The 57671-nt window shown below is 33.4% G+C and carries 52 protein-coding genes and 1 riboswitch (1 of these 53 only partly in view); of the genes, 46 read left to right on the top strand and 6 right to left on the bottom strand.

Features of this window, described 5'->3' with window-relative positions:
- Positions 1 to 189 precede the first annotated feature (189 nt).
- From BM120_RS11180 to pflA, 5 genes are all read left to right on the top strand, one after another.
- The gene (locus BM120_RS11180; protein ID WP_091992779.1) at positions 190 to 1491 is read left to right on the top strand and encodes a 5-formyltetrahydrofolate cyclo-ligase; all 1302 of its coding nucleotides are present in this window, start codon (positions 190 to 192) and stop codon (positions 1489 to 1491) included.
- A gap of 33 nt (positions 1492 to 1524) precedes the next feature.
- The gene (locus BM120_RS01845; RefSeq protein ID WP_091992778.1) at positions 1525 to 2322 is read left to right on the top strand and encodes an ABC transporter ATP-binding protein; all 798 of its coding nucleotides are present in this window, start codon (positions 1525 to 1527) and stop codon (positions 2320 to 2322) included.
- 25 nt (positions 2323 to 2347) lie between these two features.
- Positions 2348 to 4075: a hypothetical protein gene (locus BM120_RS01840; RefSeq protein WP_091992777.1), complete on the top strand. Its 1728-nt coding sequence runs from the start codon at positions 2348 to 2350 to the stop codon at positions 4073 to 4075.
- 412 nt (positions 4076 to 4487) lie between these two features.
- Entirely contained in the window at positions 4488 to 6719 is a 2232-nt protein-coding gene (gene pflB / locus BM120_RS01835; protein ID WP_091992776.1) for a formate C-acetyltransferase, read from the top strand.
- A gap of 10 nt (positions 6720 to 6729) precedes the next feature.
- Positions 6730 to 7473 carry a pyruvate formate-lyase-activating protein gene (gene pflA / locus BM120_RS01830; RefSeq protein ID WP_091992775.1) on the top strand — a complete coding sequence of 248 codons (744 nt, stop codon included), beginning with the start codon at positions 6730 to 6732 and terminating at the stop codon, positions 7471 to 7473.
- 151 nt (positions 7474 to 7624) lie between these two features.
- Here the strand turns inward: pflA and BM120_RS01825 are convergent, their stop codons facing one another.
- Both BM120_RS01825 and BM120_RS01820 read right to left on the bottom strand, forming a co-directional pair.
- On the bottom strand, positions 7625 to 8281 hold the full coding sequence (locus tag BM120_RS01825) for a P-II family nitrogen regulator (RefSeq protein ID WP_091992774.1): 657 nt from the start codon (positions 8279 to 8281) through the stop codon (positions 7625 to 7627).
- Between the two features lie 14 nt (positions 8282 to 8295).
- Positions 8296 to 9783 carry a DUF1538 domain-containing protein gene (locus BM120_RS01820; RefSeq protein ID WP_091992773.1) on the bottom strand — a complete coding sequence of 496 codons (1488 nt, stop codon included), beginning with the start codon at positions 9781 to 9783 and terminating at the stop codon, positions 8296 to 8298.
- Positions 9784 to 10197: 414 nt separating this feature from the next.
- Between BM120_RS01820 and BM120_RS01815 the strand changes: the two genes are divergently transcribed.
- Positions 10198 to 14400 (top strand): SpaA isopeptide-forming pilin-related protein, encoded by a 4203-nt coding sequence (locus BM120_RS01815; protein WP_091993016.1) that lies wholly within the window; start codon positions 10198 to 10200, stop codon positions 14398 to 14400.
- Positions 14401 to 14589: 189 nt separating this feature from the next.
- Here BM120_RS01815 and tpx read toward each other — a convergent pair whose 3' ends face one another.
- Positions 14590 to 15099, bottom strand: a complete 510-nt coding sequence (gene tpx / locus BM120_RS01810) for a thiol peroxidase (RefSeq protein ID WP_091992772.1) — start codon at positions 15097 to 15099, stop codon at positions 14590 to 14592.
- Positions 15100 to 15511: 412 nt separating this feature from the next.
- Between tpx and BM120_RS01805 the strand changes: the two genes are divergently transcribed.
- The 11 genes from BM120_RS01805 (at position 15512) to BM120_RS01755 (ending at position 28170) form a co-directional block, all read left to right on the top strand.
- Entirely contained in the window at positions 15512 to 16345 is an 834-nt protein-coding gene (locus tag BM120_RS01805; protein WP_091992771.1) for a deoxyribonuclease IV, read from the top strand.
- Between the two features lie 363 nt (positions 16346 to 16708).
- Entirely contained in the window at positions 16709 to 17299 is a 591-nt protein-coding gene (locus BM120_RS01800) for an HMA2 domain-containing protein (RefSeq protein WP_091992770.1), read from the top strand.
- 140 nt (positions 17300 to 17439) lie between these two features.
- Complete coding sequence (locus BM120_RS01795; protein ID WP_091992769.1) at positions 17440 to 17823, top strand: HMA2 domain-containing protein; 384 nt, start codon at positions 17440 to 17442, stop codon at positions 17821 to 17823.
- 150 nt (positions 17824 to 17973) lie between these two features.
- Entirely contained in the window at positions 17974 to 20184 is a 2211-nt protein-coding gene (locus BM120_RS01790) for a heavy metal translocating P-type ATPase (protein ID WP_242941525.1), read from the top strand.
- A gap of 2 nt (positions 20185 to 20186) precedes the next feature.
- On the top strand, positions 20187 to 20969 hold the full coding sequence (locus BM120_RS01785; RefSeq protein ID WP_091992768.1) for a hypothetical protein: 783 nt from the start codon (positions 20187 to 20189) through the stop codon (positions 20967 to 20969).
- Positions 20970 to 21162: 193 nt separating this feature from the next.
- Positions 21163 to 21429 (top strand): hypothetical protein, encoded by a 267-nt coding sequence (locus tag BM120_RS01780; protein ID WP_091992767.1) that lies wholly within the window; start codon positions 21163 to 21165, stop codon positions 21427 to 21429.
- 85 nt (positions 21430 to 21514) lie between these two features.
- Positions 21515 to 21628, top strand: a riboswitch (FMN riboswitch).
- A 236-nt stretch (positions 21629 to 21864) separates the two neighbouring features.
- Positions 21865 to 22980, top strand: a complete 1116-nt coding sequence (ribD, locus tag BM120_RS01775; RefSeq protein ID WP_207645682.1) for a bifunctional diaminohydroxyphosphoribosylaminopyrimidine deaminase/5-amino-6-(5-phosphoribosylamino)uracil reductase RibD — start codon at positions 21865 to 21867, stop codon at positions 22978 to 22980.
- Positions 22965 to 23621, top strand: coding sequence for a riboflavin synthase (locus BM120_RS01770; RefSeq protein WP_091992766.1), 657 nt, complete (start codon positions 22965 to 22967; stop codon positions 23619 to 23621). The genes ribD and BM120_RS01770 overlap by 16 nt, the downstream gene beginning before the upstream one ends.
- A 33-nt stretch (positions 23622 to 23654) precedes the next feature.
- Positions 23655 to 24866, top strand: coding sequence for a bifunctional 3,4-dihydroxy-2-butanone-4-phosphate synthase/GTP cyclohydrolase II (locus BM120_RS01765; RefSeq protein WP_091992765.1), 1212 nt, complete (start codon positions 23655 to 23657; stop codon positions 24864 to 24866).
- A gap of 36 nt (positions 24867 to 24902) precedes the next feature.
- Complete coding sequence (ribH, locus tag BM120_RS01760) at positions 24903 to 25370, top strand: 6,7-dimethyl-8-ribityllumazine synthase (RefSeq protein WP_091992764.1); 468 nt, start codon at positions 24903 to 24905, stop codon at positions 25368 to 25370.
- Positions 25371 to 26037: 667 nt separating this feature from the next.
- Positions 26038 to 28170, top strand: a complete 2133-nt coding sequence (locus tag BM120_RS01755) for a pilin N-terminal domain-containing protein (protein ID WP_177187346.1) — start codon at positions 26038 to 26040, stop codon at positions 28168 to 28170.
- A gap of 124 nt (positions 28171 to 28294) precedes the next feature.
- Here BM120_RS01755 and BM120_RS01750 read toward each other — a convergent pair whose 3' ends face one another.
- The gene (locus BM120_RS01750; protein WP_177187345.1) at positions 28295 to 29032 is read right to left on the bottom strand and encodes a PepSY domain-containing protein; all 738 of its coding nucleotides are present in this window, start codon (positions 29030 to 29032) and stop codon (positions 28295 to 28297) included.
- Positions 29033 to 29281: 249 nt separating this feature from the next.
- Here BM120_RS01750 and BM120_RS01745 point away from each other — a divergent pair, with 249 nt between their 5' ends.
- The 3 genes from BM120_RS01745 to BM120_RS01735 all read left to right on the top strand — a co-directional run bounded on the left by BM120_RS01745 (position 29282) and on the right by BM120_RS01735 (position 30562).
- On the top strand, positions 29282 to 29950 hold the full coding sequence (locus tag BM120_RS01745) for a response regulator transcription factor (RefSeq protein ID WP_091992761.1): 669 nt from the start codon (positions 29282 to 29284) through the stop codon (positions 29948 to 29950).
- Positions 29951 to 30077: 127 nt separating this feature from the next.
- Complete coding sequence (relB, locus tag BM120_RS01740; RefSeq protein ID WP_091992760.1) at positions 30078 to 30302, top strand: type II toxin-antitoxin system RelB family antitoxin; 225 nt, start codon at positions 30078 to 30080, stop codon at positions 30300 to 30302.
- Positions 30302 to 30562 (top strand): type II toxin-antitoxin system RelE family toxin, encoded by a 261-nt coding sequence (locus BM120_RS01735; protein WP_330389283.1) that lies wholly within the window; start codon positions 30302 to 30304, stop codon positions 30560 to 30562. The genes relB and BM120_RS01735 overlap by 1 nt, the downstream gene beginning before the upstream one ends.
- 168 nt (positions 30563 to 30730) lie before the next feature.
- Here the strand turns inward: BM120_RS01735 and alr are convergent, their stop codons facing one another.
- The gene (gene alr / locus BM120_RS01730; RefSeq protein ID WP_091992758.1) at positions 30731 to 31897 is read right to left on the bottom strand and encodes an alanine racemase; all 1167 of its coding nucleotides are present in this window, start codon (positions 31895 to 31897) and stop codon (positions 30731 to 30733) included.
- A gap of 792 nt (positions 31898 to 32689) precedes the next feature.
- On the opposite strand from alr, the gene brnQ reads away from it, so the two are divergent.
- From brnQ to BM120_RS01655, 15 genes are all read left to right on the top strand, one after another.
- On the top strand, positions 32690 to 33985 hold the full coding sequence (gene brnQ / locus BM120_RS01725) for a branched-chain amino acid transport system II carrier protein (RefSeq protein WP_091992757.1): 1296 nt from the start codon (positions 32690 to 32692) through the stop codon (positions 33983 to 33985).
- A gap of 374 nt (positions 33986 to 34359) precedes the next feature.
- Positions 34360 to 35427, top strand: a complete 1068-nt coding sequence (prfA, locus tag BM120_RS01720) for a peptide chain release factor 1 (RefSeq protein ID WP_091992756.1) — start codon at positions 34360 to 34362, stop codon at positions 35425 to 35427.
- Positions 35428 to 35584: 157 nt separating this feature from the next.
- Positions 35585 to 36658 (top strand): L-threonylcarbamoyladenylate synthase, encoded by a 1074-nt coding sequence (locus tag BM120_RS01715; protein WP_207645681.1) that lies wholly within the window; start codon positions 35585 to 35587, stop codon positions 36656 to 36658.
- Positions 36659 to 36689: 31 nt separating this feature from the next.
- Positions 36690 to 37136, top strand: a complete 447-nt coding sequence (gene rpiB / locus BM120_RS01710; RefSeq protein WP_091992755.1) for a ribose 5-phosphate isomerase B — start codon at positions 36690 to 36692, stop codon at positions 37134 to 37136.
- A gap of 187 nt (positions 37137 to 37323) precedes the next feature.
- Positions 37324 to 37953 carry a uracil phosphoribosyltransferase gene (gene upp / locus BM120_RS01705; RefSeq protein ID WP_091992754.1) on the top strand — a complete coding sequence of 210 codons (630 nt, stop codon included), beginning with the start codon at positions 37324 to 37326 and terminating at the stop codon, positions 37951 to 37953.
- Positions 37954 to 38402: 449 nt separating this feature from the next.
- Positions 38403 to 38633, top strand: coding sequence for an AtpZ/AtpI family protein (locus BM120_RS01700; RefSeq protein WP_091992753.1), 231 nt, complete (start codon positions 38403 to 38405; stop codon positions 38631 to 38633).
- Between the two features lie 31 nt (positions 38634 to 38664).
- Complete coding sequence (locus BM120_RS01695; protein ID WP_177187344.1) at positions 38665 to 39024, top strand: ATP synthase subunit I; 360 nt, start codon at positions 38665 to 38667, stop codon at positions 39022 to 39024.
- A 3-nt stretch (positions 39025 to 39027) separates the two neighbouring features.
- A complete protein-coding gene (gene atpB, locus BM120_RS01690) occupies positions 39028 to 39732 on the top strand; it encodes a F0F1 ATP synthase subunit A (protein ID WP_091992751.1) in 705 nt (234 codons plus the stop codon).
- A 162-nt stretch (positions 39733 to 39894) separates the two neighbouring features.
- Entirely contained in the window at positions 39895 to 40155 is a 261-nt protein-coding gene (atpE, locus tag BM120_RS01685) for an ATP synthase F0 subunit C (protein WP_091992750.1), read from the top strand.
- A 45-nt stretch (positions 40156 to 40200) separates the two neighbouring features.
- Positions 40201 to 40701, top strand: a complete 501-nt coding sequence (gene atpF / locus BM120_RS01680) for a F0F1 ATP synthase subunit B (protein WP_091992749.1) — start codon at positions 40201 to 40203, stop codon at positions 40699 to 40701.
- Entirely contained in the window at positions 40701 to 41243 is a 543-nt protein-coding gene (atpH, locus tag BM120_RS01675) for an ATP synthase F1 subunit delta (protein ID WP_091992748.1), read from the top strand. The genes atpF and atpH overlap by 1 nt, the downstream gene beginning before the upstream one ends.
- A gap of 16 nt (positions 41244 to 41259) precedes the next feature.
- Positions 41260 to 42759 (top strand): F0F1 ATP synthase subunit alpha, encoded by a 1500-nt coding sequence (gene atpA / locus BM120_RS01670; protein WP_091992747.1) that lies wholly within the window; start codon positions 41260 to 41262, stop codon positions 42757 to 42759.
- 25 nt (positions 42760 to 42784) lie between these two features.
- Positions 42785 to 43786 (top strand): ATP synthase F1 subunit gamma, encoded by a 1002-nt coding sequence (atpG, locus tag BM120_RS01665; RefSeq protein WP_091992746.1) that lies wholly within the window; start codon positions 42785 to 42787, stop codon positions 43784 to 43786.
- Positions 43787 to 43796: 10 nt separating this feature from the next.
- Positions 43797 to 45194 (top strand): F0F1 ATP synthase subunit beta, encoded by a 1398-nt coding sequence (gene atpD, locus BM120_RS01660; RefSeq protein WP_091992745.1) that lies wholly within the window; start codon positions 43797 to 43799, stop codon positions 45192 to 45194.
- On the top strand, positions 45194 to 45457 hold the full coding sequence (locus BM120_RS01655) for a FoF1 ATP synthase subunit delta/epsilon (protein WP_091992744.1): 264 nt from the start codon (positions 45194 to 45196) through the stop codon (positions 45455 to 45457). Before atpD ends, BM120_RS01655 begins: the two co-directional genes overlap by 1 nt.
- A gap of 356 nt (positions 45458 to 45813) precedes the next feature.
- Here the strand turns inward: BM120_RS01655 and BM120_RS01650 are convergent, their stop codons facing one another.
- Positions 45814 to 46983 (bottom strand): IS110 family RNA-guided transposase, encoded by a 1170-nt coding sequence (locus BM120_RS01650; protein WP_091992743.1) that lies wholly within the window; start codon positions 46981 to 46983, stop codon positions 45814 to 45816.
- Between the two features lie 955 nt (positions 46984 to 47938).
- Between BM120_RS01650 and BM120_RS01640 the strand changes: the two genes are divergently transcribed.
- The 11 genes from BM120_RS01640 to BM120_RS01590 form a co-directional block, all read left to right on the top strand.
- Positions 47939 to 48787, top strand: coding sequence for a KilA-N domain-containing protein (locus BM120_RS01640; RefSeq protein ID WP_091992742.1), 849 nt, complete (start codon positions 47939 to 47941; stop codon positions 48785 to 48787).
- A gap of 11 nt (positions 48788 to 48798) precedes the next feature.
- Positions 48799 to 49254 (top strand): hypothetical protein, encoded by a 456-nt coding sequence (locus BM120_RS11035; RefSeq protein ID WP_242941537.1) that lies wholly within the window; start codon positions 48799 to 48801, stop codon positions 49252 to 49254.
- Between the two features lie 272 nt (positions 49255 to 49526).
- Positions 49527 to 49787, top strand: a complete 261-nt coding sequence (locus BM120_RS10955; RefSeq protein ID WP_207645680.1) for a hypothetical protein — start codon at positions 49527 to 49529, stop codon at positions 49785 to 49787.
- Positions 49788 to 49937: 150 nt separating this feature from the next.
- Entirely contained in the window at positions 49938 to 50612 is a 675-nt protein-coding gene (locus tag BM120_RS01625; protein ID WP_091992741.1) for a nitroreductase family protein, read from the top strand.
- Between the two features lie 136 nt (positions 50613 to 50748).
- A complete protein-coding gene (locus BM120_RS01620) occupies positions 50749 to 51282 on the top strand; it encodes a glutathione peroxidase (protein ID WP_091992740.1) in 534 nt (177 codons plus the stop codon).
- A gap of 344 nt (positions 51283 to 51626) precedes the next feature.
- Positions 51627 to 52490, top strand: a complete 864-nt coding sequence (locus tag BM120_RS01615) for a MerR family transcriptional regulator (RefSeq protein ID WP_091992739.1) — start codon at positions 51627 to 51629, stop codon at positions 52488 to 52490.
- A 460-nt stretch (positions 52491 to 52950) separates the two neighbouring features.
- Entirely contained in the window at positions 52951 to 53151 is a 201-nt protein-coding gene (locus BM120_RS01610; protein WP_091992738.1) for a hypothetical protein, read from the top strand.
- A 104-nt stretch (positions 53152 to 53255) separates the two neighbouring features.
- Positions 53256 to 54239, top strand: coding sequence for an ABC transporter substrate-binding protein (locus tag BM120_RS01605; RefSeq protein WP_091992737.1), 984 nt, complete (start codon positions 53256 to 53258; stop codon positions 54237 to 54239).
- Positions 54240 to 54322: 83 nt separating this feature from the next.
- Positions 54323 to 55348, top strand: coding sequence for a FecCD family ABC transporter permease (locus BM120_RS01600; RefSeq protein ID WP_091992736.1), 1026 nt, complete (start codon positions 54323 to 54325; stop codon positions 55346 to 55348).
- On the top strand, positions 55345 to 56124 hold the full coding sequence (locus BM120_RS01595; protein ID WP_242941524.1) for an ABC transporter ATP-binding protein: 780 nt from the start codon (positions 55345 to 55347) through the stop codon (positions 56122 to 56124). Before BM120_RS01600 ends, BM120_RS01595 begins: the two co-directional genes overlap by 4 nt.
- Before the next feature lie 61 nt (positions 56125 to 56185).
- Positions 56186 to 57671: the 5' portion of an ABC transporter ATP-binding protein gene (locus tag BM120_RS01590; protein ID WP_091992735.1), read on the top strand. The gene runs 311 nt beyond the window's last position; the window shows 1486 of its 1797 coding nt (coding positions 1-1486); the start codon lies at positions 56186 to 56188; its stop codon lies off the right edge, out of view.

Genomic DNA, 57671 nt, shown 5'->3' with positions numbered 1-57671 from the left:
ACAGAGTTGATACTGATGTTTACATCTGTAATATCAATAGCTGGAATTTTTAGTGTATACTTTAATAAAATTGTATTTTTAGCTTAGAGATACTTAAATAAAAAATTTTAATATTTGAAAATTTAGTGTATAATGATATCTAACAAATACTAATTTTTCGTTGCTGGAAGGGAGATGTATGTGTGATTGATGCCAATAAAATCAGATATTAAACCTAATATCAAGGAGAATATTAATAAAAATTGTAGAACAAAATGTGAAGATAAAGAGAGTGGAAGATTGAGAAAAATAACCAATCAGACAATTAATTTCCAAAAAGAGCTTGATAATATTATAGAAAATATTGAGAATAGTGAGGTGGTACCGACTTTATTGCTACACAGTTGTTGTGGTCCCTGTAGCAGCTATGTATTAGAGTATTTATCGAAATATTTTTCAATAACTGTTTTTTATTACAATCCAAATATTTATCCAAGTGATGAATATTGGAATAGAGTTGAAGAACAGAAAAAGATAATAGAGATAACTGAATCGAAATATCCTATAAATATGATTACCGGTGCGTATGATGTGGATAGATTTTATAAAATGGCACATGGTAGGGAAGCTATTCCAGAGGGGGGTGAAAGATGTCATTTATGCTATGAGATAAGATTGAGAGAGGCAGCAAAAATTGCAAAACAAGAAGGCTTTGATTATTTTACGACAACACTGTCAATCAGTCCGCATAAAAACTCACGAGTTCTAAATGAAATAGGAATGAGAATTGCTGAGGAATATGAAGTAAGACATTTACCAGCAGATTTTAAAAAGAACAATGGTTACAAGCGATCGGTTGAAATAACCTCACAAGCAGGTATTTATAGACAGGATTATTGTGGATGTGAGTTTTCAAAAAAGGAAAGTGATAAAAGGAGAATTAAAAGAGAGAAAAAGGCTTTAAGAGAGCATATTAAAAAAATTTATTCCGAAATAGAAAAGGAATATCTTGAGAAATCTGAAGCTGTGATAATAGAGAAATTTTTATGCTCCGATTTATATAAAAATTCTAATAATATTTTTTGTTATGTTGGAAAATTTCCGGAGATTGACACCTTAAAGATAATAAATAGGGCACTATCTGATGGAAAAAAGGTTTCAGTACCTTATTGTGTAGCTGAGCATGAGATGAAAGCCTTGATTATAAATAGTGTGGAGGAGCTTTCTGTTGGACAATTCGGTATACTTGAGCCAGATGAAGCTTCAGAGGAAATGAAAAAAGAGGATGCTGATTTAGTAGTTGTTCCATGCTGTACCTGTGATAAATCTGGAAATAGATTGGGATATGGCAGAGGATATTATGACAGATACCTAGAGCAAATTGAAATAAAAAAAATCGAAGCAAAAAAGGATATGGCAAAAAATGTATTGCTGATAAGAAAAAAAGCTATGGTTGATGTGGTTCCAACTGATGAGCATGATATAAGGGTAGAGGTAATAATAACTGAGTAAACAGCTTGATAATAGATTGAAGGAGGATAATCAATGATCAGAATAGCAGGATTGACAAAGCGATATGGAGATAAAATCGCTCTCGATAATTTAGATTTAGAAATTTTAGATGGAGAAATTTTTGGATTAATAGGTCATAATGGGGCTGGAAAATCAACCACAATTAAATCCTTAGTAAGTATTATTGAACCAACTAATGGTCAAATATTTGTGGACGGCAAGGATTTAAAGGAGAATAGACTTGAAATAAAGAAACAAATAGGATATGTTTCTGATTCTCCAGATATGTTTTTAAAGATTCCGGCAATATTATTTTGGGAATTTGTAGGAGATATTTATGGAATTGAAAAGGAAACGAGAGACAGAAAAATAATAGAACTTTGTGAAATATTCGATATGACTGGGAATGAAAACTTGCCTATTGAAGAGTTTTCTCATGGTATGAGGCAGAAAGCATTTATAATAGCAGCACTTCTTTCTGATCCTAAAATATGGGTATTGGATGAGCCGATGACAGGACTAGATCCACAGTCGTCCTTTAATCTTAAGGAAATGATGAAGGAGCATACGAAAAAGGGGAATACGGTATTGTTCTCCACACACGTATTAGAGGTCGCCGAAAGACTTTGCGATAGAGTGGGGATTCTTAGAAAGGGAAAATTGATTTTTGTGGGAACGATTGATGAGCTGAAAAATAGATACCCTGGAGAAAGCTTGGAAAAAATTTATTTGGATATGGTAAATAATCCAAATGGAAATAATAAAATTTATTCTGACGAAAAACAGTATACCTATTCCGACGTAGGCTCAGAAAAAAATGATGAACAATAGGTTATGGAAAAGTAGGTGAAAAAAGATGAAAAATTTACTAAAAAATCAAGCCTTCAAACACTTATTCTTTATAAATCTGTTGTATGCAAATCCGTCCTACACTTCAAGCTTGAAGAAAAAACAAAAGTATATGTACAATCCTAAATTGATATATTCTGACATATTTAAGTATAGCTATATCTTGGGAACAGTAATAATGGTTGGAGTATATACACTTATATTCATTCCGATTGATTTCTCAGCTCTACCATTTTTATTCGATTATTCTCTGGGATTTTTTCTGTTGATGAATATTTTGCAGACATTTACATTTTTCTTCAATGTATTTTATGAAAGCAGGGATTCGGAAAGCTATATGCCACTTCCCATATCTGAGAAAATGGTGTTTACTGCTAAAATGTCTGTTATAGGGCTTGCTACGACACAGCTGGCAATACCAATAATTCCGCTTGTAGCTATGTTCAATGTACACAATGGAATGAATATTGCTCTTTCTATAATTTTTGGGATATTTGCGTTTGTAGTATTTGGGGGAGTTGTCATTGCAATTAATTCATTACTTATGCAGTTTATGGTGAGGACAGCCATTATTTCAAAATTTAAAACTAGCATTATTACATTTATATCGTTAGCTGGTATGCTTTTAAATGTTTTCTTCATTTTTAAAATACAGAGCTACAATTCAAATTTTTTGCAAGAATCACTAAAAAAGGATAAAGTGTTTTTTGGACCGATATCTAAATTAATGGCAGCTGGTGTTTTGCAGGGGATTATGCTGTTGGTAATAGCTGCTGTGGTAATCGCTGTGATTATATTTATTTCAAGGGGATCAGAAAAGAGCTTTTACAACAGTGTTAGACTTATTCAAGGGAATACAAAAAACAGCAAAAATGGCAATGCTAAAAAAAGAAATATATCATCTGATTACAGCTCCAATAACAAAAATATAAGGAAAAATAGAAGGAGTGGAGTTGAATTTGATGGTGAAGATAAGGCTCGAGATATTGTAACACACAGTATTAGGAAAAAAACATTAAAAAAAGCGAAGCTTGGTATGTTTAGGTATAATCTGGGGCTAATAAATGATTCGACGTTGATAACTCAATCAATAGTGCTTCCTTCTTTTATGCCATTTATGATGATTGCTCCAATGATAATCAATAATTCAGCAGAAATCGCTGATGTTTTTAGAAATAATCAAATTGTTTTCGTATTATTAATTCCGTTAGCAATAGGATTGATTATATCTATTTATCCAACGAATCTTTGCTCAATAATTGTTTCTCTTGATAGGGAAAATTATAACTACTTTATGGCATTGCCAATTGACAGAAGAAAATACATTTTTTCTAAGCTGCAGTTTTCTTTGTTGTTTACAATGTTGGTTCCTTTAATTATGATGATAGGGTTATTTTTGTACTTGAAAATAAATATCCTACTGTCAATTGTCGGTATTCTTGTGCTTACTGTAGTTACAGCAGCAGCCTCTGTACACTGGCTGATATTCGACTACAAGCATGCTTTGATAAATTGGCATAATGTTAATGAAATACAGAATAGACTACCGAGATATATCACAATTTTAGTTTTTATGATTTTAATATCAATGATAATCGTGTCAAGTGCCTTGATATATGGAGCTTCATTAATGGGAACAAGTGGCAGTATAATAGGAATTATCATTGCTATATTAGCAGTGCTAGTTGGATTCTCACTTTATAGGCTAAGGAAGTTTTTGAAACAAATAATGTAATACAGTGCATTGTGAAAAATACGAACAATATTGTTGTTAAAAATAATATAATCTGAAAATTGCTATTTTTAAAATCGCTCAAAAAAACTTTGCAAAACGCTTAGGAGTGTGCTATCATATGGATATACTAATAATTAATCAATCGTAGCATGAAAAAGAAAGGGTAATTAAAAAAATATAAATTTATAAAAATGTTCGTGTTTTTAAATAAATGAAAATTGTTATTAATTATTCTTGGGTTTGTTGCAAATAAATGAAATATTTGAAATTTGTTTATAAAAAATAATAAACCTTTTTGCTTGGTATTTTTTATGAATGTTCAAGTATTAATAGCTAATAAAAATATGATTCGTTAATAGCTAATAAAAATATGATTCGTTTTGGATTATAATTAAATGGAGGTGTAATTCATATGATGGCATGGAATGATTTTAAAAAAGGTAATTGGACAGAAAATGTTGATGTTCATGATTTTATAAATTTAAACTATACTCCATATGAGGGTGATGATAGTTTCTTGAAGGGGGCTTCTGACAATACTAAAAAGCTTTGGGATCAAATTTCTTTCCTTTTTAAAAAGGAAAGGGACAATGGTGGAATGTTGGATGTTGATGTCGATACTATTTCGGGAATTGACTCATATAATCCCGGATACATTAATAAGGATCTTGAAAAAATAGTAGGTCTACAGACGGATGCTCCATTAAAAAGAGCAGTAATGCCATTTGGTGGAATAAGGATGGTAGAAAATTCTTGTGAAGCTTATGGATATGAATTGAATCCAAAAATAAAAGAGATATTCACAAAATACAGAAAAACTCATAATCAAGGAGTATTCGATGTATATACAGACGAAATGAAGGCTGCTAGAAAAGCCGGTATCATAACTGGTCTTCCAGATGCATATGGCAGAGGAAGAATAATCGGCGACTATAGAAGAGTAGCACTATATGGTGTTGATTTTCTGATTGAAAAAAAGATAGAAGAAAAGCTATCATTGGCAAATAGACCGATGACTGAAGATGTGATGAGATTGAGAGAGGAGTTATCCGAACAAATTGTCGCATTGAAAAAGCTAAAGAATATGGCTCAATCATACGGCTTTGATATTTCAAGACCGGCTGAAAATGCACAGGAGGCTGTACAGTGGTTGTATTTTGCTTACCTTGGAGCAATAAAAGATCAAAATGGTGCTGCGATGTCATTAGGTAGAACATCATCCTTCTTGGATATATATTTTGAAAGGGATTTAAAAAATGGAGTGATTACAGAGGAAGAAGCACAGGAAATAATGGATCACTTTGTTATGAAGCTTAGGCTGGTTAAATTCTTGAGAACACCGGACTATAATGAATTGTTCTCTGGAGATCCTACATGGGTGACAGAATCAATCGGTGGAATGAATGCTGATGGAAGAACATATGTAACGAAAAATTCTTTCAGAATATTAAATACGTTGTATAATATTGGCCCATCTCCGGAACCAAATTTGACTGTGCTATGGTCGACAAAGCTTCCAAAGGGCTTTAAAGATTTTTGTTCAAAAGTTTCTATAGACACTAGCTCAGTTCAATATGAAAATGATGATTTGATGCAAAGCTATACAGGTGATGACTATGGTATTGCTTGCTGTGTATCAGCAATGAGAATTGGAAAGCAGATGCAATTCTTCGGAGCAAGAGTGAATTTGGCAAAAACACTTCTATATGCTCTAAACGGTGGTATAGATGAGAAGTCTGGTATACAAATTGGACCAGTGGCAGAGCCATTGAAGGATGAAATTCTTGATTATGAAGCTGTTAGAGAAAGATTTGAACAATATTCAGAATGGCTTGCAGGTCTTTATGTCAATACATTGAATGTAATTCACTATATGCATGACAAGTATTCATATGAGTCCTTGGAAATGGCTCTTCATGATATGGAAATACTTAGAACAATGGCTTGTGGAATTGCCGGATTATCGGTTTGCGCGGACTCACTTTCTGCAATCAAGTACGCAAAGGTTAAACCGATTAGAAATGAAAACGGAGTTATCGTCGATTTTGAAACTGAGGGTGAATTTCCGATGTACGGAAATAACGACGATAGAGTTGACTCAATAGCTGTTGATTTAGTTAGAGGATTTATGCAAAAGATTAGAAAGCATAAAACCTATAGAGATGCACTACACACACAATCCGTTTTGACAATCACCTCAAACGTTGTCTATGGAAAGAAAACTGGAAATACTCCAGATGGTAGAAAAGCTGGAGAACCATTTGCACCAGGTGCAAATCCAATGCATGGTAGAGATTCTAATGGTGCATTGGCATCATTGTCATCAGTTGCAAAGCTACCATATAGCGAATCTCAGGATGGTATATCAAACACTTTCTCTGTAATACCAAATGCGTTGGGTAAGAATGAGTCAGAGCGAGTTTCAAATCTGTCCGCAATGATGGATGGATATTTTACTCAAGGAGCACAGCATTTAAATGTAAATGTTCTTGATAGAGATACATTACTTGATGCAATGGAAAGACCAGAGGAATACCCACAGCTGACTATTAGAGTTTCTGGATACGCTGTAAACTTTATAAAGCTTACTAGAGAACAACAGCTAGATGTAATAAATAGAACATTCCATCAAAGAATGGCTTAGGATAAATGATATGAAATTAGGAAATATACACTCGATAGAAACCTTTGGAACTGTAGATGGACCGGGAATTAGATATGTGTTGTTTTTGCAGGGCTGTATTTTAAGATGCAGATATTGTCACAATAGAGATACGTGGGAAATCGGAGCTGGCAGGATGATTTCTCCAGAGGAGGTAATAAAGGATGTTTTAAGGTATAAGTCTTATTATTCTACCTCTGGTGGGGGACTTACAATTTCTGGTGGAGAGCCTACCCTTCAAGCTGAATTTGTGAGAGCTGTGTTCAAGCTTGCAAAACAAAATAACATACATACTTGCTTGGATACGAGTGGTCTGGTCAATATAAAAAAAATTGATATGATTTTGGAATATACGGATTTAGTATTGCTTGATGTTAAGCATATATCTCCAGAAAAATCCAAATGGTTGACGGGGTATAGCTCCGAAGCGGCTTTAAAATTAGCTCTGCATCTCAATGAAAAAAAGATTCCTGTGTGGGTTAGACATGTGTTAGTTCCGACGATCACAGATAATAAGGATGATTTGAGAGCTATGGCAGAATTTCTAAAGCAGCTCAATAACGTTGAGAGGTTTGAATTTTTGCCATATCATGAGATGGGAATATATAAATGGAAAGAGTTTGATGAAGAATATTCTTTGTCTGATATTAGACCCGCAAATGAACAGGATGTTCAAAATGCAAAAAATATATTTATTGAGGCGGGCTATAATAATTTTGCTGACGTTAGAAAATAATTAATAAATAATATGAAAAGGGCTGATTATAATATGTTTAATCTTTACTGGATAATCCAGAAGGATTAGTATGTATTAAATCAGCCATTTTTTATTATTACAATCAACACTAGATATTATAAAGTCTTATATTATAGCATATTTTTTATTGCTATTTTTGTATTCCCAAAGTCCTCTTAACTGGTTGAACGAATAGGATCCCACTATTCGGTTTTTCCAGATTCATTTCTTTATTGATTGATTCTACAATACTATCAGTCTTATCTGATTCAGAAATGATAATTACAATTTCCTTTTCAGGCTCTATTTCAACAGCAAATATTTTTTGACAAGGGGAATCTGATGCTGAGCCTCGTGCATTTATAATTGTTCCACCCTTTGCTCCTCCCTTTGAAGCCGCCGCTACAACATCTTCAGCCTTTCCCTTATCTACTATAGCTGTAATTAAGTCATTCATATTTTTTCCCTCCAAGCTTTTACCATTGTAATAATTGTAATGACATCCAATGAGATTACTTACGGATATTGCAAATGCTATCCCATGATTTGCTTTATAAAATTTGTATTTGAAATCTAACTCATTTAAAAAAGAGTCGATTTTTTCACTTTCCATAATCAAATAAACAATTTCTTTTCTAGTGTCAGACAGTCCCATCAAATCCATTATTCCTGTGCTAGACGTGCCTTTTGCAATTACACAGGAGGTATATTTCGAACCATTCTGTCTAGCTAATTTCTCGATTTTTTTGCTCAAGCCATAGTTTACGATAACGCAGACTAATTCAATTTCGTTTTTTATGCTAATCATCTTTTACCTCCATGCTAATCATCTTTTTCCTCCTGTGAAGCCTTATGTTTAAATACTATACCCAATATTTGCAAAGCAATCAATGGAGTCATGGCAATCATAGAAATAATTCCAAATCCATCAATTATAACATTAGCACCCTCTGTACCCTGTGCTATTCCTTGAGCGAACGCCAGTACAAATGTGGCTGCCATGGGTCCAGATGCGACACCTCCGGAGTCGAATGCAATACCTACGAACAGCTTTGGTGCAACGTATGTCAGTATTATTGCAATTGCATAGCCTGGAAGCAGATAGTGCCATAATTGTATTCTTGGAACTAATATTCTAAGTATTGACAATGATACAGCGATTGCAACACCAATTGATAGTGTAATCAAGACTAGCTTTCTATCTACGTATCCGCTAGTTACGTCTTCGATTTGTTGAGTAAGAACATGAACTGCCGGCTCGGCTAGTATTGTAACCGCACCAAGTATAAATCCAATGGCTATTGGATAAAAATTATTATCTAAAAGGGTTAATTTATATCCAACGATTTCTCCGACCTTCATAAATCCGGAGTTGACACCAACTAAGAATAATACCAGACCGACTAGAGAAAACAGTATTCCGAAAAGTATTCTGTATAGCACCTGCTTTGATAGCTTGAAATATAGTCTATCAAAAATTAGGAAAATGATTAATATAGGTGATAGGGCAATTAATACCTCCATCGCTGTGTGTGGAATCCCATGCAAAAAAGGTGCTATTATCCCTTGTGTGCCGTTTTGTGATGAAATTGAGATTTCTCCTGAAATATTATTTATACCTCTTATCAAGCCCATAATCAATACAGCTATTATAGCACCGGTTGAGGCAATTGCTACCAAGCCGAAGCTATCCTTCTCTGATGCCTTACTGTCTCTCTTTATTTTTGAGATACCGACAGATAGTGCAAGCATAAATGGCACTGTTAGAGCACCTGTAGTCGCTCCGGATGCATCAAATGAAATTGCCAAAAATTCCCTTGAAGAGAAAATTGATAGCATAAAAATAATTCCGTAAAGCACTGTCAAAGCTCTGTAAAGAGGCGTATTATAGACTATTCTTAGCAAGCCTATGGAAATAAGAACGGCAATTCCTATGGAAACACATATCAATATGGCGTTCTTTGAAATGATGCCATCTGTAACGCTAGAGACTTGGCTTGCGAGAATGTGTAAATCAGGCTCGGCAATGGAAATGATAAATCCCAAGACCATTCCAGATATTGCTACTATCCAAATTTTATTTGATTTTGCAATACTCTGTCCCATAATGCTTCCCACTGGCGTGATTCCAATATCAATACCCAATAAAAAAATTGCCAATCCAACAATCATTAGAAAAGATCCTATTACGAATTTTATCAATGATGTACCACCAATCGGTGTAAGCGTGAAATTTAGAATAATGACGATAATTGTAATGGGTAAAATAGAATATGTGGTTTCTTTCAGCTTTGCTCTGATTACATTCAATAATTTTCACTCTCCTTTTTTGCGATAATAATATTATTTATTTAAGATAATCTGACCCTTATAATGGTAATGCTTATATATATTATACAATAAATTGAAAATATTAACAAAGCATTAAGTGTTAATTTGTTCGGGATAAGGAGTTAATATTTCGTTATAGGTATTGTTGAAGAAAAATAAATGATGTATAATGTAATAAATAGAAATTAAATAAATTTATATTTGAAAAGATAATAAATATTTTAAATAAATATATTGTGTTAATTACAATATTAATGATATAGCTATTAATTAATTTAATAGTTTATTTTTTTGTTGGATTATATTTTATTAAAATATAAAATTATATTTATTATACTTATACAAAAAACATTTTTAAATTTGTAAATTTAGAATTGAGGTCTAAAAAGGGTTATGAAAAGCGGTAAAAAAATATCAGAAATGATTAAGATAATTATAAAAAACAATCGGCGGAAAAATAGCTTCTTATGTATTGTATCTCTATTTGCGATGCTTATAGCATTTATTTCTGGGTATAGATTTGAATCTGAAAAAACTCTTGCAGAGGAGAGAAATGTAACCAGCATAGATAATGTTTATGGTATTACCTATGCCAATATTGACACATTTGCATATTATGAGTACAAAACTGAAAAATTAGAATACAACGAATATGGTGCTGGTATGGATATTAAGTTTAAGCTTCCAAAGGAAGCTAAAGAGGGTGACTATTTTACATTAAATTATGGAGAACAGCTATTGCTTAATAGGATGCCGATGTATGGCGATAATGAGGAAGCTCCATATGCCTCACTAGATAGTCAACCGAATAGGTACAATAATCGACATGACAATATATTTTTCGTCATAAAAACCAAAGGTGATGCTAAAAATCCGTATGGTGTACCACTATTAAATGTTTACTATACAAAAAAAGGAGAATTGACGTTTGTCGTTCAGAAGTATGCTAATGACAAGGGAGTTATAGAGGGAGATGCAATAATAGGTGAGGCTATGAATGCTCCTTCTAATGTGGATTCTCCTCTTAATAAAAGATTGAATGCAATTACAGATGGTAATGGTAGACATGTTAGGAAAGGAAAGAAGCAATGGTCTTGGGATGTTGAAGATTTGGAATATCAGCTGTCAAAGGATTATTTTTTTACGGGCTTTAGACCGAACAACCTACTGATGAGAACTCAGGCAGGTGGCAAGCTGATCAATAACCAGAGGGCATTTATCGGTAGAGATATAACATATGTGTCAAAATATATGAATGCAAATCCGGTTGAGTTAAATGATGCCAATGGTGATCCAAATAAATCTGGAATGTATGTAAATTATGAAACAGAGCTGTTTAAATATTGGGGAGGAAGTAACATACACTCCTTTGGTAAGGAGCGTTTGTATCCTCACTATGAAGATAGAGAGTACATATATTATCATTTTATTTATCAGGCAAATAAAGGAGCTACAGATGCGACTGCGGGTAGCAATGTAAGGATATATCCTGTTGATAGTACCATTGATATTGAAGAAATCAAGCTATTTAAAGGCTTTGACAGCGGTGAAGGTCTTGATTTTACTAACGCTGCTCCAAGCTCAATAGTGCCTCCTATGGCACATTACGATACTGGACAAACCGTTCAAGGAATAGCTTTTACAAAACAAAGTGATGGACGCTGGTATGCAAATTTTAATTATCATCAAAGCAAAACCTATTTTGGAGCTATTAAGGCGAGAAAAAAGAATCCGTCGACATTTGAAGGAAAGGCTGCCTACAAAATAGGAATGTTTAGTTATCAAGGTGTTGTAAAAAAGCGAACATATGAGGAGTATTATATACCGACCTCTGGTTTTGGTTATGGTCTTGTAGATCTAATAACACCAAAGGACTCGATTGGTCTTTTCAAGATTAAAAAATCGGATCCAAGCAATAACGTAGTAAAGCCAGCTTACGATTTAAAAAATGGAAAAATGCAGTATACTGATACATATGGAAATACATTCACCTATGATAAATCAAAAAAAGCATATGTAAATCAATATGGAGAAGTAATTTCTCAGGAAAAGGACAAGGACGGAAATTTGATATTTGAGGATAATATCTCAAACAAATATACACAAATAGTAAATGGAAATGTAGTTACATACAAGGATAATCAGGGTGAAATATATACAAAGGTAAGTGGTAAGGAGGAGTGGAGAAGCCAAAGTGGCAAAATTTTTAAACCGACAAGGCCATTACTTTTAGAAGCTTCATTTACATTAAGAATAATAGATAATGGAAATGACACGTCGGTAACTGATAGCTATGGTAATTCATTGGATAAAATCGAGATAATAGATAAGGATAATTTTTCTGTTATCAGTAGATATGGTAATATACTTATGGTAAAAAAAGAAAATGGAGAGCGTGTATTTTATAAATGGGATGGTGCTACAAAGCAATTTGTTAGAGCTGAACACGTGCTGCAGCAGCCAGATACTTTCCGTGTTACAAATCTTGGGTACGATCCCACACACGTTCGTCCTCTACTAAAGAAAGATTTTGTATTCAGAATAACGGATAAAGATATAAACAATGTTTTTGAATATGGAATAGACGAGTATGGATACGTTGTTTTTCCGAGCTTGCTTGAGGGGCATAAATACAAGCTAGAGGAAGCTAGCGCAGGAGCAGGTTATATAAAAACAGATAAAACCTTTAATATAGATGTAAAATCGAAAAATGATGTTGTGATAACGGATTCTGATGGAAATCCTGTGACTAAAAATTCCTTTCCGATGCAGATTGTAGATTCAAAAAACTTATTGTACACAGTTGTCAACGATACAGTTGGTTTTGCAATATCAAAAAGAATAAAGGGTATAGAATCAACCGGTCGTCATATAACATCTGAAATGGAGTTTAAATTATCAAAGCTAGATGATAATACCTTTGAGCCACAGATAATAAAACAAAATGCAAATGAAAATTTCGTTTTTACGGGTCTTACAAAGGGAGAATATATTCTTGAAGAAACACAGGCTCCTTCTGGTTATGTTGCAGATGGCTTTGTTTATAAGGCTATTGTGGATGATGACGGAAATGTTCACATATTCAAATTACCTATTTCAAATGCAAATTATACATATGCAGAATCGCAGAGGACACTTATCAAGGACAAGCTTTTAAATCAAAATACCGGAGGCTCAAACGATGGCTATGCGATTGACGGAAGGATTGATACATCGGCAATTTGGCATCAAACTGATCCGGGAAATACTTTGGGTGGCCCAGGAATTGGTAATCATGAAAACAACAATATTAGAGTTGGTACTTATGTTGGAATTGACTTGGGTGCTTCAAAGCTAATTCATGAAGTTAATTTTATGCAAGGGCAAGGAAATAATAACAGTGATAGAATGTCGAAGCTTGATATGGAATATTCAATAGATAATGTCGAATGGAAAACATATAAATCATATTCGGATGACAATACGAATCAAGGTGATATAAGTGAAAAAAATATGACTATTTATGCAAGATATATAAGATTTGTAAATAAAGAGCCAGTGTTAAATAAATGGTTTTCTGTCAAGGAAATAAATGCAAGGGCTTATGAAAATATTAGCAAGACGATAACATCAAAAATGCAAAGGAATATGACCTCAGAGAATAATATAGCATTTATAGGTAATATTCAAAACCCAAAGCTGGTATTGGAAAAGCTGGATATGTCTGGTAATAAGATAACTGGAACAGCCAGGTTTAAGCTTTATAAGGTGGATGAAGACACGACTGAGGGCAATATTGCGACTAAATTAAACGAGGAAAATCTTGTACATGATATATCAATTACCGACGGTACATCGACTGTGCTAAATCCTTTTGCTGCAAAAACTCTGGGCAAGTACGCATTGGTAGAGGAAGAGGTGCCAAATGGATATGAAAAATTATCTAAACCAATTCTACTGGAGCTTTATGAAGACAAGCAGTCTCATGATGGAGCTCTTAATAAGGCAGTTACACGATTTAAAGTATTGAATAATAATGAAAAAGCTGTTATTGATACGAGTAACATTGTCAATACAAATAGAATGTATATCAAGATAAAAAATGAAAAAGTGAAAACAAATATAAGTATTCAGAAGCTGAGTAAATTGACGGACAAAACGCTTCTAGGTGTAAAATTAAAGCTTTCTTCAAAAGACAGTGCTCAAAAACCACAATTTAGTGATTTGGCTTGGCATCAAGCAAATTATGAAGGCATGGTGCTTGAAAATGAAAATGCATTGACCTGGAAAACTTCAAATGCAGCTGATGCTGTATTTTTATTAGATGATGGTGTGTACAAAGTGGAAGAGCTAGAAGCTCCAAATGGGTACGACAAAATCAAGCCATTTGAATTTACACTATCGAATGGAACGATAACACTGTCAGATGGTGTCAATGATGAAGAGGTTAAGGCTACTTCAAAGGACAACAGGCTGTCAATCCAAATGATCAATTTCATAAATCAGGAGTACCCAAGCACCGGAGGTATAGGAAGCTTGATTTTTACAGTAATCGGTATATTGATTATGTCGACAGGTATATTGCTTTTTCAGAGACAGAGATCAGGATATAACTAAGCTGATAAAATCAAAAAAGGAGCTACTAAAATAATACAATAAAAAAACTAATAAAAAAACTAATAAAAAAGAACTCGTGATATTCATTTCGTAGCTAAGAATACTCGAGTTCTTTTTTAGCTACCATTGAGTAGCGAACTATTTTTGATAAATTATATAGATATATTAAAACGACATATTAAAAATATATTAATATAATGATTTTACCGCCTCTAATGCTTTGTCATAGTCTGGATGATTAGTTACCTCTGACACATATTCTACATATTTAACTGTGTCGTCCTTGTCAATAACAACGATACCTCTGTTTAATAATCTAAATTCGTCGATTAAGAATCCATAGCTTAAACCAAATGAAGTATCCTTGTAGTCAGATACTACTACTGCATTTTCAATTCCCTTATCTCCGCAGAATCTTGCTTGAGCGAAGGGTAGGTCGCAGCTTATTGTTATTATTGCCACATCATTTAGAGTAGAAGCCTCTTTGTTAAATCTGATTGTCTGTAGCTCACAAACACCTGTATCAACAGATGGAACAACACTTATTAATTTGATTTTTCCCTTTACATCCTCCAAAGTGAAGGGCGATAAATCTCCTTTTAAGCATACGAAATCAGGAGCCTTATCTCCAGCCTTAACCTCTTTACCTACCAATGTTACAGGATTACCTGCGAATGTTGTTACTGATCTCTTTTCCATTTTTACCTCCGGATTACTTATATTTATATATTATTAATTTGATACAATTAAATTAAGCTTTATAATTTATTTATACCCATCATAGCTGTCAATAATCATAAATAAAGAAAATATTGATATAATTTATTTGAGAAAATTTGTTTGAGAAATATTCCTGAAAAATAAAATGCTTTGGCGAGTTTTTTTATAAAACTAACATCATTTTATAAAACTAACATCAGAAATTTAATTTAGATAAATATTATTTGGGTATTTCATATATAGATGCTAAACTAATAATAACAATTATGTGATAAGCTAGAGGCTAGTAAACTGAAAAAATAAAAAAGAATAACTGAAAAACAAAAAAAATAACTGAAAAACAAAAATGGATAACTGAAAAAACAAAAAGGAATAAAGGTGAGGTATAAGTATGATAAAAATAGGTTCACATCTTTCCATATCAAAGGGATATCTGAATATGGCGAAAGAGGCAACAAAAATGAATGCAAATACCTTTGCATTTTTTACTAGAAATCCTAGAGGTGGAAGCTCTAGGAAGCTTGATATGGAGGACATAGAGAAATTCAATGAATATTTAAAGGAAAATAAATTCGAAAAATTAGTTGCACATGCTCCCTATACGATGAATTTGGCGAGCTCTGATGAAAAGACAAGAGAATTTGCAAGGATGGCTATGAAGGAAGATATTGAGAGAATGGAATTGATACCGAATAATTATTACAATTTTCATCCAGGAAGCCATGTGAAGCAGGGAACAGAAAAAGGCATAGAGCTGATTGCTGATCTTTTAAACGAGGTTATATTTGAAGCTATGACCACTACAATTTTACTTGAAACAATGGCAGGTAAAGGAACTGAAATCGGAAAGACGTTTGAAGAATTAAAGCAAATTATTGATAATGTGGAGCACAAGGACAAAATAGGTGTTTGCTTGGATACTTGTCATGTAAGCGATGGAGGATACGATATTATAAATGATTTGGATTTTGTGTTATCTGAATTTGATAGGATTATAGGTATTGACAAATTGAAGGCTCTACATTTAAATGACAGTAAAAATCCTCTTGGAGCACATAAGGATAGACATGAAAAAATAGGTGATGGGTATTTAGGAATTGATACGTTTAAAAAAATAGTAAACCATCCGTATTTAAAAGCTCTTCCGATGATTCTCGAAACACCAAATGATTTCGATGGCTATAAAAAGGAAATAGAAATTCTAAGGGGGCTGGAGGATAAGTAAGCACGAGGAAAAAAACTAGAGAAAAAGTAAGCTAGAAAAAAGTAGGTTAAAGAAAAAAGTAGGTTAAAGAAAAAAGTTGAAATATAAAATACTTGAAAATTAATCTATTAAAAATGTGCTAAACAAAAGTCATTATCAATAGAAAATTATTCAAATGAGAATATAAAAATATTGGTAATACATAAAAAAATCAAAAAAATATATTGCAATTGATAATAAAAATGGTATAATAATATTTAATAATATGTTACAGGCATTTGGTGTAATATAAATATTGCATTAGTATTTTACCGGTATCGTGCTAATGAAGGTGTACAGGTCGTTCAAACAAACAATAAGTGATAGGTGAAGGGAGGAGATATTTTGTTAGCGAGAAGAAGATTTATATTTTGGGGGCTTTTATTAGCGAGCTCGGTATTGACCAATTCAAAGGATATAAAAAATATAAGCTCCATAAAAAAGAATATTAATAGTCTAAGCATTCCATCGTTTAAAAATGTAATAGAGGTCAGGAGTGCTATAGCTGGAAGAGTGAGATTTTACATTCCGGTACTGAAATCAAACCACAGTCTAGCCAATAATTTTATTACACAGATTAAGCAGCTTCCTTTGATAAAAAAATGTGAGATTAATACGTTGACAGGAAGTGCGTTATTTGAATATGATGAGAAAAATCTGGACGCTCAAACCTTAGAGGGGGCTGTGATAAAGCTGCTTGAGCTTGACAAGCTAATAAATGGAAACAAGGAATCATCAATTGAAAAGGAAATTAGGAATATATCACAAGCAGTAAATAATGGGATATATGATTACACCAATGGAAAATTAAACACGAAAACGCTGATTTTAATAGCGCTGGTCGTTGGTGCATTTTATCAAATAAGGAGAAATGGCTGTATCATTAGACCAGACTATTTGACCCTGCTATGGTGGTCCAGGTCAATACTTAGCTAGCTATAATAACTGTGTGGATTTAAATCAATACTTGACTAGCTAGAATAGCTGTGTGGATTTAAATCAATACTTGACTAGCTAGAATAGCTGTGTGGATTTATGTCAATACTTGACTAACTAGAATAATTGTGGAGGTAAAAATGCTGAATATTAAAGCATCGTTTTTAAAATTGCTGTTTAAATTTGAGGTTGTTTCGGATTTACCTGGTAGGCTAAGGCTAAAGGTAAATAACTACAAAAGACTGCCAAAGGAATCAATTGAATACCAAAATTATGGGATTGAGGCGATAAAAAAGCTAGACGGAATAAAAAATGTGAATTTTAACTTTGTCATTGGTACTATTTTGATAGAGTATGACAAAGCTAAGGTCGATTCAAAGAGGATAATTAATTGGCTTGAATTGATAAAGAGGCTTGCAGTTGAAAATGAAAGACTAATCAATGAGCTATCAGAAAAATCTGAAGAGGAAGCAAGAGAAATTGTTTTTAAAATACTTGATATCAACCTTGCAAATATCAAGTAAAGCTATATAATTTTTTTTGATTTTGCTGTATAATTGATAGTAATTAATGATATCTAATATTAAGCTGAAATAGTAATCAATATTTAATAATTAATATTTTGAACTATATTTCGTTTGGTAAAATTTTATTTCATTGAAGGGAGGTATTGTGTGATTCAATTGGGAAATAAGGTATTTTCACTAAAGGGCAAGGTAATTTTTAATATTAGTGGAAGAATTAGAATTAAATATCAAGGTATAAGGTATATTAGCGATGAATTTGATAATCTGCTTAGAGAAATTGGCGATATTTATTATGTAGAGCATGTACAGATAAATTCTGTCACAGAAACGATTCTAATAAAATATAGCGAATTTAATTCAGTTGATATGATTTCAGAAATTTTAGAGAGTGTAGATCATATTGTAGATAAATTTTCTTTAGATATTTACAAAAACTACATAGAGCAGAAGAAAAATGAGTCAAGTGAGAGGTATGATTCAGAAAATGAATCCTCCAAAAAACTATTGGCTAGACTGGTAGTAAATGGTGCTGTGATTCTTGGGACAAAGCTACTCAGCTCATTAAACTCGCCACTGGTAAATAAGCCTGTGTACGATAAGTTTACGACGCTTCCGGCGATAACTAGCTTGGCATTGACTTCTCCACTTTTTAGGACATCCTGGGATGGGCTTGTTGAGACAAAGAGACCAAATGCAGACTTTTTGACGGTTACATCTATAATTGCGAGCTTACTGCTTGGAAATAGCACATCAGCTCTTACGATTATTGCACTGTCTGATATTGCTGAATTTATGACAGCATACACTGTTGAGAGAACTAGAAATTCAATAAAGAATTTACTTAGCTTGGAGCAGGATGTGACTTGGAGATTAAACGAAGATGGTAATCTTGAAAAATGTAGTGTAGATAGATTGAAAAAAGACGACAGAGTAGTTATTCACACTGGAGAAAAAATTTGTGTCGATGGTGAAGTTATAGCTGGAGAGGCTATTGTCGATTTGAGCTCTGTTTCAGGCGAATATATGCCTGTTATCAAAAAATCAAAGGATAAGGTATATGCAGGTGGAATAATAAAAAATGGAACTATTACTGTTAAAGCTGAAAAGGTCGGAGATGATACTGTGATATCAAGAATCATAAATCTTGTTGAAAACAGTGCGACTCAACAGGCTCCAATACAGAAATATGCAGATAAGTTTTCAAATTATCTCGTTCCGTTAAATCTAATCCTAAGTGCGGTTGTGTATGGAGTTACAAAAAGTACTACAAAGGCATTAAATATGCTCGTAATAGACTATTCCTGCGGAATCAAATTATCTACGGCAACTGCTTTTTCTGCTTCGATCAATACAGCAGTGAAAAATGGAGTCCTGATAAAGGGTGGAGCCTTTATAGAACAGTTAACTCTTTCAGATACGATTGTTCTCGACAAAACAGGAACGATAACTGAGGGTAAGCCAAGGATAAAGGATGTATATCTTGCCAACGAAAATTATACTGAAAAGCAAATTGTAGAGCTGGCGTGTGCAGCGGAGGTATCATCGTCACATCCACTGTCACATTGTGTACTTGAATATGGAAAATTATTGGGTGTTAAAGCACCAAGACATGGTGCTATAGAAGCTGTCGTTGGAAGAGGAACATATACGACTGTAAAAGGAAAAATCGTAAGAGTTGGAAATCTGAAATTTATGACAGAAAATGGAATCAATCCTGATAGAGGTGCAATAGAATTTGCTGAAGGTGTTACACCGATATTTATATCATATGGTGATGAATTTTTGGGTGTGCTTGGTGCTTATGATAAGCCAAGAAAAAATATAAAAAGATCTATCAATATGATGAGAGCAAATGGAATAAATGAAGTGACGATATTGACTGGCGATATGAAAAAGCAAGCAATGGAGGTTGCCAGCAAGGTAAATGCCGACAGCTATAAGGCTGAGCTGTTGCCGGAGGACAAGGCTGATCAGATTCTAAAGCTGAAGGCTGATGGTACTGGAGTAATCATGGTTGGCGATGGAATAAATGACGCTCCGGCGTTGTCATATGCCAATGTCGGAATATCACTGGGAAGTAAATCAACCGATGTTGCTATTGAAACCTCAGATATTGTTATAAGCTCTGACAACCCATTGATGATACCAAAGGTAATGGAGCTATCTGGGGCAACAATGGATATCGTGAAGCAGAACTTTGCACTTGTTATAGGTATCAACACTATAGGTCTTGTGTTGGGAGCTACAAGTAATATATCAGTATTTTTAAGTGCTGTTATGCATAATATGAGTACCATTTTTGTAGTTGGTAACTCCTGTAGATTGCTGTTTAATGCATCTTTAAAGGGGGGGAATTAGATATGGCAGAAAAATGTTATTGCAGAAATTATGTAAATGTTGATGTCATATTTTCAATACCTGGAAGAATAAGGCTGAGATTGGGAAGAGACCCTGTAAATGCATCAAAGCTGCTTGAAAGGCTTAAAGCTGATGGATTGATAAAAAAAGGCTGCTTTAATAGTATTTCTCACACTGTTGTTGTAGAATATGAGACAAAGGATGATTTTGAGCTAGATAATTTGCTTATGATATTTTGTGGATTGTATTCCAAAGACATCAATGTTAGAAATATTAAGCTAAACTATAGATCATCAAGAAACAACGAGCTTAGCTATAGTGCGATATTGTCCTTGGGCTTTATTATACTTGATTTAGGTACTACTTTTTTGGGGGTTGGCTCGGGATTATCGAGATATAAAAGCTTTATAAGATGGTGTGCATTTGGTACCACATTGGGTGCAATATTTGAGCATGGATACAAGGAATTAAGTGAAAATGGAGCATTTGATCCAGAGGTAATGTCGATAATGTATCTTGTTAATTCCATACATAAGGAAACGACCTCTGTAGCAGATAACAATGTGCCAACAAGCATTTATTCTCCAACGATAGCTTGGTTTTTGACCTTTGGAAGACATATACTTGCAAGGAGAAATAAATCAGCTGTACTAAGCACCGTTGTAATAAATGACAACATAAAGGTTATTGAAGAATCAAGTAAAACATTTTTTGTAAATCAATTCCTAGGCTCGTGCTTGGATGTTTATAGAAATGTAAGCGTAAGGAGGAGTATACTTAGATAAAATAAGTAAAAAATAAAAATATATAAAACAAAGAAATATATATAAAACAAAGAAATATATTATAAAACAAAGAAATATATATAACAAAAATATATAATAAAATTATATTTAAATATATGCAAACATAAAAATATATAAAAAGCTATGGTAATAGTAAAAAAATATAATTATTTGTTAAAATTAGGAGGTTATTATGAATTTTTTTAATCAGAGAACAGAGCTTATTAAAGGTGTGGCAATTGGTGTAGGAGTATGTGTTGTGGGCTATGTGGCATACAAGAAAAATGAAGATGCAGTAAATTCATTTCTAAACAATCACGGATTTAATATTGAATCAGGAAATAACACAGATTTTTATTCGATGTCATTAGAAAAGTTGATGGAAACAAAGGAAACTATTGAAGATATAATAGCTGAAAAGGATTTAAATGGCGTTACAATAGTATCTACTGAAGCGTAGTATAAATTTTTGAGAAAATTCCTTGAATATTTCTTGTTGACAATTTGCGAAGCTATATGTTAATCTATAGTTGTTAATTAAATATTATTTTCTTCAGGGCAGGGTGTGATTCCCTACCGGCGGTAAAGCCCGCGAGCGTTATGCATGATTTGGTGAAATTCCAAAGCCGACAGTATAGTCTGGATGAGAGAAGAGATTTTGTATTGTTTATTTGTGCTCTGAAATGTTGTCATTTCAGAGCATTTTTATATAATATATACCTTTTATATAATATATACGGATTGCAAATTATATACAGCTTGGAATTGAGCTTGGAGGCTGCTTTCTAAAATGTATCAATGATTTCTCTGTATAAAGAATAAACAAATAAATTTATAAAATTTGTCCTGAGCATTTGTTCAGGATTTTTTTTATATTATTTTTAGGGGGGATAAATTGGACGAGAAATTTATGAAAATTGCACTTGAGATGGCAGAAAAGGGTATTGGAAGGGTCAATCCAAATCCCTTGGTAGGTGCCGTAATCGTAAAGGATAATCGAATAATTGGAAAGGGCTACCATAAAATGTATGGTGGCTTGCATGCTGAAAGAGAAGCACTCAAAAGCTGCTCAGAAAATCCCTCGGGGGCAACCATGTATGTTACATTGGAGCCATGCTGCCATTATGGAAAAACACCTCCATGTGTGGATGCGATTATCGAAAACAAAATATCAAGGGTAGTTGTAGGAGCTAGAGATCCTAATCCATTGGTAGCAGGAAAGGGTATCAATAAGCTGAGAAAAAAAGGGCTTGCTGTTGTAGAAGGTGTCCTGGAGGATGAGTGTAGAGAGCTAAATACGATTTTCTTTCACTACATAAAAACGAAAACACCCTATGTAGCTCTTAAATATGCAATGACTATCGATGGTAAAATTGCAACCAGGACAGGAGCTTCAAGATGGATTAGTGGCGAGGAGTCGAGAATTAACGTTCATAGAGCTAGAAATAGGTACTCTGCCATAATGGTAGGTGTAAATACCGTAATATCAGATAATCCATTGCTAAATTGTCGCTTAGAGCAGGGCAACAATCCTATCAAAATAATATGTGATACCAGCTTAAAAACTCCGCTTGATTCCAGAATAGTTAAAGCTTCTGTGAGTGATAAAACAATAATCGTTACAAAGTCACAGGACGATAAATTGATAAGGCTTTATGAGAATTATGGGTGTGAGGTTTTAGTTCAAGGATTTTCAGATAATGAAGGATTTTCAGCTAATGACAGAATAGATTTGCGAAATCTAATGCAGGAGCTGGGGCGTAAGGGAATAGACAGCATATTATTAGAGGGTGGCTCAGCACTTGCTTGGTCGGCTCTAGAAGCAGGCATAGTGAACAAGGTGCAGGCATATATATCACCCAAAATATTTGGAGGAGCTGCAAAAACACCGGTTGCCGGAAGAGGAATAGACTTTCCAGACGATGCAATAAGGCTTTCAAAGCCAAAGGTAAGGTATTTTGGAGAGGATATTTTACTGGAGAGTGAGGTTATAAAATGTTTACCGGAATAGTTGAGGAAGTAGGAAGGGTTAGCCAGGTTATTAGAGGAGTAAATTCTCAGAAGCTAACTATTAGAGCAAAAAAAATAATGGATGATATGAGCTTGGGTGATAGTATAGCAGTAAATGGAATTTGCCTAACTGTTACAGAGTTCTGTAAAGATAGCTTTAGTGTGGATGTTATGCACGAAACACTAAATAACACATCGTTATTAGGAGTAGCTATAGGTAAAAAAGTAAATTTGGAAAGAGCGATGCAGGTCAATGGACGGCTTGGAGGTCATATTGTATCGGGTCATATCGACGGTATCGGTCTTATAGCTGATATAAAAAAGGATGACATAGCCTTCAGATACAAAATCTCTTGCGAAAGGCATTTGCTGAAATACATAGTGAGAAAGGGCTCGATTACGATTGATGGTATCAGTCTTACAGTAGCAAGCTTGTACGAGGATTCATTTGAGGTGTCAGTCATACCACACACATCAAAAAACACGATATTAAACGAAAAGAAAATAGGCGATATTGTAAATCTGGAAAATGATTGTATTGGGAAATATGTGGAGCGCTTGATAAATTTCGAGAATAATACATACGAGGTAAAGAAGGGATGTGGTATTACGGAAGAGTTTTTGTTGAAAAATGGCTTTTAGATGATTAATAAAATTGAGAAAGGTGGATTCGTAATGTTTAAGTTTAATAGCATTGAAGAGGTAGTCGAGGATTTAAGAGCAGGGAAAATAATCCTTGTTACAGATGATGAAGACAGAGAGAACGAGGGGGATTTTATATGTGCAGCTGAGTTTGCGACGACAGAAAATGTAAATTTTATGGCGACCTATGGAAAAGGACTCATATGTATGCCGATGAGTAGGGAATATGCCTTAAAGCTGAATTTGCCGCAAATGGTTACGACAAATACTGACAATCATGAAACCGCTTTTACGGTGTCAATAGATCATATCGATACGACAACGGGTATATCTGCAGTTGAAAGAGGTGTGACTGCCAGAGCATGCGTTGATGCTGAAGCAAAGGCATCTGATTTTAGAAGACCTGGTCATATGTTTCCTCTGACAGCAAAGAAAAATGGTGTACTAGAGCGAAACGGTCATACGGAAGCAACTGTTGATCTATTAAAAATAGCGGGACTAAAGGAGGTCGGTCTTTGCTGCGAAATAATGAAGGATGATGGTACGATGATGAGAAGGAGCGAGCTGATAGAGCTTGCGAAGCAGTGGAATATCAAGCTTACGACGATAAAAGCGCTTCAATCGTATAGGAAGAAAAATGAAAGGCTGGTCAATTGTGAGGTAGATGTCGAAATGCCGACAAGGTATGGAAGCTTTAGAGCATTCGGCTACGTCAATAAATTGAATGGAGAGCATCACGTAGCTCTTGTAAAAGGAGATATAGGCGACGGAAAAAACATTCTGTGTAGAGTTCATTCAGAATGCCTAACTGGGGATGTATTTGGCTCATTGAGATGCGATTGTGGAGAACAATTTGAGTCGGCAATGAAGCAGATAGAGAAAGAAGGACGAGGTATATTGCTTTATATGCGTCAGGAAGGACGAGGTATAGGACTAATAAATAAGCTAAAGGCGTATAAGCTACAGGAGCAAGGCATGGATACGCTTGATGCGAACATTGCTTTGGGCTTTGAAGGAGATATGAGAGAATATTATATCGGTGCACAAATATTGAAGGACCTTGGAGTAAAAACGATGAGACTACTCACTAATAATCCGGATAAAATATATCAATTGTCAGATTTTGGAATAGAAATAATAGATAGAGCTCCAATTGAAATAAATGCAAATGAGCATGATAAGAAATATCTATTGACAAAAAAGGATAAGATGGGGCATATACTGTCCGTTGTAGGAAATGACTAAGCTAAGTACAGGTGTAAAGAAATTGGAGGTAGAAAAATGAAAATATATGAAGGTAAGCTAGTGGCTGATGATATAAAAATAGGTATTGTAGCAGGAAGATTCAATGAGCTTATAACGTCCAAGCTTATTTCAGGTGCCTTGGATGGATTAAAAAGACATAATGTAGCTGAGGATAGCATTGAGATAGCATGGGTACCGGGAGCGTTTGAAATACCACTGGTAGCATCAGAAATGGCAAAAAGTAAAAAATATGACGCCATAATTTGTCTGGGTGCAGTGATAAGAGGAAACACATCGCATTATGATTATGTATGCAATGAGGCTTCAAAGGGAATAGCACATGCTTCGTTGGATACAGGTATACCTGTTATGTTTGGTGTAATAACTACAGAAAATATAGAGCAGGCAATTGAAAGAGCCGGTACTAAATCCGGAAATAAGGGCTATGACGTTGCTGTTGGTGCAATAGAGATGATAAATTTGCTAAGAGAAATTAAAGGGTAGCTGGAGATACGAATAAAGTAATAGAAAAGTGATAGAAGTAATAGGAGTAGTAGAAAAGCAATAGAAGTAATAAAAAAGACAAAAACAGCTAAGAGAAATAAAAATAGAATAGATAAATAGCACTCCCTATATTGATTGAATAAATCAATATAGGGAGTTTTTTATTTACAAATAAATCACAACAGAATTATAAAATTTTCTTGCTTTAAATTCAAAAAAATGAAAAAAGCTTATAATTAATAAAAAAAGTTTATAAAGAAATAAAAGTTGAATTTGAGTAAAAATAAAGTATATTTATTGAAAAAAATTATAATATAAATGCGAATGTTATTTACATTAAATATTATATATTTAAAGAACTATAATATTATATACAAAAAGTTGACAATATTATAATGAAATGATAATATATAGTAGAAAATTTAGTCATTTTCATTTTTTATGATTAAATGCACAAAATATTTTACATGATGATTTCTAATTATTTTCTGTTTGATAGCTATTATGTAATATGCTAAAGGATAAGACCTAATTTTAAATATTAGGTTTATCATAGATTTTAAAATAAATGGAATTTTCTGTTTTATTCTAGAAATCATCGTGTCATGCAAAAAAAAAATTAAAAAAGGAGAAGAATATGCGTACAATTAAAAAAATCTTATCGAGTATGCTAGCGTTAGCTATGCTAGTAGGAGTGTTTGCTCCATATATAGCATTTGCCGAAGAGAAAACATCAAAAGCAGAGAATGCTGTTACAAATACGGTTACACTGCACAAGCTAGTTATGACTAAAGAAGAGCTTGCAGCATGGCCGGATGTAAAAGATTATGATGGTACTCAGGATCTTGAGGCATTGAAGAAATTACAGCAATTGGCTGGAAAAAATGTTAAAGAGGTTCCAAATGTATACTTTGCTTTAAAATTTGCTAGTGATTACGGAGATGATAGTAAAAATGGCAAATATGTGAAGGCTAAAGCTGATGATAAGACTTCACCAGCAGACCCTCTTGCTGCAACGGATGATATTGATGAAGCTGTGGGTGGACTTACAAAAGCTAACGGTATAGCATTTAAAACAGAAAAGCTTAAAGGGAAATTTGAAATCGTTGAAGTTAAATCAAAATCAACTTATGTTGGTCAAAATGGTGAAACTTTGGCAGATTCAAAAGCGGTTCCGGTTAAAATAACACTTCCGCTTGTTAACAATAATGGTACTGTCTTGAATGCACATGTTTATCCTAAGAATACAGAGGATAAACCACAAATTGACAAGAATTTTGCAAAAAAGAATGGTGACGAAAACAAAGATTTTTACGAAAATCTAAGTGAGGAGACAACAAAAAAATTTGGTGCTGATTATGATAAGTATGTTACTCAAAAAGAGGAAGTTACTCAAACAGTAGGAACTAAGATACCTTATGAAGTAAAGACACGTGTAAAAGCAAGAACTGAATATGGAAAGCTGGTTTGGAAGGATAGCATGACAAACGGATTAACTTTCAACAATGATGTAGCTATTACTGTAGATAATAATATAAGCTTGACTAATAATGCAGATTATAAAATTGTTTTTGATGATAGAGGTTTTGTTCTTTCGTTGACTGAAGAAGGTTTAAAAAAGGTAAAGGCTGTTACTAAACCGGATAGTGGCGATGGCAATGATGTTGAATTTACAATCAAATATTCTGCGACACTTAATGGTACAGCAATAGTTGATAATCCAGAAAAGAATAACATTTATCTTGAATATGGTAATAAACCATATAGCGAAATAGAAGAAAAAGAAGTTACTCCATCTAATAAAGAGTTAACGGTAACTAAGACTTGGGCGAATGGAACTACTGGAACTGCTCCTGATGATGTGTCTGTAACATATGTTTTAAAGAAGGGTGGTCAAAATAAAGCTGCTGTTACATTAGATAAGTCAACAACGAGTGGCACATTTGATTTAGGTAACGATATAAAATTCAGTGTTACTGGAGAATTTTCTGGTAAATTTACAGGATTAGAAGATTCTAATGACTGGAAAATATCAGAACGTGTTGCCGGATATACTCCTAGCTATGAGAGTGTTAGTAATGGAACAGTAACAGTTAAAAATAAAAAGGATACTGATAATCCTACACCACTTAATCCAACAGAGCCAAAGGTTGTTACTGGTGGAAAGAAATTTGTAAAGACTGACAGTTCAGATGCTCCTGTAAGATTAGCAGGTGCGAAGTTTGTTGTTAAAAAGAATAATAAATACTTGGCATCTAAATCAGATCAGACTGCTACAGCGGAACAGACTGCGTTGGCTACAGCGAAAACAAATTTGGATGCAGCAGTCAAGGCTTATAATGAAAGACAAGATGATACTAATAAGGATGATTTGGAAAAGACTGTAACGGATAAGCAAAAAGAGTATAACGATGCATTCCATAAAGCATCAATTAAGTACGAATGGGTTGATAGTAAAGATGCTAATAATGTAGTCGTGTTGGTTTCTAATGACAAGGGTCAATTTGAAATTTCAGGCTTGAAATATGATGATTACAAGCTTGAAGAAATCGAAGCTCCAAAAGGCTTTGCTAAAATAGAGGACATTGATTTTAAAGTTGCAAAGTCTGGTGCAGGGTCAACTATGAATATTAAATACGTTGCTGAGGATACTGGTAACAATAATGCACAGAAGGTTGTCAACAAAAAAGTTACTATTCCAGAAACAGGTGGTATAGGTACAATAATCTTTACAGTAGCAGGTCTTGCACTAATGCTGGGTGCAGCATATGCTATAAAGAAAAATAGAGAAGAAGCATAATATTATTTTTCAAAGGGTATGTTTATTTTTCAGATAAACATACTATAGCTTCTGTGAATAATTATAATGAGTAGGTTGAAAATCAACCTACTCATTTTTTAGCACTTATTAAATTAATCAGAAATTATTCAGCCTGTGCTTCATCTGTTGCTGATTGCCTAGTATTCGCTGATTTGCTTTCTGATTTCATCAAATTTTTTGTGGTATTGCTATTTGACTGTGAATCATTGTTTTTGTTTTTTCTTGCTCTATTTTTTTCAGCCTTATCGGAAGCTGTTTCCGTTTGATTTGATATTATTGAGCCGGTGTTGGCATCAAGCTTTACGGCATATCTCACATTGTCCTTTGTAACTATTATTTTATATCTTGGCTGGTTGTCCTTATTCTTAAAGAATATTTTTTCCACTGTACTACCAGATACTGCTTCCTGAGCTATTTTTTGTGCCTGCTCCTTGGTGATTTTTACATTTGCCTGAGCAATTTTTTCGTCCAAGGAAATTTTTGATTTATTTCCTTGCTCAGCTCTGCTTCCTTTACCTTTTTTTCTTTTTGAGCCACTATTTGTTGAGCTGGATTTATTTGCTTTAGCCGAATTGCTGTTAGCATTTGCTGTGCTTGAAGTATTCTTTGATTTTTTGCTCTTTGCTGAGCTTGTCGAGCTCTTAGAGCCTGAATTATCAGTTGAATTGGAGCTCTTAGCTGTACTAGAGCTATTTGTAGCACCTGAGGTAGCTGATGTACTGCTTGAATCAGTAGCCTGTGCTTGAGCTGCAAACGATGGTATATTTGATGCTGCAAGCATACCCACCAATGCCAATGCGATTATTGAGCTTTTCTTTACGTTGTTTTTCTTCATTTTCATAATATTTGATCCTCCATTCATTTTCAAACTAATTTAAGCCAATTGATATATTATGTATAAAAATCAGCTTGTAGGTTTATTATATTTTCTAAAGCTGAATGTAAAATGAATAAGAGAAAAAATATTGAAAAATGAAAAAGCTGCTGAAAAAATCAGAATAAATGCTGAAAAAGTAGAGCATAGTATAATGAAAATTCATAAGAGTGCTTATGGAGGGTGGATTTTAAATCATGATGGGTAGGTGATAATATGAAGATACTAATTGTTGAGGGAGAAAAAGGTTTAAATAATGTTATAAATAAGTATTTAAGAAATAAAGGCTATGGTGTAGATTCGGCCTTTGATGGAGAAGAAGCATTGTACTATTTAAAGGCTGGGAGCTACGATGCCATAATTACAGCTATGAAAATTTCTAAAATCAATGGCTATCAGCTAGTGAAAAATATGAGAGCTAATAATATTAACACGCCGGTTTTGATGCTATCAGCCAGAGATTCTTTAGAGGATAAGGTTAGGGGCTTAAATATTGGTGCTGATGATGTTATAATCAAGCCGTTTGAATTTGAGGAATTGATAGCGAGGATTAGAGCTATTGTAAGGAGACAATATGGCAATACCTCCAATAAGCTATCCGTAAAGAATATTTCCTTGGATATGTCTGAAAAGAGTGTTAAAAAAGGAAATGAAGCAATTGAATTGACGGGCAAGGAATATGAGGTTTTTGAATATTTAATGCAGAATAAAGGTAGGATAATCAGCAAGGAACAGATATTGGAGCATTTATGGGGCTTTGACTATCTAGGTGGGTCAAATATTGTAGAGGTATTGGTTAAAAATATCAGAAAAAAAATCAGTCCGAATGATTCTATGAGTATTATTCAAACTAAAAGGGGGCTGGGGTATGTTATTAGAGATTAATCTGAAATATGATTAGAGACTAATTTGAAACATAATCAGATATTAATTTACAGACTTTCTATGAAATGTATTGACAAAAAAACATTTTTGTAATACAATTGTAATACGAAAAGAAGGGGGAATTGACATGCCTACAATTAGCTTGAGAGTACCAGAAACAGAACTAGATATTTTTAAAGCATACGCAAAACATAATAATACTACATTGTCCGAAATTATTAGAGTTGCCATGCTTGAAAAAATTGAAGATGAATACGATCTTAAAGTATTTGAAGAATATGAAACAGAAAAGCAAGCAGGAACATTAAAAACAAGACCAATCAATGACCTTTGGAAAGAACTTGAATTATAATGTATCAGATTGTTACTACCGATAAATTTGATAAATCATTTAAAAAGCTTGATAGGCATACACAAAAAATAATTAAGTCATGGATTGAAAAAAATCTTATGAGCTGCGAAAATCATCGTCTACATGGAAAAGGTCTTACAGCTAACAGAAGTGGACAGTGGAGATATAGAGTAGGTGATTACAGGCTTTTAGCTGATATACAAGACAATAATATTGTGTTAGCTCTTGTTGATATAGGTTATAGAAGCAGAATTTATTAATCAAAGATATAGGAAATTTACATGGCAATAAAATACAATGAGGAAACAAAATTGAGGCTAGGCATTCATTATTATATCATAGAATGCCTAGCCTCCGTTTTGGGGTGTGTGAAATTTTTTCTGTATTATATATTATTATTTTGTATTATTATATATTTTTATTTTATATTATTTTAATATATAGTCGATGATATTACAGCTTTCTCCGTTTTTCTTGTATACTCTTGGAACTCTTCTATTAATATTGCACAGAACTTCATGCTCTATTGTATCGCAGCTGTTTGCTATTTCTGTTACAGAAATCAATCCCTCTCCAAACAGAACTACATCATCGTTTATTTTGACATCCATATCCATCGGTACTCGGACCATGCATTGATCCATACAGATTCTGCCAACTATTGGGCATTTTTCTCCGTTTATATATACATAAGGATTTTTTCTGCCTCTGAGGAAGCCATCTGCATATCCAACAGCGATGCTCGCAATTTTTTCTTGGTTGGTAGTAAAATACGTTCTTCCATAGCTAATTGACGTATCGGGATCTAATACCTTTACATTTGTAACCTTTGCTTTAAAGGACATAACTGGTTTAACCTCTACTGTTTTATTTACCTCGTCTGACGGATAGATGCCATATTGAATTATTCCCGGTCTAACCATATCAAATTCGACATCTGTATCCAGTATTTCTGCACTGTTTGAGCAGTGTCGTATTCCAAGCTCCAAATCATTTTTCTGTAATATATCTATCACATCCTCAAATCGTTTCAATTGAATTTTCTCAAACTCCTTGTTCTTTGAATCTGAGGTTGAGAAGTGTGTGAATATACCCTCTATTTTTACGTTCTGTAGCTCGCTGATATATTTAACGTCCTTTAATATATTTTCGTAATTTTTTTCTATAGCCAAAAATCCCAATCTTGACATTCCGGTATCTATTTTTATATGAACCTTGGCAATTTTATTAATATTTGAAGCTACTTCATTTAATTTTTCTGCTGTTTCAATGTCGAATATGGTTGAAGAAATATTGCCCTCGATGATATTTTCATAGTCATTGGGATTTGTGAAGCCCAGATTTAGGATTGGAAGCCTTATGCCATTTTCTCTCAGCTCCAAGCCCTCAGAGCTTCTGGCAACTGCCAAAAAATCAGCTCCAAGGCTTTCATAAAGCTTGGACATTTCTACAGAGCCATGACCGTATCCGTTAGCTTTGACCACCATACATATTTTGGTGTCCTTAGACAGCTTATTTCTTAGTCCCTCATAGTTGTATTTTAGTGCATCCAAATCAATTTCAACCCAATTCGCACTCGTAATTACTTTGTTCATATTGTACCTCCAATATAAAAAACTGCAGTATATGCAGTCTTAGTTTTTCTAATTATAGCACAAAATTTTCAAATAATACATATATTTTGGAAGATTTTATAGAAAAATTAAAAAAATCAGAAAATTAATAATAATATAATATGTTTTTTTCTTTTAATCAAATAATATAATCTATATCAATCTATTTTTGTAATTTAATTAATAAAAAACAATAATAAATTGACATTATTTAAATTATCGAAATATATTGATAATTTTGAAATGATATTTTATATTATCGCTTAAACGATTTTTTTATATTTTGTTAATTTAACAAAATATATTATTTTATATTTTTATAGTTAGTATTCATAAGAAAAGAGATTATATAATTTATTAGAAATTATTTTTTAGTATAACAAGTGTTAAATTACTAACTAAAGATTGAAAAAATGAAATATTCTGAAAGTATAAAGAATATTAGTAAAAGGAGAAAAAAATAGATTTTTTTAAATAAACATTATTATTTATAATTTGTATTTAACAGAAAAACAAAAAGTGTATTGGTTAATAATACTATGTTCCACAGATGAAAAAAGGTTGAAATATACAAAAAATACAGATATTACTATATTTAGTTAAGTAAATAATGATAAAAATTTTAAAAATATTTTTTTAACAATAAAAATATAATATGATTATTTTAGCTTGACAACTTAAAAAAATAAAATTATAATATGATTGTAAGTTATAAAATTAGTTATAGTTAAGTATTTTATCAACCTGATAAAATAAATTAAAGGAGGAAAAAATATGAGCAACAAAAGTAGTTTAAGGGACATCTTTACGTTTGGTTTTGCCTTATTTGCGATGTTCTTTGGTGCAGGTAACCTGATATTCCCACCATATTTGGGGATAATAGCAGGTCCACAGTGGTTTACTGCATTTGCAGGGTTTACGTTTGCCGATGCTGGTCTTGCACTTTTAGCGGTAATTGCAATTGCATATTGTCGTGGTGAAATAATGGAATTATTTGGTAGAATAGGAAGAGTTCCTGCAATATTATTAAGCTTTGCAGACATAATGTGTGTTGGTCCGTTGTTAGTTATACCTAGAACTGGTGCGACAACATATGAAATGGGTATTATGCCTATTTTCGGAGAAGGTTTGCCAATCGTTATTGTAGTAGTTATATTCTTCGCATTGACTTATATACTTACTGTTAGACCTTCAAAGGTTATCGATATAGTTGGGCAGGTCCTTACTCCATTCTTGATTGTGGCTTTATCAATAATCATCATAAAGGGAGTTGTATCTCCTTTGGGTCAGCCAACTGCAGCTCCAATGATTGATGAGGTATTCAAGAGAGGTATTATGGATGGCTACCAAACTATGGACTGTTTCGTTTCTATAGCAGTTGGTTCAGTGCTTATGCTAACTCTTTCTAATAAGGGCTATACAGAGCCAAAGCAGCAGATATCTGTGCTTATCAAGGCTGGCTTGATTGCTTGCTTGGGCTTGGGTTTAATATACGGTGGTTTGACTTACTTGGGCTCAACAGTGTCAACTGTATATGACGAAGGCGTAAAGCAATCACAGGTTATAGTAAATATTACACAGATGCTGCTAGGAAATACTGGAAAGATAGTTTTGGCGATAGCAGTTTCTCTTGCTTGTCTTACTACTTCAATTGGTCTTACATCTGCAACTGCAGAATACCTATCAATGCTTTCTAAGAATAAGGTTAGCTATGCTAAGTGTGTGTTATTCGTTTGTATATTTGCAGCGGCAGCAGCTACAATGGGTGTTAGTGGACTTGTTAAGATAGCGAATCCAATATTGACGATAGTATATCCACCTTCAATCGTTCTAATAGTATTGGTATTCTTCAAGGAAAGAATTAAAAGTGATATGGTATATAAATTTGCAGCAGGTATGTCTGTAATAATATCTACATTGACATTGTTATCAGCAAAAATACCGGCACTTGGATTTGTAAATAGCTTACCATTAGCAAGCTTTGGATTTAACTGGATGGTTCCTACTATCATTGCTGGTGTATTAGGCTTTATATTCAAGGGTAAATCAAAGACTGCTACAAATGCATAGTAAAACGCATAATCATATAGTAAAATGCATAATCGCATAGTAAAGGCGCATAATATCGATTAGTTTTATTGAAAATTAACTTTAACTAGATTTATAATAATTCGTGAATAAAATTAATTAAATAATAAAAATAGGGGTTTGGTTTTCAAGCCTCTATTTTTTATCTTATTTTTTATGCAAAATGGAGTGGTTTTTTATTTTAATAATGACCTCTCCTACTTGAGAATTATATTGTTTTATGGTATAATTTTTAATTAGGTAAAAATTATATTAAAGCTCATAATTAAAGCTTGTACGAGCTTATAAATAATTTTATTTAGTTTTTGGGCTTGTAATTAGAAAATTTCAATCTACAAATTAGAAAGGTGATATAAATGCTAGATAAGCTTAGAGTTTTGGAAGACAAATATAATGAGTTGAATGAAAAGGTCGCGAATCCTGATATTATAAGTGATCAACCGACTTGGCAGAAGCTTATGAAGGAAACCTCTGAATTAGAGCCTATTGTTTTAAAATATAGAGAATATAGAGCTGTGAGCAATACAATAGCTGAATCAAAGCAGATATTGGAAGAGGAAAGTGATGAAGAGCTAAGAGAGCTTGCAAAGCTGGAATTGTCAGAAGCGGAAGAAGCTGTAAAGCAAATTGAACATGAATTAAAAATTTTGTTGGTGCCTAAGGACCCTAATGATGACAAGGACGTTATTGTTGAAATCAGAGGTGGTGCAGGTGGAGATGAAGCTGCTCTATTTGCAGGCGATTTGTTTAGAATGTATTCTAGATATGCTGAAAGAAGAGGCTGGAAAACGTCCTTTCTTGGATCTAACGATACTGGTGTAGGTGGATTCAAGGAGGTTTCATTTATGATAAAGGGTAAGGGTGCTTATTCGAGATTGAAGTATGAATCCGGTGTTCATAGAGTTCAGAGAATACCTACCACTGAATCTGGAGGACGTATACATACTTCTACTGCAACAGTAGCTGTGTTGCCAGAGGCTGAGGATGTCGAAATAGATATCAGTCCTGAGGATATCAGAGTGGACGTGTTTAGAGCATCTGGAAATGGTGGACAGAGTGTTAATACTACGGACTCAGCTGTTAGAATAACACATATACCTACTGGAGAGGTTGTTTCATGTCAGGATGAAAAGTCACAGCTAAAAAATAAGGAAAAGGCTATGAAAATATTGAAGGCAAGACTTTATGATAAGGCTTTGGCTGAGCAGCAAAAAGAGATTGCTGCTGAAAGAAAGAGCCAGGTAGGCTCTGGAGATAGATCTGAAAGAATTAGAACATACAATTTCCCACAGGGGAGAGTTAGTGATCATAGAATCAATTTAACACTTTATAAGCTTGATTCGTTTATAGATGGAGATTTGGATGAGATGATAGATGCGTTGATTACAGTTGATCAAACTGAAAAAATGTCTTCTATTTACTAGTATAATTTTATTAGGATAATTTCTTGTGAAGGAGGTTTTACAAAAATAGTTTTTATTAGAATTGATAATAAGGGAATGCTTATTGAAATAAAAAATTTTTGTGAGCCTCTTTTTTAGTGAATACCTAGTAAATATGAAGAATTGCGAGAGTGATAATATGGAATTTATGAAAAAAAATACAGTAGTTGAAAGGATAGATCCAGATAATATCGACAGCAAGGTAATAGAACGGTTTGGAAAAATGCTTGCGGATGGAAAAACGGTGATTTTTCCGACTGAGACAGTCTATGGCTTGGGTGCAAACGCACTTGATGAACAAGCTGCATCTAAAATATATGTGGCAAAGGGACGTCCAAGTGACAATCCATTGCTCGTTCATGTTGCTGAGAGAGAGGATATCAATCCATTAGTTGTAGATATGGATGAGAGAGCAAAAAAATTGATTGATAGATTTTGGCCGGGACCCTTGACAATTGTTTTCAAAAAATCTGATTTGATTCCAAAGGTGACAAGTGGTGGCTTGGATACTGTTGCAATTAGGATGCCATCAGACAAGGTTGCCAGAGCATTGATAAAAGCATCTGGTGTTCCAATAGCTGCACCATCAGCAAATCTGTCTGGAAAGCCCTCTCCAACGAAGCCAGAGCATATTATAGCAGATATGAATGGTAGAGTTGATGGGATTTTGGTAGGTGGCTTCTGTGATTTTGGTGTTGAGTCAACAATAGTTGATCTTTCTGAGAATGTTCCCATGGTTTTGAGACCTGGTGCGATTACATTGGAGATGTTAAAGGAAGCTCTTGGAGCTGTAAGACTAGATCCGTCGCTTTCTTCTCATAGCGATAATATCAAGGCAAAGGCTCCCGGAATGAAATACAAGCATTATTCACCTAATGCAAATATATTTATGGTGACGGGTGGTATTGATAGGCTTGTTGAGCTGTCGGAATTTTTATTGGAAATGAAGGATAACGCTGAAAAGAAAATTGCAATACTGTGTATGAAGCAAAATGTTGCTAGATTCGATGAATTAAAGCTGAAATTTAGAAATGTCAATGTATTTTCTTTGGGAAGTACCTATGAAGAGGTGGCAAGAAATTTATTTGATGTATTGATAGCCTTGGATAAAAGAAATATTGATGTGGCATATGCTGAAGCCTTTGAAGAAAAGGGTATTGGTGTTGCCATAATGAATAGATTGAAGAAATCTGCTGGATACAAGTTTGTATAGTAAAAAATTGATTTTAATTGGAGGAAGAAATATGAAAATAGCATTGGCTTGTGATCATGGTGGTCTAAATTTGAAAAATGCCATCAAAAATCATCTTGAAGGGAAAGGGTACGAGGTTTTGGATTTTGGTACTGACACCACTGATTCTGTAGATTATCCGGATTTTGCGTATAAGGCGGCGAAATCGGTAGTAGATAAAGAGGCTGAATGTGGTATTTTGGTCTGTGGAACAGGTATTGGAATAGGTATTGCTGCAAATAAGGTCAAAGGAATAAGATGTGCGACATTGGGAGATACCTTCTCAGCACGTATGACAAAAGCACATAATGATGCAAATATGATTGCACTTGGTGAGAGAGTTACTGGTATTGGACTTGGGCTAGACATCGTTGACGCATATCTAAATTCTTCGTTTGAGGGTGGAAGACATCAATCAAGAGTTGATAAAATAACAGAAATTGAAAATAGCAGCCTTTAGAAATGAAAAATATGATTTATATTATTTTTTTTATTAATTAAGGCATGACTGAAATATCTGTAGATTTTTATCGATAATTTATTTATAAATTATTGATAAAATGCAAAATACGTTTTATAATATCATAGACAGAAATTAATGCAGGTAGCATTGATAATATAAGTTTTTATTAAATTAGGAGGATAATATGAACAAAGTAACAGTTACTGATCACCCATTGATTCAACACAAGCTAACGTTGATGAGAAAGCAAAACACTGGCTCTAAGGATTTTAGGGAGCTATTAACAGAGATTACAATGTTGATGGGATATGAGGTTACAAAGGATTTACCTCTTGGAGATGTTGAAATAGAAACTCCAGTGGCAAAGATGACAGCGAAGGAGCTAACAGGGAAAAAATTGGCGATAGTTCCGATTTTAAGAGCTGGAATAGGTATGGTGGACGGATTAATTAGCTTGATTCCAGCGGCAAAGGTTGGTCACATAGGATTATATAGAGATCCTGAAACTCTTCAGCCGGTGGAATACTATTGTAAGCTGCCACAGGATATAGGCGATAGAGAGGTATTGCTAGTAGATCCAATGCTGGCTACTGGTGGATCTTCAGTGGCTGCTATACAGCTTCTAAGAGAAAAGGGAGCTAAAAGCATCAGAATGGTTAATCTTGTTGCTGCTCCAGAGGGAATTGCAGAGGTTCATAAAGCTTATCCGGATGTTGATATTTATGTTGCGGCAATAGATGAAAGATTAAACGAACACAAATATATTGTTCCCGGTCTAGGTGATGCTGGAGATAGATTGTTCGGTACAAAATAATATATAACAGGGCTTTGATTTTTGTAATTCGACTATGTATATTTAATTTTGGGTTATAATATTGATTTATTTTGTTTTGAGAGATGGAGTGATGATAGCATTTGCTAAAATCGCTCCTTTTCTGTTTTGAAGATACCATTTTGGGGGAAAATATATGGTAAAATATAAAAAGAATTGTAGTATTTGTATGAAAAATATAAAAAATTTGATAGTGATTATAATTTATAGGGTATATACCAACCATAATAAAAAATACTATGAATATTACATATAGTCGATACATATTTAAAAAAATTGTGTCAAAAATTCAATAATAATTCATCATATATTCTATTATTATTTAGACAGAAATTATAAATTTATGATATTATATATTAGTCAAATAGTAAGATAGGTATTTGATTTGTTGTGTGTTATTGTGAGTGAATATAGGAGTATGAGGTAAAGCAATGTCAAAGAAAGGTGTTTGGATAGAAGCGATGAGAGTTTTTTCTTTAATTTCACAGCTTGGAATAATCGTAGCTGTGTGTATTTTTGGGTGTGGTTTTTTGGGAAGGCTTTTGGATTCAAAATTATCAACCTCTCCCGTATTCACATTGATTTTTATTTTTATTGGTATCGGGAGTGCGTTTAGTGGCGTATATAGAACTTTATTACCATTTATGAAAAAGAGGAAGTGATGCTTTGGATAAACAGTTGTTAGATAGCTTGATGAAAATATATAAAGGAATAGTTGTATATGATATTATTGTGATTATTGCTCTATTTTTTTTCAAGTACTTTTCAATTAAATATGTTGGGGGATTGATTGCAGGAAGCCTGGTAGCAATGGTGGCTTTGTTTATGATGGCGAGAAATATAGAATCTGTTGTGGATAAAAAGACCAATGCGAAGCTTTGGGCAAGCCTGGGGTATATGTCAAGAATCCTACTTTATGGTGCAATTTTGATATTTGCGGCAGTCTCAAAACATATTAATATTTACACAGCTGCTGTCGGGCTAATAAGTACAAATATTGTAATAAAGGCTCAGCAGCTACTATCAAAATTAAATAAGGGGAAGGAGGACTGATTTATGTATCAAGCGAAATATATACTTTATTTTGGCGGCTTCAGGTTAAGTGAAACAATAGTCGTTCAATGGTTGATTATGATTTTTTTGATATTGCTTTCATTGTATTTGACTAGGAATCTCAAAGAGGTGCCTACTACAAAAAGACAGGTGCTTGTTGAAATGGCAGTCGATAGTCTGAGAAATCTTGTCACTGATACCATGGGAAAGAGATTCGTTGAAAATGCACCTTGGATTATTGCATATATTGGAAGCATCTTTATGTTTTTCGCAGCCTCAAATCTAATTGGATTGCTGGGATTAAGATCTCCAACTACAGATTTAGATACTACAGTAGCATGGGCAGGAATTACAGTTTTCATGATTTACTTTATGGGAGTTAAGTTCCAAGGAGGAAAATACTTTAAATCGTTGCTTGAGCCGACACCTATTATGGCACCATTAAATATTATCGGTGAAATTGCAAGACCTATTTCATTGAGCTTCCGTCCATTTGGTAATATTTTGGGTGGTGCGATCATTATGTCTTTACTTTATAAGCTATTGAGATTTGTTTCAGAATTGATTCCAAATCTGAAGATACCAATAGGTCAGTTAGTAATACCGGTGCCATTGCATATGTATTTTGATTTATTTGCAGGAACATTGCAAGCGTTCATATTTATAATGTTGACAATGGTGTTTGTCGGCAGCACAGCAGAGGAGTAAAAATTAATAGTATTTTGATTAGTAAAAAATTAAAGTAGATTAGTAAAATATTAAAATGAATTAGTATAATATTAAAAATTAGTACTTTTATATAAAAAGATTATATCAAATTAATAGGATTAAAAGATTAACAGGATTAGGTAACTTAAGGAGGAAAATAACATGTTAGAAGGAATGAGCTTGGGAATAGCAATAGCTGGTTCAGCAATTGGTGCAGGTATAGCAGTAGCTACAGGTATAGGTGCAGGTATAGGTCAGGGCTATGCAGCTGGTAAGGGTGCAGAGGCAGTAGGAAATCAGCCAGAGGCAAAGAGCGATATCATATCTACCATGCTTTTGGGTCAGGCTGTTGCGGAGTCATCCGCAATATATGGTCTAGTTATAGCTATAATAATTCTATTCGTAAATCCTTGGATCGGATAATAGCAAGTCGTAATGATTTGTATTATTTAGAGAGGAGGATTAGTAATGGAATTTAAGCCTTTAGTTGGTTTGACATATGAATTCTTTTTCACTCTTGCCAATACATTGTTGTTGTTTTTTATTCTAAAGAAAATACTTTTCGATAAGGTTTTAGCTGTAATTGAAAGACGTGAAGCTGGAATAAAAAGCGATATTGAAATTGGTGAAAAAGCGAAAGAGGAGGGTCTTAGACTAAAATCTGAGTATGAAGAAAGAATCGAAGGTGCCATAGTTGAAGGTCAGGATATAGTAGAAAGAGCGAGAAGAAGAGCAGAAGAAAGATCTTCTGAAATAATTGCTCAAGCTAAGCTTGATGCTACGAATATCAAAAATAAGGCTTCGGATGACATCGTTAAGGAAAGAGAAGCTACGTTCAATAGCATTAAAAATGAAATTTCTGATATGGCGATTCTGGCGGCATCAAGGGTTATTGAAAAGGATATCGATAAGTCAAAGCATGAAGCTTTGCTGGATGAATTTATTAGAGAAGTAGGAGAAGCAAGATAATGGTTGGTCAAGTGGCAAATAGATATGCTGAAGCAATATTTGAGCTTGCAGAGGAAGAAAATAAGGCTACTGAAATATTCTCTGAGCTGGAGCAAATAGCCAAGACCATATCAGAAAATGCAAATTTATATGATGCGCTGAGGTCTCCATTTGTTTCAAGAGCTGATAAGAAGAGTATTGCTGATAAGGTTTTTTATGATGGCTTTTCGAGCTACACAAAAAATCTTGTCAAGGTTCTTATCGATAATGGCAGGACTACTGAATTTGCTTCAATTGTAGATTCATTTAAAAATATGCTATATGATAAAGAAAAGGTTGCTGAGGGTATTGTAATAACGGCTATACCTTTAAGCAACGAAAAAATTTCTGAGCTGGAAATAAAGCTTTCTGCAAGATATAATAGGAGCGTTAAGCTTGTAAACAAAATAGATGAGAGCATCTTGGGTGGAGCTCTTGTAAGAATAGGAAATGAAGAGATGGATGGAACTGTAAAATCTAGACTAGATGATCTAAGGGAACAGCTATCTCAAGTAATATCATAGAAATGGTGGTGAATCCATGAACTTAAAACCAGAAGAAATTAGTTCGATTATTAAGAATCAGATTAAAAATTATGAAAATAAAGTACAGCTAAATGATACTGGTAGCGTATTAAATGTTGGTGATGGTATTGCCAGTGTTTATGGACTTGATAATGTAATGTCTGGGGAGCTTGTAGAGTTTCCGGGTAAAATATTTGGTATCGCACTAAATCTAGAAGAAGAGGTCGTGGGAGTAGTAATACTTGGTGACGATTTCGGGATTAGAGAAGGTGATGTTGTAAAAAGAACTGGAAGAATAGTTGAGGTGCCGGTTGGCGAAGCTATGATTGGTAGAGTCGTAAACGCTTTGGGACAACCGATAGACGGAAAAGGTGAAATCAAAACTGATAAGACTAGACCTGTTGAAGCCCCAGCCCCAGGAATAATGGATAGAAAATCAGTTTTTGAACCCTTGCAGACTGGAATAAAATCTATAGACTCCATGATTCCAATCGGTAGAGGACAGAGAGAGCTGGTAATTGGTGATAGACAGACAGGTAAAACCTCTATTCTGATAGATACAATATTAAATCAAAAAGGCAAGGATGTCATTTGTATATATGTTGCAATTGGTCAAAAGAGATCTACTGTTGCTCAGCTAGTATCGACCTTGGAGGATTTTGGAGCGATGGATTATACTATAGTGGTATCTGCAACTGCTTCTGAATCTGCACCATTACAATATATTGCACCGTACTCAGGTGCAGCTATTGGTGAGGAATTTATGTACAACGGCAAGCACGTACTTATTGTATACGATGATTTGAGTAAGCAGGCAGTTGCATATAGAGAAATGTCATTGCTATTAAGAAGACCGCCGGGGCGTGAAGCGTATCCTGGTGATGTATTCTATCTACATTCAAGATTACTTGAAAGAGCTGCCAAGCTTTCAGATGAATTGGGAGGAGGATCGATGACTGCTCTTCCTGTCATAGAAACTCAGGCTGGTGACGTTTCAGCTTATATACCTACGAATGTAATATCTATTACAGATGGACAGATATATTTGCAGCCAGAATTATTCTATTCAGGAATTAGACCGGCAGTTGACCCTGGTATATCAGTTTCAAGAGTTGGTGGGTCTGCACAGATCAAGCCTATGAAAAAGATAGCCGGTACACTAAAGCTTGCATATTCTCAATATAGAGAATTGGCTGCTTTTGCACAGTTCGGCTCTGACTTAGACGAAGATACAAAGAGAAGATTGGCACAGGGGCAAAGAATAGTTGAAGTATTGAAGCAGGATGAGCATAAGCCTGTTACAGTTGAAAATCAAGTTGTGATAATCTATGCTGTAATAAATAATCTGCTGGAAGATATAGAGCTGGAAGATATCAAGGCATTTGAAGAGGGTCTATATATATTCATAGCCAATGAGTATCCAGAAATACTTCAAAAAATATTGAATAACGAAGACTTTAATGAAGAATTAAAGAAGATTATTGAAGAATACAAGGTAAAATTTAAAGCACAGTAATACTAGCTAAAGGAGGAGTACGGATATGGCAGGCGCAAGTATGAAGTCCATAAAAAACAGAATTGCGAGTGTAAATAATACAAAGCAGATTACTAATGCCATGTATTTAGTTGCATCCTCTAAGCTTAGAAGAGCTAAGCAGGTAGCAGATGAATCAAGTGAATATTTCAACACAATGTATGAAGCTATTGTCGAAATATCTGTTAATACGAAGGGTGTTAATAGTCAATTATTGAAGGAAAGAGAATTAAAAAATAGATGTCATATCATAGTAGCAGGTGATAGAGGTCTTGCAGGCGGATATAACATCAATGCTTTTAAAGAAGCTGAAAAATATTTAGGTGTAACAAAAGACTATGTAATTACTGTTGGGAAGAAATCCTATGATAGATATAGCAAAATGGATGGAGTTGAAGTGATCGATAGTATCGAATCAGCAGAAAGCTATAGCTATTCTGATATTCAAAGAATAACGAATAAGGTTGTGAAGATGTTCCTTAATGAAGAAATAGATGAAGCTCTTTTCACATATACGAAATTTAACTCGGCTCTTTCACAGGAAGCAAAGGTAATAAAGGTTCTTCCTTTAGTTTTTGATACACCATTAGAATATGGTGGAGAGAGATACAAGGAAATTCAAGAGGAATTGGATCCAGATATCTATATTAGTGAAGATATAATTAAGGAAAGAGAAGAAAGACGAAGAAAAGAAGACGAAGAAGCAATGCTCTTGGTCAATAAGATAAAGGCAAAGTCAGTGGATTCGAGATCGAAGGTAAAATATCTTCCATCTCCTCAAAAAGTTCTTGAATTTTTGATACCTACATATATTTCTGGAATACTTAACGGTGGAATCGTTGAATCATATGCTTCCGAACAGGGAGCTAGAAGAACAGCGATGGAATCAGCAACTGACAATGCGAATGAAATGATTCAAAATCTTGAATTAAGCTACAATAGAGCTAGACAGTCTGCCGTAACTCAAGAAATAACTGAGATTAGTGGTGGAGTTGAAGCTCTAAAGTAAGGAGGATAAGATGGCAAATATAGGAAAAATTGTGCAGATTGTAGGAGCTGTACTTGATGTAAGGTTTGAAGGTAAAGACAATTTACCAAGCCTACTAAATGCTTTGGAAATAAATGTTGGCGATAAAAAAATAGTTGCTGAGGTTGCTCAGCATATTGGTAATGATACCGTTAGATGTATTGCCATGAGTGCTACAGAAGGTCTTGTAAGAGGATTGGAGGTAGTGGATACCGGCGCACCTATTTCAGTTCCTGTTGGAGCAGAAACCTTGGGTAGGGTGTTCAATGTTTTGGGAGAAGCTATTGATTTAAAAGAAATGCCAGAAAATATAAAGCTATCACCAATTCACAAGGAGGCTCCAAGGTATGAGGATTTGGAAACGAAGGCTGAAATTCTTGAAACTGGGATAAAGGTAGTGGACCTGTTGGCACCTTATCTAAAGGGTGGTAAGATAGGCTTATTCGGTGGTGCAGGAGTAGGTAAAACAGTTCTTATTCAGGAGCTAATAAATAATATCGCAAAGCAGCATGGTGGTATTTCTGTTTTTTCAGGTGTTGGAGAAAGAACTAGAGAAGGTAATGACTTGTACGGTGAAATGACAGAATCAGGTGTTATAGCAAAAACAGCAATGGTATTTGGGCAGATGAATGAGCCACCGGGAGCAAGAATGAGAGTTGCTTTAACTGGCTTGACTATGGCAGAGCATTTTAGAGATGAAGAAGGACAGGATGTTCTTCTATTTATAGATAATATCTTTAGATTTACACAGGCTGGCTCAGAGGTATCAGCTTTGCTTGGACGTATGCCATCAGCAGTTGGTTATCAGCCGACATTGGCTACGGAAATGGGAGCTTTACAGGAAAGAATAACATCTACAAAGAAGGGGTCTATCACGTCTGTTCAGGCTGTATATGTTCCAGCAGATGATTTGACTGACCCGGCGCCAGCGACAACATTCTCACATCTTGACGCCAAAACAGTATTATCTAGACAAATATCATCGCTTGGTATATATCCAGCAGTTGACCCATTAGAGTCAACTTCTAGAGTTTTGGATCCACATATAGTCGGTGAAGATCATTACGAGGTCGCCAGAGGTGTTCAGTCGATATTACAAAGATATAAGGAGCTGCAGGATATTATTGCAATACTTGGTATGGACGAATTATCTGATGAAGATAAGGTGGTTGTAGCGAGGGCAAGAAAAATACAGAGATTCTTGTCTCAGCCATTTACTGTTGGCGAGCAGTTTACAGGTATTCCTGGAGTTTATGTTCCAGTAAAAGAAACTGTTAGAGGATTTAGAGAGATTTTGGAAGGAAAGCATGATGATATTCCAGAATCAGCTTTCTTGTTCGTAGGGACAATCGATGACGTTGTAAGAAAGGCGAAAGGAAGTGCTAACTAATGTTTAAATTGAAGGTAGTAACTCCTCATAAGACTTTTTATGACGAAATTGCAGAGATGGTAATATTTAAAACAATTGTTGGAGATAGAGCCATTTTGAGAGGTCATGTTCCAATTGTTACTGGGATAAAGGAAGGAAAATTGAAGATAAAAAAGGATGGCAAATTCATGTATGCTGAAATAGGGAATGGATTTGTAACAGTTGATCCAAATAGTGAGACAGTAATAGTTACTGAAAGGGCTGAATGGGGAGCTGAAGAATAAAAGATAAATAGCTAGTTAGAATAAGTATGGAGCTTTTGAAGTAAAAATTTGAAGTAAAAAATAGAGATTACATCCTAATATGCTAAAATAGAGTTAACAAAAAACTAAATAAGACTAACTATTAAAAGTCAAGAGGTGAAATGAAAAAAATATAAGGATTGATATTGATAAAAACTGAATAAAAAAAGCATGAAAAAAAGACCCTAAACTTTAAGATTAAAAAATAGGGTTAGCAAAGTTTTTGCTTTTTAAATTGTAATTTTTCAAAAGAACCTGTAAATGATAAAAGCTAAGCATAAGCTTTGCTCGTCATTTACAGAACCTTTTTCAAAAATTAATTGAGAGTTAAGCAAAAGCTAACTTTGTTGTTGATAAGGTTCATTTTTGGTTAGAACTGCAAAAATAGTATGACATAGCTTTCTAGCAACAGCATTAGTCGCGACTAGATGGTGTTTGCCTTCTCTAATTTTTTTCTGATAATAATCAGAAAAAACAGGATCGTAAAATTCAGATCTAAGAGCAGATTGAAACAAAGCACGTCTAAGGTATGGAGAACCTCTTTTAGTCATATGATTAGAAGTGGATTCAAATTCTCCAGACTGAGAAATACTAGCATCAAGACCTGCGTAAGCAACAAGCTTTGAAGGGTTAGAAAATCTTTTAATATCTCCAATCTCGCCTAATATTGTAGCAGCATTAACAGAACCAATACCTGGAATGGTAGTAATTGGAGAGTTGAGTTTTTCAAATAAAATTTCAATTTCTTTTTCAACATCTAAAACTTGATTTTGAATAAAAGAAATTTGCTTGATAAGCATTTTGATTTGTAAGCTGAAAGAATCCATGCAGAAATTAACGCCAAAAGAAGTAGAAGCTTTCTTAGAAAGTTCTTCAAGCTTTCTGGAAGCATACTTCTTTTTAGAAACATTGTCTAAAAAAGATTGTAAATCTTCAGAATTGATATTTTCAAAATCTGAAGGAGTAGAAAAATTTGAAAGTATTTCTTTAGAAGTCTTTCCAAAAATATTACTAAAAGAAGAAGCATATTCAGGGAAAACTTGGTCTAAAAGAGCAATAGTCTTTCTTTTAAGATCACCAATTGATGATACTAGATAAGACCTGAATCTCGAAAGATTTCTCAAAGACAAATAGTCCTCGTTAAAAAGAGAAGCTTCAACAAAATCACCATAGCGAAGAAGATCGGCTATTAAAAGAGAATCAATAATATCAGTTTTTCTCTTTCTAATCTCAATACCTTGTCTCCAGCCATCCGTTTGGATCGGATTGATAACACGAACAGTGAAGTTTTTTTGGGCAAGATATGAGTATAGACTTAGCCAATAATGACCGGTAGCTTCCATACCAATTTCAAGTTCATTTTTGAAAGGTTCTAATTTGCAGATTAAACTTTCAGCACCATCAATAGAATTTGAAAAGGAAAAAGCCTTAAAAACAACTTTTTTCTTAGAATCAAGTAAAGAAGCAACATGAGTATTTTTACCAATATCAATACCTAAATAAAACATTTGATACCTCACAAAAAATATATTTTAGATAGACACCTCAAAATCTAATAACGTTACTGCCTTATGGTATATACGAAGTACCCCGAAAGGGTCAACATCTAACTTATTCGTAAACAGTTAAAAGATTAGAGGACTCACTCTTTCAAGTACGAGATTAAATCTCAAGGAGCAGACGAGTACACTCTATCTAATAACAATATTATACAGTAAAACTGAATAAAATTCAGTCGATAAAGGATTATAGGTTACCTTTAACAACTTAAATACATTATATAAGGAGTAATCTCTATGATTTATCATGTCAAGGTCAACGACAAAATAAGATTTGAGGATAGCTGCTGAGGATAATTTAATAAACAGTACAATAATGAGCGATAGAAATATCGTCTTTTTTTATGCAATAAAACAAGGAGATAAAGAATGAGAACAAACGATTTCGAGCTTGTGAATGGATGTTTTACGCATCCATTCTCTTCATATGAGAGAGGCTCAAATGACAGACTTAGGGAAAAGTGTATTATTTAATATTGAAATTTAGGAAAAATTTTTGTTTTGTAAATAATATATTGAGAATAGCAGCTTTAAATATTCTATTGTATAATAATGTTATTGAGATATCTTATATTAATAAGAAAAGCTAGTAAAAAAGAAATAGATAGAATAATATTTATTTCAAAAAATACTACGTACCAATTTTTTTAAAGACCTTATAAATATAGTAGATTCAGAAAAATTAATTCGATAAATGAGGTAAGAGTGAAATAAAGATTTACGATTCAACAAGCGGGTTTCGTGTCATAATAATGACACAGGCAAATAGTCAAGTAAATACAAGGGTTTTAGAGCTTCTACCAAAGTTTAAAATCAAAAAAATGAATGGTTGGTGTGCTGTTTAGAGCAGTTATTACGAAAATAAATGTTGTAAACAGTACATCAGCATAAAGGAGGAACTCATATGTCTAAGGTAAAAAAAGATACGATTGAAGCAAAAGGATTTGCTATTCAAATTTATACTGAAGACTTTAAAAATGACTATATAAGTCTAACGGATATTGCAAGATATAAAAGTGATGAACCAAGTGATGTAATTAAAAATTGGATGAGAAGAAAAGATACAATTGAATTTCTTGGTTTATGGGAAGGCTTAAACAATATGAATTTCAATTCGGTCGAATTCGACCGAATTAAATCGGAAGCTGGATATAATTCCTTTACATTGTCTCCTAAAAAATGGGTAGAGAAAACAGAAGCAATCGGAATTATCTCAAAAGGTGGAAGATATGGCGGTGCATTTGCACATACAGATATTGCCTTTGAATTTGCTTCATGGATTTCTGCTGAATTTAAGATGTATGTAATCCAAGATTACAAGAGACTTAAGTCAGATGAAAATTCTAAGCTATCGTTAGGTTGGAATTTGAATAGAGAAATTTCTAAGATTAACTATAAAATTCATACAGATGCAATCAAAGAGTATCTTTTAAAGGATCTTACCAACGAACAGTTATCTTATAAATACGCAAGTGAGGCAGATATGCTTAATGTTGCTTTATTTAACAAAAGAGCTAAACAGTGGCGTGAAGAAAATCCTGACTTAAAGGGTAATATGAGAGACTATGCAAGTCTGAATGAATTACTGGTACTTGCAAATATGGAAAGCTACAATGCAATCCTTATTGGTAAAGGGATGGATCAAAAAGAAAGAATGATAGAACTTAGAAAGCTTGCCAGAACTCAGATGATGTCAATTGAAAAGTTGAACAATACGGGAATTAAGAGCTTAGAAGATAAGTCAAAGAAATAAAGAGGTATGTTATGAGATGGGAATTGAAAATTATCTTATTTCCAATAATATTGCTCTTGTCTATACTAATTGCTTTTCTAAAATTTATTATAAAAGTTAGTGGAATGATTTTAGACAAAGCAACGGACAAGAACGCAAAGAACAAAATCATCTTAAAAAGACCGACAGGTAGTGGAAAGACCATTATCTTGCTCTCTTACATCGAAGACTACTTAGGAATAATTCTCGCCGCATATAAAGCATTTGAAGATAGATTTTCTATTATCGAAGAAAAGCTTCCTGCTGTTGAGCTTGTAAGGAAAGCAACTTTGCAGAAACTCGGAAGGTTTACCAAACAAGATATTAGAGAGCGTTGCCCATCACTAAGTGTAAGTTCGATTGAAGGTGCACTAAGAAAATTGATAGCTGAAGGTAATATTAAAAGAGAAGGTGTGGGGAGAGCTACAAAATATATGCGATTGAAATAAAAAACCTTAAAATGGTGATAATTTAAGGGAAAATAGCAGGATTAAGGGAAAGCATCCACTGAGAATAGTAGATGTTTTTTCATATAATCAAAAACTTTAAGTGGGGCAATTTCTGATAGTGGAATCTTTATTTTCAGTGAATAGAAATTTTTCCTTGAATTATCTGTGCCAGAGAGCATTTTAAAATCATCAGTAATGGTGAAATTGTATATGATGTGGTTGATAGCTACAAATTATTACTTGGTATGGTAACACAGAAAGGAGTACAAAATATGCAATTTACAACAAAAAGATTAATTCTACGTCCATGGTTAGAATCAGATGATTTGGGGTGCAGTGCATTGTGGTGTTGTTATTTTGATGGAAATGACAAATCAAGACGATGTCAAGAAAAATGTGGTTTCAAGTATCATCATACAGAAGAAAATAAAATTTGTTCGTTGTTGAATGAGGTAAGAATTCAACATTTAATATTCGTATCGATTTTCTTTACCATTGAATATTTTTCAGATTTTTATTGTATAATAGTTTAAACGCTTAGACTAAAGACTCATAAAGTAATGCTTGAAAAGGAAATAAAAAAACAATAAAAAATAATGAAGCAAATAAATAAAACAAGAACAAAACAAGTAAATATATATAGAAATAATATGGTAAGCGAAAGCGTGAGGAGGAAATAGTTTATGGAAACAGTAAAAATGATGGAATTAATGAGACAGAGACATTCGGTAAGGAGATTTACTGATGAGCCGTTGAATGAAGAGTCTGTAAAGGTTCTACAGCAGGAAATCGACAATTGTAATAGAGAGGGTGGGATGAATATTCAGTTAATTACAAACGAACCAGAGGCTTTTCAGGCAAATAAACCTTCATATGGACGGTTTAAGGGGTGTAAAAATTATCTTGTTATCGTTGGTCCTAAGGGAAAGGATATCGAAGCAGGATATTATGGTGAGAGAATAGTGTTGAAGGCTCAGGAGCTGGGGATTAATTCGTGCTGGGTTGCATTAACATATAAAAAGAGTAAGGCACAAGGAATGGAAAAGCCTGGAGAAAAGAGATACTTGGTTGTAGCTTTGGGATACGGTGAAAACAATGGTAAAGGTCATAAGCTAAGATCGATTACAGATGTGAGTGATTTTAAGGATGGAGATCCTGAATGGTATAAATCTGGAATTGAAGCAGCTCTTCTTGCACCAACCGCAGTGAATCAACAGAAATTTAGGCTTGATAGAAATGGCGAAAAGGTAGCACTTAGAGTTTCTGGTTTGGGATTTTATACAAAGATTGATTTGGGAATTGTGAAATATCATTTTGAGATTGGATCAGGGAAGGGAGAAGGCATTTGGAAAAAATAAAAAATTTTACACTATATTGTAAAGAAATATGTTTGAAGTCATACTAATAATGGTAAATATTAATATATACAATCAAAAAAGTTATATGTGCCAAAAGTTGATACATATTTCAAAATAGATTTAGGAGGAAAAAATAATGAGCGTATACGATTTTAAGGCAATAAGCTTAGAAGATGGTGAGATTTCTTTATCAAATTACAAGGGAAAGGTATTACTAATAGTAAATATTGCAACTGGCTGTGGATTGACACCTCAGCTTGAGGGTTTGGAAAAACTTTACAAGAAATATAATAGTGAAGGATTTGAAATTGTTGGCTTCCCATGTGCACAGTTTCTTAATCAGAATCCAGAGGATGGGAAGGGTACAGCAAAATTCTGTATGGTAAATTATGGCGTTACATTTGAAAACTTTGAAAAGATAGAAGTGAATGGACCAAATGCAGATCCACTTTTCAAATATTTAAAGGAACAGAAGCCTGTTGATAAGACAAATGATGCTTCAGCGGGTCTACTAGAAAAGCTTGCTTCAATAGGTCAGGTATTTGAAGGAAGTGAAATTAAATGGAACTTTACAAAGTTCTTGGTTGATAGAGAAGGTAACGTTGTTGAAAGATTTTCTCCAACATATACTGCTGAAGAATTAGATGCAGATATAAAAGCACTACTTTAATCGTAGGTTTTAAACTTTTATTGAGAAAATATTACTTCAATTGGAAGCTCCTATATTTAATCTAAAATTAGATAATAAATTTATTACAATAGGGTACTAATTTATGTGTATATGCACATTTTTAGTACCCTATTATTATAAACAAAAACAATAGTACAATTCAAAAATATAAATTTAGCTATAAATTTGACGTAAAAAGATATTTATATTACTTTTTATAATGTTTTTTGTATTTTAAAACGTATAATTAGAGTATATAAATAATTCAATATGGAATATTTAGTTATTTATATTGACCTGTACATTGGGGACAGTGGTATACTCTGATAAAGGCGGTGATATACATGTTAAGAAGTGAAATACAGAGTAAAACGGGTTTAACCCGAAAAGCAATTGAGTATTATGAGAAAAAAGGCTTGATTAATCCTATAAAACTCGAAAATGGTTATAAAGATTACAATGAAGAGGATTTTGAAATTTTGTCAAAAGTAAATTTGTTCAGAAAAATTGGCTTTAATATATCTGAAATTAAATCGATTATTCGTTCTGATGGCTTTGTATTACCATCAATTTTGAGAAATAGAGAGCATCAGTCGGAAATTGACGAAAGAAAAAATGAAGTTATTAAGTTGATTATTGAAGGTGCAAGTGAGAAAATAATAGACGAAAAAATTGCGTTGATTGAACGGGAGGAATCGATATATGATAGGTTATTGCGAGCTTTTCCGGGGTATTTTGGACAGGTAATATTTTATGCGTATCAACCATTTTTAAATGAACAGCTTGATAAAGAGGGGGAAGTTGCTTATGCAAAATATATTGATTATTTGGATAAATTACCTTCCTTTGAATTGTCATTAGAGGAGCAGGATTATATTGAAAAAATTGGCTCTGATTTTGATATTGAGAATATGAAGATGGTAAATAATTCTAAAATAGAGGCTATGGATGATTTTAAAAAATGGCTAGATGAAAACATTGAAATTATTGAACAGTATAATTTATATAAAGAAAGTGATACCTACCAAAATAGCCCTCTTAAATATATACAGGATAAATTGAAGAATTATATGATAGAAAATAGATACTATGAGCTTGCAATACCTTTGCTTAGAGAGTTTAGTAAAAGCTACAATGACTATTACGAAAAGCTGTTAGTTGCAAATGAGGAATACTTGAAAGCTAATAGAAAAGCAGAGAAAGACTAGGGCTTTGTATATTTATCAGAGATAATAAAGTAGTTTTTGAAAAATATAAAGAAAGCCATAGAGGACATATGATAAAGCATATGGAAGGGCTTTATGTAACTGAGGGGTAACATTTATATGGTATGTATTTTTAGTATTATTCAGATTATATTTTATGATTAGAGTATTACGGGAGAAAGTTAAATAAAAAAATGATAATAAAAAATGTTTGATAATAATTATTGAATAATAGATGTAAATGATATATAATATGCTTAAACAGGGTTAGTTAATTCTGTTTTGTTCATTGATATGTATAGATGATTAATTGTTTCATTTGGTGATCACTTAAGAAAAAATAATATTAGGGAGGATATATTATAAAGATTAATATTGCTAACACAAATGTTAATGTAGAAACGGTAAGAGTGCATCATCATAGTCTTAGTCATACAGAAGACTAGGATGAAGATTAATTTCGTTGAAAAAATACGAGAATAAAGATGTGAAAACAGTTGATGAAATAATAGCTTTCACATTGCAAAAATTGAAAAAAATAGATTCAAAATTCGAAGTAATATACTTTGATTTAACAAGGGAATCAACAGAAATACCAGCCATGAAAGTTTTGATGACATTAGCAGTACAGACATTAGCATTTACAGTGACTGTAGTTAACTAGAGAACGTTTTCCTTTTTGGATATTATAGGGTATTCCAAATAAGGGTACGAAGATTTGTATATGGGAGTTTATCCATACTAATAATTGTGAATAGGAGTGAGGATATGAATAGTAAGAAATTTTTTAAAGTTTTTGTCGTTATGATAGCATTGATTGTAAGCTTGGTCGGATGCTCAAAAAAAGAAGTCGAGAGTAATGAAAATAGTAATGTTGGTGGAGTGGTAATAAAAAATTATGGTATTACTACTAAATATGATAAGGTACCTGAGAGAGTTATTCCTCTTAGTTATGATGCTGCACAAATTTTGGTCGCATTGGGGCTTGAAAATAAAATTGTTGGCGTTGCTACTGCGGAGGGAAGCCATAAAGATTGTCTTCAAAAATATCAAGAAAAACTATCTAAGCTTGATATCATAGTTGAAGGTACGCCAAATTTTGAAACGTTATTGTCCAAGCAACCTGACTTTGTATATGCAACAGTGTATACTTTTGGAAAGCACGGTGTTGCACCAGTTGAAGATTTTCAACGCGAAAAAATCAATTTTTATTGTATAAATGGAACATATTCCAAAGAGCCATCAATATCAGATATCTATACGGATATAAATGATCTTGGTAAAATATTTAGAAAAGAAAGTGAAGCGAAAAAAATAGTAGACGAACTAAAAGAGCGAGAAAATTTGTTGAGGAATAAAATCAAAAAAAGCGATATAAAAGTAATGGCTTTTGATAGTGGGGATAAAACTGTAGTGACAAGTGGAAAAGGTATTGAGAACGAAATCATAAGCTTGGCAGGAGGAAAAAATATTTTTTCTGATTTACAAAACTCGTTTGAGGAGGTGAGCTGGGAAGAGGTAGCAAAGAGAAATCCTGATATAATTCTCGTACACAGCTATGATCAAGGTGAAACAGCAGGAACAGTAGAAGAAAAGATAAAAAAATTAAAAAATAATCCTGCATTAGAAAATGTCACAGCAATAAAAAATAATAATTTTGTAGTGGTTAAATTAGTCGAAGTTTTCCCTGGTTTACAGGTTTTTGATGCTGCCGAAAGATTAAACGAGAAAATAATCCAGATTGAAAAATAAGTAGGCATATTAATGAAAATAATATATTTGAATGATGCTGGATATTTTAACCAGTATCATTCAAATTGAGAAGAGGTGTTTTCTTGAAAAAGTGTAAAAAAATATGTGTTGTTCTGCTTATGCTAATTTTAGTATCAATACCATTGTCGACTTTTCTAGGTTCCGCAAATATAACTTTTAGTCAAGTACTTGATGTTTACAAATACCATCTACCGTTTACTAACACTTCGCTAGATGATATGGGATTGAATAGTATTATTTGGAATATAAGGCTTCCGAGGACGATTGTAGCTGTTATTGTAGGTAGTGGATTGGCGATGACTGGTTGTATAATGCAAGCATTGACAGGTAATATTATGGCAGAACCCTATACACTTGGAATACAATCTGGTGCAGGTATGTTTGCCGCTTTTTCTATCGCATTTTTTGATTCTGTATCACTGATGGGAATTATTGGAACAAGTACCATGGCATTTTTGGGTGCAATGATTGTGATGTTTTCTGTATATGTTATATCTTCAAGAAGTAAATCGTTTTCAAGTTCTAATTTAATATTAGTAGGTATTTCAATTTCGATGTTATGTAGTGCAATAACACAATTAATAATAGCATTTGCACCTGATAATTCCAAGGTTAGAGGTATTGTATTTTGGATGATGGGGGGATTAGGAGGTATTCATTGGGAAGATATTCCATTTTCGCTTATAGTTTGCTTGATGGGGTTTGCTATATTATTTTTTTTGTCTGAGCAATTAAATATTATTTCGATGGGAAAAGAAACTGCTGTAATACTTGGAGTTAAAATAAATAGGTTGAATAAAATTCTTCTATTGTTGGTTTCGATTATTGTTGGAGCGTTGGTATCGATAAGTGGTAGCGTAGGCTTTGTGGGACTTATCATACCACATTTAGCAAGGCTATTTGTTGGTGCTAATCATAAAGAGCTTATTCCTGTATCGACTCTATTGGGAGGGCTATTTTTAGTTTGGGCAGACACAACATCAAGAATCATTGTAGCTCCAAAAGATCTTCCAATTGGCGTATTGACTTCATTAATAGGAGTTCCATTTTTCCTTTTCATTATGAAAAAAAGAGGTCAGGTGATGTGAAATTGAATAAAGTAAAAATAGATAATTTGACGTTTTCCATTGATAGTAAGGTTATATGTGATGGTATTACTATAAATTTTAAAAGAGATTCTTTCGCAGGTATCATAGGACCGAATGGTAGTGGTAAAAGTACATTATTAAAACAAATTTACAGAGTCATTGAGCCTATTCAAGGAAAAATATATATAGATGACTTTGACATTAAAAATTTTGATTCAAAAAAATTAGCAAAGATAATGGCGGTTTTGCCGCAGGAAAATCAAAGTGATTTTGATTATACTGTTGGAGACATTGTTTTGATGGGGAGATTTCCTTATCATAGTATTTTTGATAGTAGCTGTCCGCATGAAGAGGATAATTTGATTATGAGAGAATATTTAGATTTGGTCGGATTAAAAGATAGAGAACATCGTTTTTTTAAGACTTTATCTGGGGGAGAAAAGCAAAGGGTGCTGTTGGCAAGGGCTTTAGCTCAAAAAAGCAATTTGATAGTGCTAGACGAGGTAACTAATCATTTGGATATTGGGTACCAGTATAAGGTATTGGAAATTTTAAGAAAATTGGGTTTGACTATTATTGCAGCCATACACGATTTAAATCTCGCAATGAGGTTTTGTGATGAAATAATTTTGATCGATGAAGGTAAAGTTATTGATATAGGAGAGCCAAGAGCTGTGATTACAGAGAAGGTTTTAAGAGACGTATTTAGAGTTAACGCAAGAATTGTTGAGGACGAAGATACGACTGTAATTAATTATATAAGCTCATATTACTAAAGGTCAGATTGTATGTTTAGTACGGGAAGTATTTTACTAGATTTTGAAGGGAGTAGATTGAATGTTCATTAACAAAGCATTGATTTCATTTGCAAAGGGGTCTGAAAATAAAATTTTGAAATCAATATTATCACAGTTATTGATAACGCTTTTGGCTTCATTGAATGCTCTGTGTATGAGTATTCTTATAAATAGAGCAATGAACAATAAGTATATGTTCTCACAAAATATATTAATTGTTTTGTTCATAATTATATCTGTACTTTTAGTGTCAAGAGTGTTGAGTAAAATAAATATTAAGTTAGTTACAGGTGCGGGAGTAAGCATAAAAGACAATGTTAGAACAAAAATCATACAGAAGCTTTTTTTGTTGGGACCGAGCTATTCATCCAATATAAGGACAGGAGCTTTGACTTCAATTTTTACAACAAGGGTTGAGTGGCTTATGAATTACTACACAAAGTATATGCCAGTGGTGCTAAGTGCAGTAATAAATTCGATATTTTTTATTGTATTTTTGACATATATTGATTTTTATGTAGGAATGACAGCATTTATATCTGTTTTGATGATGCTGTTTATACCGATGCTGTTTTTCGGAATTATGAAAGAAAAAGGAGAAAAAGAGTGGGATAGTCATGCAAAATATTATAGTGAATGCTTGGATGGTATCCAAGGGATGATAAATTTAAAATCCTTTAACGCTGACAAAAATTATGTAAGTGATATTAAAGATTATGGTGAAAAATATAGAAAGTCAATTATGGAGCATCTTAGGATTACTATTATTGAAGGAACTTTTTCAGAATTTTTTGTCAGAGTTGGAACTGCGTTAACAATAGCAATATTGGGCTGGAGATGTGTATATGGTTTTGTAGAAAAAGAGTTATTAATCATGGCCTTTTTTTCTGTAGGTGCGACCTTTTCACCTATGTTGTCGTTAATTAACGCATGGCATTTAGGCTTTCAAGGAGTATCCGGCTCATATTCGATTGATGAGTTTTTAAAAATAGAGAATGAGGACATAATGATAAATAGGTTTATACCTAAAAATCTAATGCAACGGAATGAGCTTGAAAAATATATGAATTTAGATGATGATGTAGAGAAAATATGGAGTTCGAAAAATAGTGAGCAGCATATTTCATTTGACGATGTATGCTTTAGGTATTTGGGAGAAAATGAAAATGCAGTAGAAAACATATCGATTGATATTGAAAAAGGAAAAATAGTAGCAATAGTAGGTCCATCAGGAGCTGGAAAATCAACACTAGCTGGATTGCTTATCGGCTTTTATAGACCAATTAGTGGATCGATAAAGATTGGAAACCAAGTGTTGGAAAATGATACATTTGAATTTTTTGTCGAAAACATATCTGCTGTTTGGCAAAATAATCATCTGTTTTCAGGAACTATTTATGATAATATAAGGATAGGAAAATGGAATGCAACACAGGATGAAGTTTACGATGTTGCGAAAAAAGCCATGATCCACGATATTATTATGTCATTGCCAGATAAGTATGATACAAACATTAATGAACTGG

Source organism: Peptostreptococcus sp. D1 (genome assembly GCF_900112955.1).
Classification (GTDB): domain Bacteria; phylum Bacillota; class Clostridia; order Peptostreptococcales; family Peptostreptococcaceae; genus Peptostreptococcus.
Note: the sequence above shows the minus strand (reverse complement) of the source record. Positions and strands in the feature narration are given on the sequence as shown.

What these genes read in the sequence shown, in the direction of transcription:
- ribH (WP_091992764.1), top strand. Translation starts at nt 24,903, where the DNA reads ATGAAAATATATGAAGGTAAGCTAGTGGCTGATGATATAAAAATAGGT.
- BM120_RS01805 (WP_091992771.1), top strand. Translation starts at nt 15,512, where the DNA reads ATGATAAAAATAGGTTCACATCTTTCCATATCAAAGGGATATCTGAAT.
- BM120_RS01625 (WP_091992741.1), top strand. Translation starts at nt 49,938, where the DNA reads ATGGAAACAGTAAAAATGATGGAATTAATGAGACAGAGACATTCGGTA.
- tpx (WP_091992772.1), bottom strand. Translation starts at nt 15,099, where the DNA reads ATGGAAAAGAGATCAGTAACAACATTCGCAGGTAATCCTGTAACATTG.
- BM120_RS01615 (WP_091992739.1), top strand. Translation starts at nt 51,627, where the DNA reads ATGTTAAGAAGTGAAATACAGAGTAAAACGGGTTTAACCCGAAAAGCA.
- atpB (WP_091992751.1), top strand. Translation starts at nt 39,028, where the DNA reads ATGTATCAAGCGAAATATATACTTTATTTTGGCGGCTTCAGGTTAAGT.
- brnQ (WP_091992757.1), top strand. Translation starts at nt 32,690, where the DNA reads ATGAGCAACAAAAGTAGTTTAAGGGACATCTTTACGTTTGGTTTTGCC.
- BM120_RS01715 (WP_207645681.1), top strand. Translation starts at nt 35,585, where the DNA reads ATGGAATTTATGAAAAAAAATACAGTAGTTGAAAGGATAGATCCAGAT.
- BM120_RS01745 (WP_091992761.1), top strand. Translation starts at nt 29,282, where the DNA reads ATGAAGATACTAATTGTTGAGGGAGAAAAAGGTTTAAATAATGTTATA.
- BM120_RS01840 (WP_091992777.1), top strand. Translation starts at nt 2,348, where the DNA reads ATGAAAAATTTACTAAAAAATCAAGCCTTCAAACACTTATTCTTTATA.
- atpE (WP_091992750.1), top strand. Translation starts at nt 39,895, where the DNA reads ATGTTAGAAGGAATGAGCTTGGGAATAGCAATAGCTGGTTCAGCAATT.
- BM120_RS11180 (WP_091992779.1), top strand. Translation starts at nt 190, where the DNA reads ATGCCAATAAAATCAGATATTAAACCTAATATCAAGGAGAATATTAAT.
- atpF (WP_091992749.1), top strand. Translation starts at nt 40,201, where the DNA reads ATGGAATTTAAGCCTTTAGTTGGTTTGACATATGAATTCTTTTTCACT.
- BM120_RS01700 (WP_091992753.1), top strand. Translation starts at nt 38,403, where the DNA reads ATGTCAAAGAAAGGTGTTTGGATAGAAGCGATGAGAGTTTTTTCTTTA.
- BM120_RS01795 (WP_091992769.1), top strand. Translation starts at nt 17,440, where the DNA reads ATGCTGAATATTAAAGCATCGTTTTTAAAATTGCTGTTTAAATTTGAG.
- pflA (WP_091992775.1), top strand. Translation starts at nt 6,730, where the DNA reads ATGAAATTAGGAAATATACACTCGATAGAAACCTTTGGAACTGTAGAT.
- BM120_RS01605 (WP_091992737.1), top strand. Translation starts at nt 53,256, where the DNA reads ATGAATAGTAAGAAATTTTTTAAAGTTTTTGTCGTTATGATAGCATTG.
- atpA (WP_091992747.1), top strand. Translation starts at nt 41,260, where the DNA reads ATGAACTTAAAACCAGAAGAAATTAGTTCGATTATTAAGAATCAGATT.
- relB (WP_091992760.1), top strand. Translation starts at nt 30,078, where the DNA reads ATGCCTACAATTAGCTTGAGAGTACCAGAAACAGAACTAGATATTTTT.
- BM120_RS01655 (WP_091992744.1), top strand. Translation starts at nt 45,194, where the DNA reads ATGTTTAAATTGAAGGTAGTAACTCCTCATAAGACTTTTTATGACGAA.
- BM120_RS01735 (WP_330389283.1), top strand. Translation starts at nt 30,302, where the DNA reads ATGTATCAGATTGTTACTACCGATAAATTTGATAAATCATTTAAAAAG.
- BM120_RS01845 (WP_091992778.1), top strand. Translation starts at nt 1,525, where the DNA reads ATGATCAGAATAGCAGGATTGACAAAGCGATATGGAGATAAAATCGCT.
- BM120_RS01780 (WP_091992767.1), top strand. Translation starts at nt 21,163, where the DNA reads ATGAATTTTTTTAATCAGAGAACAGAGCTTATTAAAGGTGTGGCAATT.
- BM120_RS01765 (WP_091992765.1), top strand. Translation starts at nt 23,655, where the DNA reads ATGTTTAAGTTTAATAGCATTGAAGAGGTAGTCGAGGATTTAAGAGCA.
- BM120_RS11035 (WP_242941537.1), top strand. Translation starts at nt 48,799, where the DNA reads ATGAGATGGGAATTGAAAATTATCTTATTTCCAATAATATTGCTCTTG.
- BM120_RS01785 (WP_091992768.1), top strand. Translation starts at nt 20,187, where the DNA reads ATGGCAGAAAAATGTTATTGCAGAAATTATGTAAATGTTGATGTCATA.
- pflB (WP_091992776.1), top strand. Translation starts at nt 4,488, where the DNA reads ATGATGGCATGGAATGATTTTAAAAAAGGTAATTGGACAGAAAATGTT.
- BM120_RS01650 (WP_091992743.1), bottom strand. Translation starts at nt 46,983, where the DNA reads ATGTTTTATTTAGGTATTGATATTGGTAAAAATACTCATGTTGCTTCT.
- atpG (WP_091992746.1), top strand. Translation starts at nt 42,785, where the DNA reads ATGGCAGGCGCAAGTATGAAGTCCATAAAAAACAGAATTGCGAGTGTA.
- atpD (WP_091992745.1), top strand. Translation starts at nt 43,797, where the DNA reads ATGGCAAATATAGGAAAAATTGTGCAGATTGTAGGAGCTGTACTTGAT.
- BM120_RS01695 (WP_177187344.1), top strand. Translation starts at nt 38,665, where the DNA reads ATGAAAATATATAAAGGAATAGTTGTATATGATATTATTGTGATTATT.
- BM120_RS01825 (WP_091992774.1), bottom strand. Translation starts at nt 8,281, where the DNA reads ATGATTAGCATAAAAAACGAAATTGAATTAGTCTGCGTTATCGTAAAC.
- BM120_RS01755 (WP_177187346.1), top strand. Translation starts at nt 26,038, where the DNA reads ATGCTAGCGTTAGCTATGCTAGTAGGAGTGTTTGCTCCATATATAGCA.
- BM120_RS01815 (WP_091993016.1), top strand. Translation starts at nt 10,198, where the DNA reads ATGAAAAGCGGTAAAAAAATATCAGAAATGATTAAGATAATTATAAAA.
- BM120_RS01620 (WP_091992740.1), top strand. Translation starts at nt 50,749, where the DNA reads ATGAGCGTATACGATTTTAAGGCAATAAGCTTAGAAGATGGTGAGATT.
- BM120_RS10955 (WP_207645680.1), top strand. Translation starts at nt 49,527, where the DNA reads ATGCAATTTACAACAAAAAGATTAATTCTACGTCCATGGTTAGAATCA.
- BM120_RS01770 (WP_091992766.1), top strand. Translation starts at nt 22,965, where the DNA reads ATGTTTACCGGAATAGTTGAGGAAGTAGGAAGGGTTAGCCAGGTTATT.
- prfA (WP_091992756.1), top strand. Translation starts at nt 34,360, where the DNA reads ATGCTAGATAAGCTTAGAGTTTTGGAAGACAAATATAATGAGTTGAAT.
- upp (WP_091992754.1), top strand. Translation starts at nt 37,324, where the DNA reads ATGAACAAAGTAACAGTTACTGATCACCCATTGATTCAACACAAGCTA.
- BM120_RS01750 (WP_177187345.1), bottom strand. Translation starts at nt 29,032, where the DNA reads ATGAAAATGAAGAAAAACAACGTAAAGAAAAGCTCAATAATCGCATTG.
- BM120_RS01640 (WP_091992742.1), top strand. Translation starts at nt 47,939, where the DNA reads ATGTCTAAGGTAAAAAAAGATACGATTGAAGCAAAAGGATTTGCTATT.
- alr (WP_091992758.1), bottom strand. Translation starts at nt 31,897, where the DNA reads ATGAACAAAGTAATTACGAGTGCGAATTGGGTTGAAATTGATTTGGAT.
- atpH (WP_091992748.1), top strand. Translation starts at nt 40,701, where the DNA reads ATGGTTGGTCAAGTGGCAAATAGATATGCTGAAGCAATATTTGAGCTT.
- rpiB (WP_091992755.1), top strand. Translation starts at nt 36,690, where the DNA reads ATGAAAATAGCATTGGCTTGTGATCATGGTGGTCTAAATTTGAAAAAT.